The following is a 57,671-nucleotide window of genomic DNA, read 5'->3' on the forward strand; positions in this document are numbered from 1 at the left end:
CCGACAAGCGCTGGAGGGCCTTAAGAGAAAGGCGCCCTTTGCCTTTAACTTAAGGACTGAAGCGACTCGAGGGGCTAGGCGCTGGAGCTAGACACTAAGAAAAGCGCAAGCGCCTAAAAGGAACGCAGCTTAAGGGCGCCACTTCCTGTGGCAACAGCTGCATGACCTACATCCTGTAGGCCCAAGCGCAAGCGCCTGTTCTAGCCCCGACAAGCGCTGGAAGGCCTTAAGAGAAAGGCGTACTTTGCCTTTAACTTAAGGCCTGAAGCGACTCGTGGAGCTAGACAACAAGAAAAAGCGCACCAAGGATTAAAATCCCTGGTGCGCTTTTTCAATTAACGATAATCAACTTCTTCAATCAATTCAACAACCGTCACAATCGGCGCCATCCCGTTTTCCATATTATTTACTGTTGCCTTCATTGTGAAATAAATAGCAATAATACTTAATATAGTCAGTAGAACAAGGCCAATGACAAGGTTTTTGCCTTTCATCGAGCATCATCCTCGTCTTCGGCTCTTACGAATTCCTCTTCAATCAAATAGACGTCAGCTTCGTTATAATCACCGAAACTTTCTTCAAGATTCAAGCCGTGATACAAGTTCCAGAAGCCTTGCTCTTCCATAAGGATCAGCTCTTCACCTTCATTGTTCACAAACCTTTGTACAATAGCTTGCGGTTCAGGCGCACCTTCAGATAAAGCCTTGATAGAATCTGCAATGATTTTCCGCAGTTCCTCTTCTGAAGCTTCACGGATATTGACCAGACCACGTTCATCCGCATCGTATCCAGGAATTCCTGCTACATAGATAAAACCGTTACCGTTCGGATGTAAGTGCTGAACGACGACTGTTTTTTCATATAAGCTCTCTTCAAAATGATAGTTGACCCGTTTCATTGACACGTCTTTACGTGTAAGTTCGGGAATTGTTTCGATGATCTGTTGTTTCTCTTCAAATGTCAACATATATGTCCACTCTTTTCCACTCTGATTTCGTTTAAGTATACCATTATTCTTCTTTCACGGATAACCCCAGCACACGCGCGAAGCCAATTGCCTGATCTTTTGACACAATACAGCCGGCAATTTTCGGCAGCGTGACCTCAATCCGGTCATATGTACTATCCGACAAGTCAACGCCGTTCAAGTCCGTTTCGGTGAAATTGATATTATCCAGCTTACATACCTTAAATTGCACATTATTAAATGAGCTTTCATAAATATCGCCATCTGTTAAATTACACTCAGCAAACTCGACTTCCTTCATGCTGGAGAAGCTGAAGTTAATGTAGCGCCCGTCACATTCCTTGAGTAGCGTATGCCCTACTTTTGCGTTCGCAAAGTCCGCGCCTGTCAGTTTCGAATTTACGATTTCACATCTATGGAACATGGCACCCTGAAAATTAACATTGGATAAATCGCATGTATCAAAAACGACATCAACAAATTCCGCTCCTGCAAAATCACTTCCTGCAAACGATACATCCTTAAAGATCACATCATCGAAAGTCAGTCGTTCACCTTCCGCACCGGTCATATAGCCACCGTCAATTCGGACTTTTTCAATGTATCCTTCATTATCGAGAATCGCTTCCACCCGCATGGCCTTATGGGCTACGGATAATTTCGGTTTCTGTCTTTTACTAACCTTTTTTTTAGTCACGAATGAGTCCCCCTTTAGCGTGTTTTCCATTCCGTTATAATAATAAAAATAATAATAACCGCAATCGCGAGAATATAAAACCAGCTTGGAACACCGCTAATTCCACCAAACATCTTCCTCGCCCCTTTCTCTACTAAACCCTTTTCACGCCTGAAATGACGGTGAAATCGATTGTTATGCTCTGTATATCCATCGCTAGCGCCTCTTCAATCTTTTCCTCACTAGCGCCCCATGTGAGCGGCGTCATGCGAATAAGCGGCGCAAGAAGACCAACCGGTAATGGAAAGACATACGTAATCCGTTCCGTCGTGACAGCATCATAATGTTGCGCGAAGCGCGTGACGGAATCCGTATCGTCTATGCGTTCTTCATCGTCATAAAAGATTGCCCGTAACTCCTTTAGATAACCGCTTTCCGGTACTGCTTTCACGAACAATCCATCCGGTTTCAGAATACGTGTAAACTCTGCGTAATTTGCCGGCGATAAAATATTTAAAATAACGTCGAATTGGTCTTCTTGAAACGGACAGTTTGCCAGGTCTGCGACACCCCAAATTGAGCCTGGATACTCTTTCGCTGCCGCAGTAATTCCCTCTTTCGCGAGATCAATGCCTACCCCATTTGTTTTTCCAGTCAATTGTGAAAGAATTGCCGACAAGTGCGTGCCTTCCCCGCAACCCGCGTCCAGGATGAAAGCCTGCTCCCGTCCTTCTATATGCGCACGGACTTTATGTGTAATAAACTCCAGAACCTGATTAAAAAACCCGCTGCTCATTACCGTTTTCCGTGCTTCAAACAGCGATTTATCGTACTTCGTCACATGTGCCTGCGGAGCCAAGTTAACATAGCCATTTTTCGATAAATCGAATGAGTGATTATCTGTGCAAACGAGCCTTGACTTGTCCACCATAACCATTCCTGACGCGCAGATTGGGCATCTGAATACATGCGAGTTGTTTTCCATCACTTGTGCATTGAACATTTTTTTAGATATAGTCATACGTTGAAAACTCCGTTCATCTGTTGTTCTATTAGTATACAGCTTTTCGCTGAGTACTGGAAATGGAGCGAACCCAGTTTATACCGTCACACAAAACACCTTCATACTGTATTCAACTAGTCCCAAGGGGTTACAATAGCAAGTAGGAGGCGATTCCATGAAACGATTATTCCTATTCATCCTTTTCATTGCTGCACTTTTTTTCACAAAACCGTACTGGGAAGAACCAGTCTCACAATATGTCGACATCTCATTTCTTGAACCCGTTGACGAAAAAATCGACACTCTTTTGACGAATGAATCCCTCGATACAGCAATCCATTCCATTAGCAACACCATAGATAAAGCGCTATCTTACTTAACTTCAAAAACGGCTGAAATCGAAGAATCTATCCCTATTACAGAAAAACCAGTGTTGAATAAACCCGTAAAAACGCAGGTCTCAATTCACAATATCGAACTCGGTAGCCCACAAGAAAAAGTAACAACCGAACTTGGGGAGCCAAAAAATCATTCCATGAACGAATACGGTACCGAATGGTTTACTTATCACGACGGCTATCAAAACTTCGTCTTGGTTTCATTCAATGAAAAACAAACAGTGAACGCCATTTATACAAATGATGACCTCATTTCATCAACTGCTGGCATTAAATACGGTTCCCTAAAATCGACTGTGCGTGAAACATTCGGCGAACCAATCACAGAAATCCGAAAAGGGTTGAATATTTTCATGCTTCAAGAAAGTGAAGGTTTCGACGTCTTTAAATCAGGAGACACCTACACGTACGTTTTTTATGATTTGCATCAAAATGACGAAGTCACGGCCATTCAGCTAATTAATGATTCACTGGAAAAGAAAAAAACCGGCATCTATGCCGGCGGTGATGCAAACTTACGAAACGGTTTCGAACAACAACTTTTCGACTTAACGAATGCAGCGCGTGTCCGTCACGGGCTTTCTATCCTAAAATGGGAGCCAAACGTAGCAGGTACAGCACGAAAACACAGTGCCGACATGGCAGATAATGATTATTTTAGCCATGAGAACAAGCAAGGTAAATCCCCGTTCGACCGGATGAAAGATGACGGCGTCAGTTTCCGGGGAGCGGGTGAAAACCTGGCGTATGGCCAATCAAGCAGTATTTTTGCACATGAAGGCCTTATGAATTCCGAGGGGCACCGTGAGAACATTTTGTTGGATACTTACAGCCACCTTGGTACAGGCGTTTCGTTCAATGAAAAATTGCAGCCTTATTATACGGAAAACTTTTTGTTGAAATAGGGCTAGGTTATGGTGATTGATTGATTGATTGATTGATTGATTGATTGATTGATTGATTGGGCGGGTGTGTGGGCATCGGATATGAGTGGTCGCACGGCGTATATAATCGCTTAAGAACCGCTTTTCACTGCCGCGCAGGCAATCCGGTCACCTGAATTACCCGCCGGATCCGTTTTATAGTCATCTGCTTTTTCATGAATAACAAGGGAACTGCCGTCAGCATCGAGAAGTGAGTTCTTCACGCCCTGCTTTAACGTAACCAAGGCGGTCGTCACTTCTGCAGTGATTTTACCTTCTGCATCGACTTCGAGGTTCGGCAAATCACCTAAATGAAACCCTTTGGGATTATCAAATCCATGTTCTTTATGCCCTGGATTAAAATGACCTCCAGCAGATTTAAAGTCAGGCGGTGTACACACAGCGATTTCATGAATATGAACGCCATGTTTGCCAGGTGACAATCCCTCAGCCTGGATGTTAATTGTCACACCGTCAATTCCTTCAACAAAGCTAGCCTCACCAATTTTACTCCCTTTCGTATTCAAAATCGGCGACGTCACCGATTGAACGTTTTCCCCAGTGACTGGTAACTTAACTCCATTCTTCCCACACCCACCGGCAATTAGAAGGACAGACAACATGATGGACAATACAATTTTTTGTTTCAATATGATTCCTCCTCGATATCTCTTCACTATGGAGGATGGCTTTAATTCATTTTAATATGTATGGAAACTTAAAATTGTTCCCCTATCTTTTATTTCCATTTACGTCAGGGTAATCAATAAACTATTTTATCCATTTCAATATATTTGGAAGTTGCAGCTGATAAAAATAAGTAAACAAAAACCGCTGCCAACTCCACTTTTGTGGAATTAACAGCGGTTTTTCATTTACGCTAGTACTAATTTTTCAAGATCCATTGGTGAAATATATGTACCGTCTTTATAGACGCGCATATTACCGCCAGAAATTTCGTCGATTAGCATGATCTTACCTGTTTCAGCATCGCGTCCAAACTCAAGTTTAATATCATACAAGTCAAGACCTTTAGCTGCAAGTTCGGCTTTAACTACGCCTGAAATTTCTTTCGTCAACGCTTCAAGTGTAACGTATTCATCTGTCGTCAATAGACCGAGTTGTGCAAGTCCATCCTTGTTAATCGGCGGGTCTTGGCGATCGTCGTCTTTTAGCGTTACTTCGACGAATGCGTCCAGGGGTTGTCCCTCTTCGCAATACGCGCCGTATCTGCGCAAGAAACTTCCAACTGCACGGTATCTACAAATCACTTCGAGACCTTTACCAAATACTTTCGCAGATCGTACTGTCATCGTTACTTCTTCAATATTAGCATCTACATAATGAGTCGGAATATCTTTATCAGCCATTTTCTCAAAGAAAAACGTTGTCATCCGCAATCCAGATTGCCCTGCACCTTCAATCGATAAGCCGACTGTGTTCGCACCAGGATCGAAAACCCCGTCTTCTCCGGTTACATCATCTTTAAATTTCAGCAGCACATTGCTGTCGTCCAGTTTATATACATCTTTCGTCTTTCCTTTATATATGAGTTCCATGTTTATGTTCCCTTCTATAGTAGGATGAACGTTCACCTTTAGTATAATTGAGAATCGTCATAAGAAAAAGAGTTATTCTTAAATATCGGATATTGTTCTTCTTGTCACGACAAAACTGTACGATAGCAGACAAATTCTACGACAGATTCAAGGAACCAGACAACAGTGAATGCACTATTCTCTCCCGACACAACTAGCCTCCCCATTTTTTGAAATTCCCACTCGTCTACTTGCATACACTTGTTGTATACTTATTGTAGTAAATCTATGTTAAATCGAAAGCGAGTGGAACTTCATGGGCCGTAAATGGAACAATATCAAAGAGAAAAAAGCGTCAAGAGATGCGGACACGAGTCGCATTTATGCAAAATTCGGACGTGAAATTTACGTAGTAGCGAAGCAAGGTGAGCCAGATCCTGAATTGAATCAAGCGCTAAAATTTGTTGTAGAACGCGCAAAAACATACAGTGTACCAAAAGCAATTATTGACCGTGCGATTGAAAAAGCAAAAGGCGGTTCAGAAGAAAACTTTACTGAGCTTCGTTATGAAGGATTCGGACCTAACGGCTCGATGGTTATTGTCGATACACTGACAAATAACGTCAATCGTACAGCATCAGAAGTACGTGCTGCATTCGGTAAAAATGGTGGTAATATGGGCGTCAGCGGATCCGTTTCCTATATGTTCGATGCGACTGCAGTTATTGGAATTGAAGGTAAATCTGCCGACGATGTTCTCGAACTGTTAATGGATGCGGACGTCGAAGTGCGTGATATTTTGGAGGAAGAGGAATCAGTCATCATTTATGCTGAACCCGACCAGTTCCACGTCGTTCAGGAAGTATTGAAAGGTGCCGGTATTACAGAATTTAACGTCGCTGAAATAACAATGCTGGCGCAAAACGACTTGACTCTTTCACCAGAAGCACAAGCACAATTCGAAAAAATGATTGATGTCCTCGATGAGTTGGAAGATGTTCAACAAGTGCATCATAACGTCCACTTAGACGACTAAGCGCAACTGTTCATCCTTTCATTCATTCCATTGACATGCTATGCTACTAATAGATTGACAACTTCATACCATATTCGACCATTAGGGGAATCCTTTTAAAGGACTGAGAAACGAGTTCCACTCCGCTACCCTTATCACCTGAACAGGTTTGTACCTGCGTAGGGAAGTGGCGTGTCTTCCTATCAGTGCATTCTAATGCCATCGACAGACCACTTTCCATACCTGGAGAGTGGTCTTTTTATATTGAAAAGCGGAAGGCGCCGCCCAGCTCCGACAGGCATAAGTCGATCCAGAGACGTGGCGCTCTTTGCCACATAGCTGGATTGCTTATGACCTGAGGGGCTGGCGCCTGCAACTAGACACTGTTCCGAGGTAAAAACCTTTACTATTTCTTTTGGATAAGGAGAAGTTTAATGAAAATAATCGCCGTAACAGATGACAAAATGGAAACTAGTCAATTGCTTCATACCTTATTATCAATCGAATCTTCTATCGACGCCGCCTTCTTACGTGAAAAGTCTAAAACGGATTCAGAAGTAATAGCGTTGATTCAACAATTAATTGAATCGGGCTTTGATTCAACCAAACTAATTGTCCACGGGCGAACGAATGTCGCTTCAATTTCGGGGATTAAAAAAGTACAACTACCCGGAAACGACGCACCGCTAGCGCTACTCAAAAAACAATATCCCGTTATCTCATTTGGCAGATCTGTCCACTCTTTGGATGAAGCTGAAACTGCATATAAGGCAGGTGCCGACTGGGTTCTCTATGGTCATTTATTCGAGACAAGTTCAAAAGTTGGCCTACCGCCCCGCGGAACCGATGAGCTTTTTCAAATCCTTGAATCGCTACCCATTCCCGTCTATGCGATTGGCGGCATTCAACCGCACCACCTTCCGCAATTAAACCAAGGCGGAGTTGCAGGGATTGCGGTGATGTCATCCATTTTCGGCAGTGACAATCCCGATATTGCTGCGACAGCCTATAAGGATGCCAGCCATGCCACAACAAGTTGATGTAGTCGTAATTGGCGGGGGAATTATCGGTTGCAGCATCGCTTACTATTTAGCAAAAGAGTGCTTGTCTGTTCACCTTGTTGAACGCGATAAAATCGCCCAAGGCACCACTCGGGCAGCCGGTGGAATGCTTGGTGCTCACTCTGAATACTTAAATGACACCTTTTATTCATTCGCACGCGAAAGTCAGGCACTGTATCAAGAATTTAAGCTCGAAAAAGATGCCGACATCGGTTATACAGCTGGTGGAATTGTTCAATTCGCTTGTTCCGAAGAAGAACGAATTGCCCTCTCCCGCTGGAATAACGCAGCTTATCTTTCAGCTGAACAAGTTCGCGAACGAATTCCGCATGTCGCCGCACCTGCTTTTGGTGCATATCTTTTTAAGGAAGATGTCCATGTTCATCCCGAAAAGGCTTGCCTGGCATTTTGCGCAGCAGCTAAACGTTTGGGTGCAACTGTTTCAGAACAGGCTCAAGTCGATGAGATCACAACGTTGCATGACGGCTATCAGATACGCATTGGAGCGTCCGTTATCACAGCAAGACATGTAGTGATTGCAGGTGGTACAGCGAGTGCCAAGCTTGTGCCAAGGCTTCAAATGACGGCAGTGAAAGGCCAATGTATGCAACTCAACGCGATGGGCAGGCACTTACCTTATACACTTTTTCATAATGGCTGTTACGTCATTCCTCGCCCGGATGGAACGCTTGTCATCGGGGCTACGATGGAACAGGGACTTACAGATTTGCAGATAACAGATGCCGGTAATCTGGCGTTGAATGCAATTGCAGAACGATTTATTCCTGGTCTTTCTCACCTTCCTGTTATGAACAGATGGGCAGGTCTGCGTCCGAAAACCATTGATGAATTGCCGTATATCGGTCGGGTTCCCGGGAACAAGAATATGTATATCGCGGCGGGTCATTTCAGGAATGGGATTTTATTGGCACCCGTAACTGCCTGCTTGATTCGAGATTTAATCATCGGAAATGAAGTGAATAGAGAGCGGATTAAGGCATTTGATCCGAAAAGGGGGGTTTTTCATGAAGCGAACAATCGAACTGAACGGCAATCGGTATGACATGCCGGCAGAAGTTGGTAATGTGCAGGAACTGCTAGGGCATCTGGAACTTGCGGAACGCATCGTCATCGTGGAAATGAACAGAGATATTCTTGCGAAAGACGCATATGACTTGCCCATCAATGACCGCGACCAAATTGAAATCATTCACTTTGTAGGAGGAGGATAATTATGCTAACAATCGGCAATAAAACATTCAACTCAAGACTGCTACTAGGAACAGGAAAATACCCGTCATTTGATGTGCAAAAAGAGGCGGCGCGAGTATCAGAGTCAGAAATTCTAACATTCGCAGTAAGACGTATGAATATCTTTGAGCCATCACAACCAAATTTCCTTGAACAACTTGATCTGTCAAAATACACGCTATTGCCAAATACAGCTGGCGCAAAAACAGCTGAAGAAGCGGTGCGCATCGCGAAACTGGCAAAAGCATCAGGGCTTTGCGACATGATAAAAGTTGAAATCATCGGCTGTGACCAATCATTACTCCCCGATCCAGTAGAGACACTTCGCGCAACAGAAATGCTGTTGGATGAAGGGTTCATCGTCCTTCCTTATACGTCGGATGATGTTGTGCTTGCGCGCAGATTATGCGAAATGGGTGTTCACGCAATCATGCCAGGTGCATCCCCAATTGGATCAGGGCGCGGTATTTTGAATCCACTCAACTTGTCGTTCATCATTGAAAAATCCACTGTACCGGTTATTATCGATGCAGGAATCGGCTCGCCGAAAGATGCAGCTTATGCGATGGAGCTAGGTGCGGACGGGGTATTATTGAACACAGCGGTTTCAGAAGCTGGAGACCCCATTAAAATGGCCCTTGCCATGAAACTCGCAATCGAAGCAGGACGACTTGGCTATGAAGCGGGTCGTATGCCTGAGCGCGATTACGCGGTTGCGAGCAGCCCTACAGAAGGGCTTGTAACCATTTGAGCGAGAGATATTCCCGCCAGGAGCTATTTGCCCCAATTGGCGAAGATGGACAGAAAAAAATACGTACGGCAAGTGTTTTCATATTAGGTGCCGGCGCGCTTGGCTCATCTGGTGCTGAAATGCTAGTCCGTGCAGGCGTTGGGCGCGTAACGATTGTTGACCGGGATATTATCGAGTGGACCAATCTGCATCGCCAGCAACTGTATATCGAGCAAGACGTCATTGAGCAATTGCCAAAAGCGGTTGCCGCCGAGAAGCGATTGACTGCGATTAATAGCGATGTAGATGTAACAGGAATTGTTATCGATGTCACGTCGCAAAACGTCCTTGATTTGATGGGTGGACATGATGTAGTGCTGGATGCAACAGACAATATTGAAACACGGCTGCTGGCGAACGATGCGGCGCTAAAACTCGGCATCCCTTTTTTCATGGGCGCATGTGTTGGCAGTTATGGCCTGACGTTCCCGATCGGCATTCAAGACAATCAACCGTGTCTGCATTGTTTACTAGAGACATTGCCATCACAGACATTGACATGTGACACAGTCGGCGTTATCAGCCCGATTGTCGTTACTACAGCTGCTCGCCAAGTTGCTGACGTGTTAAAATATATAACGAGAACACCATTTGAACCAAAACTTGAATCTGTTGATTTATGGACAGGCAACCGAGCTTCAATTGGAGTTGCAAGCATGAAGAAAGCGGGTTGTCCAAGCTGTTCCGAAAATGCTGTGTATCCGTTCCTTTCAGCCCATGAGTCTATGAAAACAGCGGTGCTTTGTGGACGTGACACCGTCCAATTGTCTTGGCCTAAAAGTAGAAAGTTTGAGCTCCTCCCTTTCGCCGAATCAATTCGCGGAACTGTTTCTAATTTAATCCACAATCCACATCTCGTCGCCTGTGAATATAGCGGCCACCGCATCGTACTATTCCGTGACGGCCGCATGCTTGTGCATGGAACGAAGGATGTTGTGACAGCGAAGAAAATTGCGGCGCGGTTGTTGGGTTGATGATTTAACTGGGTATTTATCAGCGATTGCCATTAAGCTATTTTCTGCTTGGGCAAGACATATATCATATTTCACCATACCATTAGGAACATGAGAATCCGGATTAATACGGGTTCTCTTTTCTTATTTTCATCAAGCCAAGCACAAATTTCTACCTGAAGGAATTTCATCAAACGTTTAAGGGTATACAGCAGTTAACATTTTAAATAGACATACGTATAATAACACGCGTATACATAGATATTCCGAATTACTGATTTAGTTATTCGACAGTAATAGGGTTTAATCTGCTGTGGTTACGGGTATTTAGATATATAATTCGTGAATTAAGATTACTATCTTCGAGCAATTATACGGGCCGCGGATTAAAAAACAGTCGAGGAGGCAATCATCCATGTTCCGAACCTATCAAACGAAATTGAAGAACGGGATGATTGTTCTTCTTGATTATAGTGAAATTCCTGTTTACGTCTATTTCCAACAGTACGCTAAGGAATTTGGTCGGATAGAGAGAAGGTTGTTTGTTGATGTATACGTTCGAAAAAAACCGACAAATCAGCTAAAAGTAGAGTATTGTGCAAACTATCAACTCACCGCAATGCAATACAACAGCATTAAAAACCAATTGGATGGCCGAGTATCATCGAAAAAAGAAGTAACAAAACTACATATCGAAGAAACGAAAGAAAAGATTTATCAAACCAGAAAATTCCTGACGAAAAAGATTGCACAAAAAGAAAAGGCCCAAAACACTTTAGTAAAAATGAGAGGAGATGAGCCTTCTTTTTTGAAAAAAGTGAACAGTTACCGGAAATTAAAAATGGCTATTCATCAAAAAAAGAGGAAGCTACATCGTTTACAAGTAAAAATGGAACGCCTGGAATGTGATGAAAAGTGTGGCGTTGCTCGTTTGTGTTTCGGCTCGAAAAAGTTATTTCACAAGCAATTTCATCTTACAGAAAATGATTTATCATTCGAACAGTGGAAAAACAACTGGGAAAAAGCCCGTGCCTCGCAGTTTACGTTTATCGGATCAAAAGATGAAACCTATGGCAATCAAAGTTGTACGTATGATTTGGAAAACCAGTTGCGCATCCGTGTCAATCGAAAAGACGAAGGGAAATTCGGAAAATATATCGTTCTTTCAAATATACACTTCACGTATGGACAAGAAAATATTGATAAAGCAAAAGTTCCGACTATCGGTTATACAAAAGGCAAAGGAAACAAAGTCCGGTATTATCGAGCGCTGACATGTAAATTTATTTTTAAAAACAGGCATTGGTATCTCAATATGTCGGTTGATGTGGATACGGCTGAAATAAAGACATTGCAAAATCACGGGCAAATAGGCGTTGATTTTAACGCCAGCTTTTTGGCTGTTACAGATGTTGATCGTTTTGGGAATCATGTGCATTCGTTTCAAGTCCCATTTAAGGCCTATCATGTGTCTACCCAACAAGCGAAACAAAGTTTAAGCGATGCATTAAAACGAGTTGTTGACTATGCAGTAGTAAAACAAAAGCCAATCGCACACGAAAAATTAGATTTTAAAAAGAAAAAACAACAACTGAAACAACTATCGAATAAACAGGCAAAGGTGTTAAGTGGATTTGCCTATACTTCGTTTCAATCCATGTTAACAAGCAAATGCCAAAAAGACGGCATAGCAGTCGTGGCTGTTAATCCCGCGTATACCAGTCAAATTGGACAGCATAAATTTATGAAAAAGTATGGATTAAGTTCACATGGAAGTGCAGCTATGGTGATTGCAAGGAGGGGCTTGGAATTGAAAAAGACAGAACAGGTCCCCACCAACCGGTTAATTCAAGGAAATCAAGATTCAATAATTCTAAAAAAACGATTTGAGCAATGGAAAGAACTTAGCAAACAATGGAAATCATATACTTTTGGTCAGAAAATCGAACTTTTATATCATGTATTTTAAGCTTAACTTGAACGATTGGTTGCCTTGCGATGGCAATGCCACACTGAACCTGTAAGGAAGAAAGTGTGCCCATGAAATCGCAGTTTTCGGCAACATACATGTCAATTAGCTGGTGTTGGATCACCCATCAGGGCAGAAATTCTGATCCTTAGAAGTCCCTAGATTCATCCAGGGATGACTGTGTGATGTGGCTGTATACCTTTGATGTGAAAGTGAAAGCCTTTCAATGCGAATCGTAAGGGGGGTTCCGTTCTTGCCCTTGCGTGGATGTCTACTTATGTATACATTCTTTCGAACGGTACCATTTCAATATAAGGTTCGTTACAATGGAGGTTCTAACAAATTATTTTATCTTTATTCAAAACAACTGGAGGTTGTCATGTTTTTCTTAGAAGCAAAACGTATTATTGTCGTCATCTTTGGTTCCTTATTACTTGCAATCTCGCTTAACTTCTTTTTAATCAACGCAAATGTCTATGCCAGCGGATTTGCAGGTGCCGCGCAACTGACATCTAGTCTATTTAAAGATTTCTTAGGCATTGAAGTTAGTACCGGTATTCTATTGTTAGTATTTAATATCCCGGTCTTTATATTAGGGTGGTACAAAGTAGGTAGAGGATTTACTATCTATAGCATCGTGTCCGTTATCTTTGTAACGATTTTCTTAGAACTCTTACCCGTTCTATCTGTATCAGACGATATTATTCTAAATGCAGTGTTTGGCGGTGTAATTGCGGGAGTGGGCGTTGGGATTTCGATGAAATTAGGGGCTTCTACTGGCGGAATGGATATTATCGCCATGGTCCTATCACGCTTACAAGATAAGCCAATTGGAACCTATTTCTTACTGCTGAATGGTGTCATAATTGCCTTAGCGGGCTTTCTCTATGAACTAGAAAATGCGTTGTATACGATGTTAGCGTTGTATGTAACAACAGTCGTGATTGACGCACTCCATACACGTCATGAAAAAGTAACCGCCATGATTGTTACACAAAAAGCAGATGAATTGCAGCAAGCGATTCATCAAAAAATGGTACGCGGCATAACGATTCTTCCCGCAAAAGGTGCGTATTCGAAAGAAGATAAACATATGCTTTATCTCGTCATCACTCGTTATGAATTATATGATTTGGAAAAAATAATTAGCGAAACAGATCCAAATGCGTTTACAAATATTGTTCAAACTGCTGGCGTTTACGGATTCTTTAGACGTGAAGACGATTAAGTTAAATGAGTTCGTAAAGTATAAAAATGACTATACATCAATTGATGTATAGTCATTTTTATTACCATCACCTACCGAAATTTTTCATGCTGTCCTGTAGTTGTGCGATCCGTTTCAAACCATCTTCTCTTGTACGTTTGTTTTCATCTTCAATCGCTCTCGTTTCCTCAAGCCCTTTTACGATTGTGCTCCAACTCTCTTCAATTGTTTCAATTTTAATACTCGGACCACCCGCAGTACGAGCGATTTCAACACTTTGTCTAGCGATATTCTGCGAGTTTTTGAGTAGCATTTCATTAGTCCTTTTATCAAGTTCATCCATCGAATCCGCCACAAGTTTTTGACGTTTCGCTGCAACAGCTTGGATAATACCGTTTTTAAATATTGGAATCGTTGTTATAAATGCCGAATTTATTTTCCCAATAAGTTTCGTGTTGCCGCGTTGCAGGACACGTAATTGGGGTGCTGTTTGCAATGCAACCATTCTCGCCATCTCAAGATCGTATACCCGTTCTTCAAGTGACTGAATCGCGTTATTCATCGTATCCAATTCCATCTGCGCTAACTGATCACCGCCTGCTGATCTTTGTTCAAGACCTGGAACGAGCGCTCTCAGCTCTTCAGCTTTAATCTGCCCAGCTACAACATACTTTTCAAGCGCCATATAATAGTTATAGTTTTGGTCATACATTTCATCCATATTGGTCGTTGAACGAATCATTTCATCTTTATACTTTGAAATTTCGATGTGTATGCCTTCAATTTCCTTGCCAAGCGTTTGGTATTTACCGAACACTTTTTCAATTAATTTATCCCCACGTTTGAAAAATTTCCCCAAAAAACCTTTTGGCTCGTCAAAGTCATTTTTATCGAATTTATCCATCGTTTTCCCAAGTTGTTTCAACATCTCGCCTGAATCAGTTACACTCGACGAACGCATAGAAGCCAATATGCGATCCGCAAAAGTGGAAATTTCAACTGCCGGTTCTTTTCCGAATTCTAATAATCCGGTCTGATTTCTAGTATCGATTGACCGGACTAAGTTTTGGACCTCTGGATCCTGTCGCAACTGTAAGCGTAGTGCTTCCGCTTTATTTTCCGTCAATACTTCCACTTCATAATTCTTCGTTTCTTCCATGACAATCAATCCCTTCCGTTAAAAAGTCGATTTAAAAAACCGCTTACAACTGATGCATCCTTTTTGTTCTCCTGGAAAGATAGATCGAACACCATATCTTCTAACATATGATGATCAAAATATTCTTTCCCTATAAAGTGCTCCAGATCATTGTGACCGGGTGGATTGTATAATACGATATCAAGTCCAATTTCATTCAACAGTAACAGCAATGCTGCATCCGCCCTAGACAAAATACCATTAATTTCATTGTTATATAAAATCACTTTCGGAATCTCTTGCGCATAATCAAATGTCTGTAAAAGATTGATCAATTCTTCCGGTATAGAAGTTGCCTGAGTAAATAGATAGAGTGCGACTTGTTCCGGCGTTTCCCCCGGTTGAGCCTTCATTTTGGAATTGGCACAAATCCTTGAAATAGCCGCTGCAAGTCCTTTTTGAGCACCATCATGTAGTTGGCCGTACTGCCACCAGTTTCCTTGCATCATTTTTTCCGGTACTAAACGACCGTCTTTGCCAAGTGCATGTTGGTAATGGTATTGATTATTCGCTTTAGTTTCTTGTATGAAAGGGAACTTCTTCACTACTAGACAATTCGGTTGGCTAGTGAGCCGATGCATTTTATCCCAATACTCTTTTCGACTGGTCGAAACGCCAGAAACTTTTGCGAACAATGCAGGTATCTTCACTTCATCGCCATTGGCCGAGAAGCTCGGGCGTATAAATGCCTTTTCTTTCGCCAATAGAAAGATCTCGTCATATGTCGTTTTTAATGTAACTGCCACGGGGAGATGGTTGCGGAATTGCCATGGCTTATAATAAGCAGAACCTTCATGGTGAAGTACATGATCGATTTCTTTTGAAGCACGGTACGCGACTGTCCCTTGTCGTTTCGGCTCTTCTTGTGGGAAAGGTTGAATTTTCATCGTGGTCGGATATTCAGTCAAGAACGACCATTTGCTTTCAGGATCAAGCTCTTTAAATTCGTCTTTCCCTTCCGGATGAAGAATAACAACATCCATTCCCAACAAGATGGTGTAGAACAGAAAATACATCTGACTTTTGTTCATATCGCCATACCAGATGATATGCGGAATATCCTTATCGATTGGTGTTCCCTTCACCCATAGATCGATGTGATTCCACGTCCATTTAATGATATCCAGAAAAACGCGTCGGAATTCCGGATGATGAAATGCACCAGCATGATTTTTCTTGAATAGTTCAAGCACCTCAATAAGCGCTGACCTGACTAATCTATTGAAATCAGGGTCTTCTCCGTATTTCGGAAGCAACTGTGCACCCTCCAAAAAGGCAACAAATCGATTAATCGATAGATTCGGTTGTTCTTGAATAAGATCATAAATACGTTGGATGGATTGAAAGCGTTCCGGCGGCATTGTCTTATCAAGAGTTTCAGACAATACATGCACTCCAGGGGCCTGGCTAGCTGTGTATAATTCAATCATATATTCTGTTTCATCGAATCCTGATCCGACAATACGTGTAGCAATCTGACTGTATTGTATACGGTCTTCTCCCAATTGATAATCAGGGCGGGCGGCAATTGGTTTGCTGAGTTCGGTCGCCCAATTCGAATAATCAATCTTCTTTAACATCAGTTTCCTTATCATCTTCAATCCCCCCAATCACCTATTTTTATGCATCAATGGAAGGTTCGTAGTCCGATAGCTTCAACGGATTCCAGGAATGAATTGGAGGCGCTTCGAAAGAATCGTTTCAATGATTTCCTCCGATGCCAATATCCCTGTTTTTTGAGTCATTCCAAGGTGACCAAATGTAGCTGCCGCTTCCCCGTGACGTGGTATCAAACCGAAATCCGCCTGCTCAATCAAGCAGACATCCAGATTGGAATCACCTGCGGTATAAACCGTTTGCTTTCCTTCCTTTTTCGCAACATAGTTCACAGCATCCCATTTATTAATGAATGATGGAATTAAGTAAACCTTCCTGCCTTGAACTGAAAAGGACCAGCCACGCGCTGCCGCCCACTGTGAATAATACTTGACCCGTTCAGTTGATAGCGGTGGGTTGATAATCATGTACAAAAAAAATCCATCTACCACGCGTATCGAGTTCAACCAAGACGCATCCGCAGTCTCTTCTATTTTCCGCTTGACATCATCTACTGAAGCGGCACTTCCATCTATTTTAGAGCAGATATAATCCTGCCAATTCTTATCAATCTTCCCATCTTTTAGTACAACGCCGCCATTACAAGTAATTGCATATGTAGGACGTATTTCTTCATGGAATAGCGAGACTCGACTATACTGTTCAGTTGTTCTTGTCGTTACCGGAACAAACATCATCTCTTCAGACAACTTGTGTAATAATGCAATCGCTTTTTTTGTCATGAATGAAATGTCTCTTCCATTAGCTACTTCAATAGTGCGAACAGGGATATTCAAGATTTCCCCGCCAAATCCCCGATGAGAATAAATCATTGTCCTGTCTAAATCACTTGCAAACATCATACTTTTTTCTCCAACGGTTTGATAAGTCCACAACAAGTATAAGTCATCTGTTCATAAACCTCCACAGGTACAGCCCTTTCCTTTGCCAATTGAAAAATGTGTTTAAGTCGTGGGTCATTTAAATCCTTAACCAGTATCTTCCAAGGTAAACGTCGTAGAAGAACACGCGTCGTTTCGCCAACACCAGGTTTGATAAGATTCACATTTTCAATTCCAAAGTGTTCCTGGATTAAAGCGATTGTTTTCATTCCCTGCCAAGTTGGCGTCATATCTGTTTGCTTTAAGGCTTCTTTCGCCGCTTCGATTAACGGGGCTGCCGCTTCAAATTCTGCCGTAATGACATCAATATGATGATTCGATACATCTTTATCTTGAAGTTCTGAATAGACCTTCGCTCCGTGGAAATCCGTCGAACCTATCCAGCGGCTGTTTAGCACCGTGCGGCTGACTAGACCAGATACTGTTGAATTCAAGCAGGCGCTTGGAATTAGAAAGTCCTCCCGAGTGCCATATAAGGAAGAACAATACCCTGGATCCGCCAACACAACGAGTTCATCATCCAGAATGATGCCATGTTTTTCTTTAAACAACTTAACAGACTTTGTCAGTTCTATAGATATCGCGCCTTTACCTGTCCAGCCATCGACAAAAACGATGCGCTTATCAGGATGTTGACTCGTAATATACAGCATGGCATTTTCATCGATGCCACGTCCTCGGATGATCGATACGCTATAATGCGGTAAATTTGCTCCATATACCGCATGAATATAACGCTTCATCAAGATACCAATCGGAGTCCCAGCTCTCGCAAGGGAAACAAGTACAAGTTCCTCCCCTTTGTTCTCAATGAGGAGTTCCGAAACCGCGCCGACCGCTGTTGCTACTTTTCGCTTTGAAGTATGTAGCGACTCATAAAAAAGATTTAAATAAGCTTCGGTCGGCTCGTATTCAATGGGAAGCATTTCCGAATAATGGGCGCCGCCTTGAATAGCCTCTTCCCGTTCATTCAGACTTCTTTCAAGGCTCGCATCTGATAGATCTTTCAATAGAAAAACGACATCTTCAGATGAATAACTTCCTGTTAGCATTTGCGTTATTTGTTGCATCTTCTACTCACACCTTTCAAGTGAAGTCTACAATATTGATTGCAGGAAATCCTTTGAACTGGCGTAATATCGGTTCAAGCCTGTTGTCATCTATTGGACGTTCAAAAAATAAAAAGACTTCATCGTATTCCATGTCGGATACATTATACGCATAATTCATAGTTGCTGGATCTTCGGGACTTTCGAAAGCCATTCTATTTTTTATCGGATAACTTTCTCGGGCTATTGGAAATATCGGGCTTCTCGTCGTCGAATGATACGATACACCCTCCCCCATGTAAACAGCTGTTTTCATCGGGATATGCATGAATTCCCCAGTACCTAAACATAATGTCCGTTTTCCTATCCGATATTTCTGCAAATATTCTCCCACACGCTGACAATATGCCTCAACGTCTTGTTTGTTGTCCGATGAGATACCGAATCTCCCAGTCAGGGCCGAATAATTGGAACCATTTTTAAATCCAGAAGAATCAATTGATGAATAGGTATAGTGTGGAAGAGGTATAGGCAATGACTTCAGACTAATTCTCTCATAACCCGGAACTTCAACAATCGATTCGCCAATAATAGGGGTACCTTCAGCTAAACCAGGTGTTCCTTCTACTTGAATCGTTCCGGTCAATAAAGCATACGTCGTGATGCGAACATCATACAATTTCTCAAACGCCTTTAACCGTTGCTGATCCTCCTCACTTCGCCAGTCCAACAGGGATAAGATTGTATATTCCTTACGTGGAAAACACTTCTGAATAGAAGCAATGATATTTAATGCAGTCTTACCAGTCGTAATTTCATCATCCACCAGGCAAATCGAGTGGTCATTATTCAAGTACTGTTCCGGGGCATAGCAACGCTGATCTGTAGCGTGGGAATGCTCTTCTTCAAAGTAGAGAATCACCTCTTGATCAGCAAGCACTTCTCTTGTCGAATGAATGTAAGTGGCGTCCGAAAAACAGTCAAAAACACCGTGACCGAGCGCCGTTGCTGTTTCCGCAAAACCGATGAACACAACCGGCTCATCGAGTTGACATTGTAGCTGTTGTAAAATCGAATACGCTGCCTGCAAGTTCTTCGGAGAACTATCCTTAACAGCTTCGATGAGCTGTTCTTTTCCAGGTATTTGTTTAGTTGTCTTACCTTCATAATAAACAGAGGCCAGCAATGCCGATGCAATCATGGGCAATTCGGGCGATATAGGGATATGCTTCCCAAGCACTTTACTAACGAATAAAAAAGAACGTTTTTTGTTTATTCTCGCGGCCATCTCATATAAATTTTCAACTGAAAGATCGAATGGATTTTGTTCGATTTGCACATGTACTTGCATAGACTCGCAAACTTCATGCGTGTACTTACTCGGATAACAAATCGATGAATGTGATGTTTTCATTGTACACCCCGTATATATCAGACTTAATTAACACTTTTTGCGCCCAGTATAAATGGGGCTTAATCTCATTCATTTTGTTCATAAATTCACTTTTGAACACGCCTTTTTCACCTGTAGCCTGCTGGAAGATACTAAGCGCGTCCACATATTCTTCCTTCGTGACGACATGCAATGCCTGGACAGGCAAAAGGTGAGACGGATGAATAATTGTTTTCCCAACCAATCCGTTCGCTCTATCTAGCAACGTTTCCTGAATTAGCCCGTCAAAATCTTTCCGAATCAATTCTTTTCTTAGAAGAAGACCCACTGAACCTGAACTTTCTTGAAATGGCGTCTCACGGAGTTGTGGTTTTAAGATTCGACCGTTCGATGAGAAATGTTCCCACACTGGGCCCGATACTACGAAACCATCATGTTGCCTGGCAAATATATTGACGACATCCGTAATTAGCTCATTGACAATAGAAATCTCATAGACAGTAGTCTCACTATCCCTTCTCAACCCGTAAAGCCCACATAAATCAGTAGCACCAATCCGGATATTTAGAATGAATTCGGCATACCGATCGACTATCTCCTTTAATAGTAGCAATTCGTTCAACCGACGCTCCTTGTACAGCACATTAGGCGATTCAAGAATCGGCATACCATATAACACCGTGTTCGATTGCTCATTCAACAGTCGCAGACCCGATAAATAGTCTTCCCCATTATCCGATGAAAACTTAGGAAATACAAAGCCAACAAGATTTCCCAATGAATCACCGAGCCGCTCCCCTATATCCAACATCTGTTGTGCACTTCTTACCCGGACAAAAATAAGTGGAGTCGTTTCTTCTGTAAGCCGGCCGTCCTCAATTGCAGCACTAATTTGTTGCATATGCGTAATCAGTTTATTTTCCGCATGTTCAACCTCATGATCGCCTATTGCATCTTCAAGACAGATGGCTACTGTGACAAGCTCCTTAAATTTGTTGGTAATAATGAGATGGGCTATATCCTCCCGTGTTGCTGGCATATACAATAAAGCACCCAGACTGTATGACAGCCGTTGTTTATCGGTATACTTCGTAACCGTCACCGGCTTCCGATAAAATAAATCTTCTATGCCTATAGCGGCTACGTCATTAAAATACTTCAATCTGAGCACCAACCTTATTTATTATTCGATTTAGGGTAAAAGAAAAAAGAAGGGGCTAGCCTTCTTTTTGTCTTTGTATTAAGCCATTTTCTTTTTATTCATGTTATGAACGACGAACGTAGCTATAAATGTCAAGATTAGAATGATAAAGAATACGTAATGGTGGACTTCGAAACCAACAACGCTCAATCCCATTTTAATCGCGATTAACATAATTAGCACATACGCCGACGTTTCAAGTTCAGGCACTTTGTCGATTAACTTCAAGAATACGCCAGCAATTCCACGCATCATCAAGACACCAAGCATTCCTCCAAGAAGAAGTACCCAAATCTGTTCACTGACACCGAAAGCAGCAAGAACACTATCTACTGAAAACGCGATGTCCATAATCTCCACAGCAGCGATCGTTCCCCAGAATGTACCGAAAAGACGGATTAGAATACCTTCTGTTTTCATCCCTGCAATTTCATCATCATTTCCTGCCTCTTTAGACTTATCCATAAAGTATTTAATCGCCAACCACGCGAGATAAGCCGCACCCAATGCTTTGACCCACCACAATTTAATGAGGAAAACACCGACCCCGATTGCGATAAAGCGGAAGACATAAGCACCAAGAAGCCCGTAAAACAAAGCTTTTTTTCGTTGTTTTTCTGGTAAATGTTTAACCATGACCGCCAAAACAAGAGCATTATCAGCCGACAATAACCCTTCAAGTATGATAAGGGTACCGATTAAGCCCCAACTGACTGGATCTGATAATACTTCCACCCACATACCCCAATCAAAAAAAGCGGCATATGTATCAATTATTCCATTAAGTATCTCCATTAGTTCCTCCTGATAATAAAACAATAAAAGACTTCAACCTTTTACTAGCTCGTAAATTTATACTTCTAAACCATAATTTCGGCAAAGCGCTCCAAGGCCTCCGGAGAATCCGCTACCAATCGCATTGAACTTCCAATCATTCCCGTGCCTGTACAGTTCGCAGAAAACAACAGCCGTTTCAATTGAAAAATCTTCTCCTAAATCGAAACGAAGTAACTCTTCGCCGGTCGCTTCATCCGATAATCGGACAAAGGCATTTGATACCTGACCAAAGTTCTGACTTCGTGCTTCTGCATCGTGAATCGTTACTGTAATACCAATGCGGTCAACGTACGCAGGAATTTTAGGGAAATCGACAATTACTTGCTCGTCATCCCCATCTCCCTCGCCCGTACGATTATCGCCCGTATGTAGAAGAGCGCCACTCGGATGCTTAAGATTATTATAGAAAATGAAGTCATGATCATTCTGGCAACGATTGCTTGCATCCACTAGAAATGCAGATGCATCAAGGTCAAACTCCTGTCCGCCAGAATATTTATTCGTATCCCATCCAAGTCCGATAACACCTCTTACAAGGCCTGGATTTGTTTTCGTCAAATCGATTTTCTGACCTTTTGATAAAGTAATCGCCATCTGAATCACTCCTGTTTATCATGATTAGAACGCTGAAGTTCCATAACTATATAGATTGAATGGGTGAGTTTCCATTGAATACCGCTTCGGCGCTAGGGGATGCCTCCCGCCATAAGCCAGGTAGCTTCGCCACCAGTCATATGGCTTCGGCTACCCCTTGTAAGGCGCCTTCGCTTAGTTTATATAGGTATTCATCTATTCAACCTATATAGCTACATCATTCAATTAAGCCTGTAGTCCATAATCCTTTACTAGTGAAGCTAGTCCGCCCTGGTAACCGCTGCCAATCGCGTTGAACTTCCACTCGCTACCATGTCTGTACAGTTCCCCTACAACAACAGCCGTTTCAATAGAGAAATCTTCTCCAAGATCATATCGGATTAACTCTTCACCGTTTGCATCGTTGACAAGTCTTACATAACTATTCGAAACTTGCCCGAAGTTCTGGCTACGTTGCTCTGCGTCATGAATTGTAATCGTAAACGCAATTCTTTCAACTGTAGTTGGTACATTCATAAGTGCGACTTTGACCTGCTCATCGTCTCCATCACCTTCACCAGTCAAGTTATCACCAGTATGAACAACAGAACCATTTCCACCCTCAAGGTTATTGAAGAAAACGAAATCTTTTTCATCTGCACATACACCTGATGCATTTAATAGGAATATAGATGAATCTAAATCGAAGTCTTTTCCACCGTCATATTTATTCGTATCCCAACCAACACCAACCGTGATATTCGTTAATCCCGGGTTACTTTTCGTTAAATCTACTTTTTGTCCTTTACTCAATGAAATAGCCATTTATGTCATCCTCTTTTCTGTTTTTTATAGTTTATGAATACCTTTTAACCATATCTCCAAGACCTGAATCTGATGACCCTGACCCCACTGCACCAAATTTCCACTCACTGCCATGACGATATATTTCCCCTACAGTTAAGCTCGTTGAACCTGCGTAGTTTTCAGACAGGTTGAATTTCAGTAATTCCTCATTGTTCGCAGAATTCAAAACGCGGATAAATGCATTTTCCACTTGACCGAAGTCTTGCTTACGTTTTACACAATCGTAAATGTTCACGACAAATACAAGTTTGTTAACGTTTGCAGGTACTTTCTTCAAGTCAACAATCACTTGCTCGTCGTCCCCGTCGCCTTCTCCAGTGGTATTATCGCCTGTGTGCGTTACGCTACCACATTTACTTTTCAAGTTGCCAAAGTAAACCAAGTTGTCATTACTCGCAAATTTATCGTCTTGAAGCATGATAACAGAAGCGTCGATATCCATATTTGAAGCACCACTACCGCCACCACCGAAAAGTCCGCCGAGTAATCCGCCAGCTTTTTTCTTACTCTGAATTGGATCCCAACCGAGCCCTACAGTAATCTTCTCAAGACCTGGATGACCCTTCGTTAAATCGATTTTTTGACCCTTTTGTAAAATAATCGCCAAAATAATCACTCCTTTACATTTTAATGAAAATTTTTTCTTTTCGCAAAAACACCATCAATATATATTTTACTACATCTGATAACGAACTACCAAAATGAAGATCCCCTATAGCCTTTTCTCCCCTGCAATGCAAACGCCGAACTCAACTTTCACGACTTATGTAGTCGTCATTGGACAATGACTAGTAAAACCTCAGAGTCGACCTGACAAATCATCCAAATACCTCGGAATCCCAAATGCTTGTGTTACTAGCAATACTATATAGTCCGGATAGTATGCTGAAATGACCACTTTCCATTTCATCACAATCATCTCTTGTTACTAGTACGTACGAACATGCTAAATAGTTTCAAAAAAATAAATCCACAGTACCTGAGTTTCTTACATCTTCACTTCACTACTCATTTCAAACACATCAAAGACATTTTCTTTAAAAATGAGTGACATGATTTTCCCTTCTTTTTCGTAGAAGTGGATATTCCCTTTTCGTTCATCTTCAAGTTCCATCCAGCCCCAATTCTTTATTTCCTCCAAGTAATGCTCGGGCGGTTCTCCCTGCTCCCCACCAATATTGTTCAGCTTGTACTTTGCAGATTTCGCAATTTCTGTCGTACACGCTTCTGGCTTTAGTTCGCTCGCATTTTTCGGAACCGGGAAGCCGTGATTGATAACCGCCATGCGATAGCCCTCTTCTGCACTATACACATTGGAACAGCCCGCCATCATACCGACAATGAAAAGAAGTATGAGTATCCGTTTCATAGCGTCATCTCTCCTTACAGAAAATTCACAACACATTACTTCAAGTTTACTAGATGTAGAGAGACTTGTCACGGGACGTATTTGTGACAACCTAGATAGTAGAATCCACGATGGCGTTAAAGCTTAAATGACCTAAATCAATCATTAAATAGTCATTGATAGTCGAATCATATCCCTGCACTGAATGCCGTTTTCAAAGATTTCTTCCTCATAGTGATCAACGAAAAAATCTTTTATAACACCATCGATTCGAAACCCGCATTTCTGATAAAACGCCAATTGACCTAGACTGGAATTTCCAGTCCCAACTTCAAGCCGCTTGCAGCCCTTCACCTTTGCGGTCTGTATTGCGTCCCCCATTAACTTCTTCCCAATCCCGCGACCATGTATACGCTCATTTACAGCTATATTAATAATCTCCATCGTTGTAACACCTAACTTGACAAGCACGTAGACACCAACGATTTCGCCTTCTTCTTCAGCAACACAGCACTCCCCACTGGCTGTATACTGCTCAACCAGTTCCCGCGACGGGTCGGCAAGAAGTAGAAGTTCAAAAGGCGGGGTTTCATGTTGTAGCAATTTCCTAATTTTCATTTATACACCTTCCCCACGCTTCACGCATAATCTTTTCATACGTTGCATGCCAACCCGTATAGTATTTGGAGACATCTTCGGATGAGATAAAAGTTCTTCTGCTTGATTCATAACCCGCTTCAAAAGGATGTAATTCCGTAATGTCCATTTTATAAAAAACTTGATAACCTATTTTCGGATAAGGACTTTGTTCATTCCACAACGGATTTTCATTATGGTCGATTTCAATTGAACCGAGGAGTACGCAATCTCCCGTTACATAGCCTTCTTCCATCGCCTCGCGTTTAAAGCACACCTCCGCAGTTTCACCGACTTCAATATGACCACCCGGAAAATCCCAACCCCGATCATCCAAATCAACCATTAACAGTTTCCCGTCCTTAAAACAGAATCCATGGACACTCGTGATCAAATTCCCTTCCGGCAAGAGACCACTTTCCCATGTCAGCTTCAGCTTATGGCCTTCCCACTCTACATATGTACTTGTCAAATACGCACTCCTTTCCCTAATGAATAACCTTCGAATAGCCTACCACCATATGGGTTCAACACTTCATCTGCAAGGTCAATAATTGCATCTTTGTAGCCTGTTTTATAAAATGCATCGAATGCTTGTACAAACTTCCTAGCAAATTTCTCATCAAATTGATTTAATGCGCGCACAATCCATTTCGAAGCTCCGATCCATTGACCATTTGTCCGCAAGACGAATTCATGAATTGCATCAGCAAGTGTATTCACTATGAAGAGTTCTTCCGCACTATTTGTTGAACCAATCAGATCATCAAGTGCATCCGTCATCATATAACGTTTCATTTCTATCGTTTTTATTGACCAAACTTCGGGGCCATTTTTCAATAGCTCATTAGCTTCATCCTTGATTAAAGAAACAACTCCGGAATCGAATAAGATGATTCCTTCTGAAACCATCCGCGGCAATGAGGGTCGTGCCCTTTCACAGTCCGACTTAAAAAAGCCCACGTAAGAAGTGAGGTTGTGGACGAACACTTCGATTGGCCATCCATACTCAATAAAGTTAATCTTCAATCAGAGGGGGGGTTCTTCATCCCCCACTGATTGTTAGTTTAACCATTCGGGCTTTTACGGGCAGTTGATCCCCCACTTATTCTTCTCCTGCCCTCGAAGACTTGAAGTGGGGGTCTTACTGCCCGTTAATGCGGGATAAACGATTCACGATAAGCCAATTCTACCTTTTGATCAAAAACAACGATATCTAAATCCGATGTCTCTGTTTCTTCGCCCCTGACGACACTTCCCGCAAGCAATGCAGCTTGACAATCCGCGAATTTTGCTACTAAAAACCTCCGCGCGGCTTCGATGGGCTGTAATCTGCTGGCGTTCATAGACTCACCTCTCCCCTAGCAATTTTAAGGTCTATCTTTAACTCTTTTAATCAATCCAACTTTGTTGTTTTCGATAAGAACGGAAGAACCTCGATTTCTCATGCACCTACACCTGTTTTAGAGTTATGCTCAATCAACCAACAATCCCTGTATTCCCCTTCATGCAATTCATTTCCCGGTAGCAATTTCACCTTTTCAAACCCGCATTTTTCATAACATCGAATGGCTCGTTCATTCCACGTTTGCGGTTCCATCACAATTCGATCCGCCCCTTTTTCTTCAGTTAAATACGTCACCATCGCTCGGACAAGTTGCGTTCCGATACCTTTATTCCAATAAGCGGATTCGCCTATGAACTGATCCATACCGTAAATGTTCTGTGATGAATCGTCATAACCGTAAGCTAGTTTTTCCTCTCCCTCCACTATGTAAATTTGGACATAGCCGATTGGAATTCCACTAAACTCAACCAGGCATCTTATCACATCTTCTTCGTCGTCAAAAAATTCCTGCTCCACTTTCTCAAAATTAAACGGATTATCACGCCCCTCATAATACCGAAGGATTTCCGGGTCAGTAAGCCATTTCGATAGAAGGACCTTATCAACTCTTTCTAATTCTCGGACTTGCAAATTCCCTTCGTTGATAATGAATGACCTTGTTTTTTCCTTACTTAACACCTCATCGACAAACTTTAATTTCCCTTCGGCATACAAACTCTCGTTATCCGGATATGTTGCCGCCAGCTCTTTTTTCAGCTTTTCATATTGTTTCGCTACATCAGGATGTTCATTCAAATAGTCCCTGAAAAACGTATGTTTTAGCCACCATTCCGCACCATATTCCACAATATGAAGGACATGCGTTTTTGTCAGTTCCTCCAGATTTGTAAACTTGGCGAAGACAACCTTCCCTTCTATTTCCACACGGCCAAGATGGTAATAACCGGCTTCTTTTAATCTCTTTTTATCAAATTTCGTTACATCATCCATTGATCGAACACCGACAAGAATATCCAGAAGTGGCTTAGCTGCAATCCCTTTGATGGAAGTGCTCCCCATATGTTCAATATCCACCACTAGCATTCCAATTGCCTCACTCAATAATTCTTTTTCCTCAATGAAATCTTCTTCCCAGTCAGTAGCATGCGGTACTAATCTGACTTCACCTTTGTTCAGTCCCAACATAATCATCACTCCTCATATGTCAAAAATGGTTCATACATCGTGATCGCATGGTTTTCTGTAATGAATTCGTCATCGATAAGTTCGCCGTTCAGGTTGTACGCTTCCCTAAAAATCGTATTATGGCGCACATAGCCACCCCATGATTCGCGCGTGAAACTGTGGTCTTTTTCGTACACTTTATACGTTCGATTCGCAGCCCAAGACGCGCGCCATTCACCAACCAACGAAATATCGGTCAAATAGATGAGGAGCTGATAAGGCTCGTTCGTTTCGTTTTTTAATTGTAAATCTAGATAATTGTATGCGCATGTTGCACCGCTTCCGAATGGTTGGTTCCGTTTCGAATCCGGAAACACGTAGTAACTGTGACGATAGCGCTCAGTAATCGTCAGCGGCGTATGGAGTGTCATCCAGTAAATCAAATTCGACAATTGACATAGGCCCCCACCAACTCCCGTCGTCACTTGCCCGTAATGCAAAATCATCCCGTCGACGTAACCTTTCCGTTTCGACGTACTACCTATCAACCGCCAATAGGAAAATGTCTCTCCAGGCTGTAACATAATTCCGTTCAATCGTTTTGCTGCTATTTTCAAGTTCTTAATTTTGTTTATTTGTAATTCCATCTCTACATCTTTCAGTTTGCGGAGCAAAGGCGTTCGATGTTTGAAGACGACATGGTTCAATTGCTCCGCTGACCGCTTCGTTGCATACTTCTTCCCGTCCATGTACCATTCCGAATACCGCTTCAATCGGTACACTTTCTTCCCGAAGAATATCCGCAACTTGCTGCGTTTTTTCGGTTGCAATGAATTCATCCGCGTCATCCTCCTCTATCTACTTATTCTCTTCTATACCAGCTTTGTCCTTTTAATCCACCGGAAAACCAAATGCATTTCATATGACGTTTTCTACAAGTCACCTTCCTATTGTTGCGGTTCACGGGAATACCAAAGACAGCAAGGCCAAGACAACATACACTTTGGGTACAAAGAAATTTCAGACGGAGGGATTGCAATGAATATCATCAACGTTTGCAACTTGAAAAAAGCGTACGGAACAAACGTCGTTTTAAAAGGGGTGGATTTTCAAGCACAAGAAGGCGAAGTCATTGGGGTTATCGGGAAAAACGGGGCGGGTAAATCAACATTTCTTGAAATTCTTATGACCATTAAACAATACGACGCTGGAACAGTTTTCGTTTTTGATGAAGATATTAAGACACTCTCAATAAATCGAATGGAACAAGTTCGAAAACAAATTTCCGTCGTCCTGCAGCCTACACAGTTCTATCAGACGCTGAAAGTGCAAGAGTTACTTCGGTTATTTAAAGCCTATTACAAATCGCCAATTGACATCGAAACGATCATCACTGACTTTAAATTACAACCGCATCGAAAAAAATACTTTGATAAGCTTTCTGGCGGATGGAAGCAAATTGTGAGCCTGGCAATCGCCTTTTTATCACAACCAAAACTTCTACTATTAGATGAACCGACAACTGGCCTCGATCCGCATATGCGCAATATGCTTTGGACCTACATTATCGATTACAACAAGAAAACAGGGGGCACGGTCATTCTCTCAACACATAATATGGATGAAATCGAATTGTACTGTGACAAAGTAATGCTTATAGATAATGGTGTGAATGAAGTCTTTGATACGACGGAAACCATTTTGGCATCAGGCTATAAATCCATCAACGAATTTTATCTTGAGAAAGTATCCATATAAGGAGGAGAAGATATGTTAGCGACACAGTTAAAATACGACTTACTCATGTTTTCAAGGGAATTGTTTTACTTAGTTTTTACGATTGTCGTACCACCTGTTACGTACATTTCTTTGGGGCAATTATTTGGGGATCAGACCTACGCAGGTAACTTGAGTTATGCACAATCGTACACACCTTCGTTCATTTTACTTATTACATTCACTACTGTATTTTTTGCTTTTGGGTTCGACCAAGTGACGCATCGTACAACGGGTGTAGAAAAGCGGATAAGTCTTTCACCTGTTTCAAAAAACACGCTTCTACTTTCAAGTATTATCCGCTCCATTATCATTACAAGTTTTGGTTACTTGTTCATTTATGTGATTGGCATGCTCATGTATGATTTGCCGTTCCATGTACTGAATTTCATCATGGCCTATGGATTTTTCATCGTACTCAATGCAGTTCTGCTGGTCATCGCATCTGCCATTTACTCTTTTTTCAACGAGATGAAAAGCGCGTTAGTGTTCTCCATCATCATTTTCCAAGTCGTTATCTTTACAGGGGGCTTTACACTTCCTATCAGTATGATGCCGAAGTTCATTCAAATTATCGCCGAGTTTAATCCGCTTTATCATATGAATAATTTATTCATTGCCGTTTGGAATGAACAGCTAGCTTTTGACAATAGCACGCTTATTTCCATCGGCTATATTTCTTGTTTAGTAATTACGGCGTTGCTTGTTCTCCGCATTTCAAATAAAAGACGTATTTGACAGACTACCAGGCAATGGTAAATTGTATGTATATACTATTGCCGATAGGGGTGTCTTGGAATGAAAGTATCATTGAACATTGACCGTGATTATGAAGAAACCAAAGTGACGATTGAATGCCCGGCATTGGATGATTCCGTACAAGAAATTCTTGATTTTATCAAAGGGCAAGATACAAAGTTCCTCGTGGGAAAAGATGGCGACATGCAACATATTCTAAAACCGGCTGATATCCACTACTTTCATACAGAAAAGGATGGTGTTGTCGCTGTTACTACTGCTGGTTCATTTAAACTAAAAGAAAAGTTATATGAACTAGAAAAAATTCTTCCGGCGGGTAAATTCATCCGACTTTCTAAATCCGTCATTGCAAATCTGCACGAATTAAGCCACTTTGAAGCATCGTTTAATGGAACACTTTGTGTTTATTTCAAATCAGGTACGAAGGAATATGTCACTCGAACATACGTCAATACCATTAAAGAATCCTTGAAAATGAATAGGAGGAAAAACGAATGAAAACCTTTTTATATAGAAGTATTATCGGCATTTTCTTCGGTGCATTTCTCGCAGTCATCATGACGAATTCAGTTGTACTCTTTAGCGGAAAAGAAATGCTGGACGGACAGTTATTTTTGAAAAACTCACTAGGCTCCATCTTCTGCGGTTGGTTTTTCACCGTCACACCACTCTTTTTTGAAAATACGTCTTTACGTTTATCACAACAGACCGCGCTGCATTTCGTTTCAGTGGTAATCCTTTATTTCATTCTAGCGTTCGGCATCGAATGGGTTCCATTTACAGTGAAAAGCTTTTTACTCGCATTCGGATTATTCATTGTCTCCTATTCTGTGTTCTGGACCTCTTTCTATCTTTATTTCAGAAAGCAGGCGAAGAAATTGAATGAGGAACTTCAGGAGCTTTGATGGCAAGAACAAAAGCGCAAGCGCCTATTGCCTCTAGGCGCTGGAGTCTAGACGTAAAATCTCTACGTTACAACTTATCCACAGTACGAGGTTTACTAATTTCCTAGACACACAATGAGCCTTATTCGAGTGATTCCATGTGCGGCTATTATCCATTATTCATCCAATGTTCCCCGCTAATTTGATTGCCATATAAACAGCGACTCCCCAGACGACCAAAGCAGATACTTTATTCAACAGTGCCATAAGCTTACCAGTTGAATCCAACTTACCGAAATAACGCCCCGCAGTTGCGAGCCCGATAAACCAAAGCCATGAGACAACGATTGTTGTTAATGTAAATGCTATTCTTACATCCCCCGCGTAATTTAATGAACTCGACCCGATAACCCCAATCGTATCGAGGATTGCATGAGGATTTAATAAAGAAACCGAAGCTGCAAAAAGGATTTGCTTCTTTGTCGAAAATCTCACGCCATCCACTTTTGTCGACATCGCATCACTTTTCCATAAGACAAAACCGATATAAAGGAGAAAGACAATGCCGATACTGAAAACAACATTTTCCAGCCAGGCAAATGTTAAAACAAGAAGTGATACACCCGACACCGCTGCAACAATCAGGAGCGTGTCACAAAACCCTGCCGTCACAACAACCGGCAAAGCTCTCACGAATGTCGGTTGCAATGCCCCCTGATTAAAAACGAACACATTTTGGACACCTAATGGCACTATAAGTCCAAACGCAAGTATAATTCCATGTAATATCGCCTCGATCATATTGCCACCCCAATTCAATCTCTATCTTAATCCATTCTCGATTAAAACCCTTTGTCCTCCTCCACGAATCAAAAATAGCCGCACCAGATTATCTCCGGCACGGCTTTCATTTTCTTCATTTATCCCGCATTAACGGGCAGTAAGACACCCACTTCAAGTCTTCAAGGACACAAGAAGAATAAGCGGGTGGCAACTGCCCGTAAAAGCCCGAATGGTTAAACTAACAATCAGTTGGGGATGAGGATCCCCCTCTACTTGAAGATTAACTTTATTTCGTCTTCTGCACAATAACAACCTTCAAATAGTTGAATTCAGGGTAATCACGGTTTGTCCGGAAGTCTTTCGGCAATGTTGATTCCTCAAGAATTTTATACCTAGATCCAGCTTCTTCGAAAGCCTGATCGATGAACGTTTTGAATTTCTTCATTCCGAAACTCGCATTATTCGTCGACGCAACAATAATACCATTTTTCTCAGTAATCGAAATCGCATCCATAAGAAGTGCCGGATAATCCTGCGCTGTACTGAACGTATACTTTTTAGTACGAGCGAAACTAGGCGGGTCAAGAATGATTAGATCGAATTTCAAATCATTCCGTTTTGCATAGCGGAAGTAATCAAAAACGTCCATCACTTTAATATCCTGCTGTTCGTAATCGATACCGTTGACACTGAACTGTTCGATTGTTTTTGCATTACTACGCTTCGCCAAGTCGACGTTTGTCGTCTTCACCGCGCCGCCAAGTAGTGCCGCAACAGAAAATGCGCCCGTATACGAGAATGTGTTCAATACATTTCTACCCTCAGAATACTTATCGCGAACCGCTTTACGCATATCACGTTGATCAAGGAAGATACCGGTCATTGCACCATCATTCAAATTGACAGCGAAATTCATGCCATTTTCTCGCACGATAATCGGGAAATCACCTTGTTCCCCTTTAACGAAATCATCCTGTTCGATGTATCCACCTTTCGTGTCAAAGCGTTTCTTCTCATATACACCTTTGTAATCAATGATTTTATCAAACACGCTGTAGACATGATGCTTGAGCGAATAAATGCCTTCGCTGTACCAACTCACCATAAAGTAACCGTCGAAATAATCGATTGTCAGTCCGCCGATGCCGTCGCCTTCGCCGTTGAATACGCGGAACGCTGTCGTGTATGCATCCGCAAATAAAGTTTCACGTCTCGCAAGTGCCGCAGCGATTCTTGACTCAAAGAAGTCAAAGTCGATTACTTCTTCCTCTTTCCGCGTCAGTACCCAGCCAAGACCTTTGTTTTGTAAGCCGTAATAGCCTTTCGCAACGAATCGACGATCTTTATCTACTAATCGTACGATTGTTCCTTCTGCTTCCGTCGCAAGCACGCTGGAATTAATAATTGCATCTTTTAAAATTAGCGGATAGCCTTTTTTGAAATCTTTAATATTTCTTGCATTTACTTGTAAATCGATTGTTTTTGTCATTGTGTCACCCTTACTTCATCGTTTTCCTTATTATCGCACGTTTTATCATTAATTGCGAAATTAGTAAAGCCTTTTGCTCTTTACACTGAATTGAAACAACTTGCCTGGTATCCGCAAGGCAATTTATATCTTCCTTCATCCATATGAAAAAGCAGTGGAACTATTCATTTCCACTGCTTGAATACTTTTTTCATTTGTTACCTCTTGCCTCAGTCTTCCTTCAACAACGTCCGTGAATACACCAGTCCGACAACACCAACGATGGTGAACAAAATTGCTCGAACAAGAATGGAAATACTTGATAAGTCGACGATAAAAAGCTTCAGCACACAAATGATAATGAGCACCGCACCGATAATTTTGACATACTTCCAATTCATTTTCCCACCGATACTGATTGACACAAACGCAAAAGCAAACAACAAGAACGTATGCGCAAACAACACATACTCCAAATCCCATTCATAAGCTTTCGTGAAGGCTAAGTACCATTTATTTAAGACGATGAAATAGATAATCTGCAGGACAACCGCCAGTTGCGGCGTCTCCCACTTCAGCTCTTTCCGTGAAAGATAGAAGCGGTCTTTCATAATCGCCCACACTATAGCTGTAAAAGCAGCCACATAAGCAAATTGTACGAAGAAGTTAAACAAAAACTCACTATGTTTATAAGATGAATTCAAGCCAGACAGTAACATCCCGATACCCGCTATTAGAAACAGAATGACTGCTCCATGCGTCAAGTACAGTCCTTTACTCCACCTATGGAAGACATACATAGCACTAAGAATCACCAATAACACAAGCGCCTGGACATGATTACCTGTTTCAAACGATACATAAGTATTCGCGAGCCCTAGCTCCGTTAATTGAAAGATATAGAAAAGAACAAACAGTTGACCAACAATCAAACTCTTATCAATTGACTTCGTTTTCCCCTTCAAACGAGAAGGCGTAAATTGATAGAGCGTGTAAAATAGCCGACTGAATGAACCAATAAAGACAAGCCACACTGCATGTTCTAAGGACCAAAATGCATTTATTTGCATCGTAGTAAGAACTGTTGGGACCGTAAATAAGTAAATTACTGAGCCGGTCACAATCGTCCTAAGCGTATCATAGCGCAAACCTACCCATATTCCAATTGCCCCATTTAATAGAAGTAACATCAAAAATACCCGAGTATCCTCCATATCGAAGGATAGGATAAAGACACTGACCGCAAATATGGCTACAGCAGACAAAATACCCCGTAGCATGCTTTCCTTCTTCCAAAACGAGTATGCCGCAAACGCACTATACAACAGCGCCAACATGCCGTAAACAAACACTTCCTCCACATGTCCAAGTAGCTTTATCCAGCCGATTGTAAAGACAAAATTCGAGTATAGAAGCGCTTCTGAAAATACATCCCTTGAAATTCGACCTTTTAAGTAAAAAAATAAAATTACGCCATGCTGAATTAACACCGTCGCAACAAGTATCGATTCTTCCGCAAACGCACTGTCCAGAAGTGCATAAACGAACAACGTTAAATGGAATAATACGAACGTTACGTAGAACGTATACTTATGATTTTGACTGAGTGACACATAAAACAGTGATAAAAACAACAACAGGATGTACGCACAGAATTGGACGGAAGTCGCTCCTTCCCCTTCCAATAAGAAAGGGAGTAAAAAACCTGCAATTCCAGAAAAGATCGTCAACGTTTCCGATTTCGTCTTTCTCGATAACAACAACCCTGCGATAATATAAGCCACACCTATCACAAATGCAATCGTGAAATTCAGATAACCATATAAAAGATGTGCCGCAAATGTCGTCAAAATCCCAAGCCCAATAAAACCGCCAAGCAATGTCAGACCAAATCCTTTTTTCCCACCATTATAGTAGCGCTTCCCAAGAAAATAGAGCAAGATTGTTCCTGTATAACCCATTCCAACTCGAACCGGATTGGTGATAAACCCATGATCCATTCCAACTTTCAATCCCCATAAGACACCAAGCAGTAGAATAAACATAAATACGCGCGGAAGCCAGTTGCTTAACACTTTCTCTAGATCGAACTCTTTCCTTACTTTCTGCTGAATCTGAACTTCATCCCGAACTAGTTGCTCAGGCAAACTCTCCATTATTGAGGACAGATGAACTTTCTTCACTTCCTCCGCAACATAGCTTGAAGGGGCTTTCATCTCAACCAATTGCCGTTTTAACGTACTTACTTCCCCTTCTAGATCAGAGACCCGTTGCAAAATAGCCTTCAGTTCTTCATCCAACTTGATCCCTCGTTTCCTATTTACTAGCTTCATAGAACACAATTTAGATATAAAAAAAAGAGCCCCGCTCGACAAATCGATGTGCTCTCATAAAAACAAGTTACTTATTTAGGCCAGTAATCGAAACGCTAAACTTTTCCACATACTCATACGAATAGGCGGCCGTTCTTGCTGGCCCCTGGCCTGATCCAAGTACGTCTGTAAATCACCTTCAAAAACAGGCTCTAAGCAGGGCAGTTGTGAAAAATGATGCGGCTGCACTAAGCTTGGAGAAATGTTAAACATTTGTAAGCCGCCTTCATTTACGACCATCGCTACAAATTGCGAACAGAAAAATGCATGCTTGCGTTGAATTCCCTTATTCAGAGCCACGCCAAACAAACCAATAAAATTATATTTATAAAGTTCTTTATTTTGTTCAATTAAGCGAATTTTATCAAGCATGCGCGTGTATTCTTCCATTGTCACTTCACAACTATAAACCTCACATGTTGCTTGTCGGAATATCCCCTCTGTAGCACTTTCTTTCACAAAGCCACCTACAAATGGATTATGCCGCTGCTTCCGACCGAAACTGTACATCTCGTTCAGCTGTTCATCAAACGCGATTGACGTATGATTTAAATCTTTCCTCGTATACATCCCAATTGCTTTTGACAGCAACGTTCCCGTATCCGTAAGCACAATATATATTGTTTTTTTCATGACTATCAACCCCTTGCGATCTCTTACTGTTACATCCATTATGTACGTTCCGATAGGTTAACTAAACCGGCTGTGGATGGAAACTGTCTAAGACCCGGGACCTAGATAGTAACGGGTATTCAAGACAGTCGATAAACTAACTTTCTTTATACTTACTATACGTTTCAGAAGGAGCTGGGGTTTCATTTCCACGAGATGATTCGGATACTGAATTAAAAAACAGAGCGAACGAATTTGTTCACTCTGCAAATTAGTACAGCCATGATAGACACCCATTTGTTCAGATGCCCCCATTTTAAAGTCCTTGTTCTACTATACGTTTCTCGTAAGCCAATATACATGACTTTAACACAGACCTACCGAGATGCAAAGTTATTTCCTAGACTCTCTGTATTATTTTCCCTATTCGACATAAACCGCCATAGCATCCCTCATAAACACCGCGAGCCCTTCACCGAACTTATCAATATTCTTCGTGAATCTTTCATCAGCTACATACATTTCCCCTAATCCTCGGAATGCTTCCAACGAATAGTTTCCCATCTTATTTAAAAACTCAAACCATTGGCCGATTGCCGCTTGAGCTTCGTCTGAGTTCGGTGACAGATGGCGTAGACTCGCTAAATCGGAGTAAATACGATTCATTTCCTTCTCTAGCTCCGGCCCAAACTGTGCCGCCTTTTTATTTGATTCATCCACTGCCTTGTCACCCCAGCGTTCCCTAGCCTCTTGTTCATATGGGTTTTCACCAAAATCGAACCCTTTAAACTTCTCTTCATTCGTCATTACTAATTCCCCTTTTCCATGTTGAATTGTCTTCTCAATCGTATTGATCATACTATCAAGCTGTTTTCGCTTCTCAAGGAGCATATTACGCTGCATTTCAAAAGCTTCCTGACGGCTAAACGCAGGACTTGTTAGCAGCTCCTTGATTTTTTTCAAAGAGAAGCCAAGTTCGCGAAAGAACAATATTTGCTGCAACGTCGCCAAATTATCGTCCGAATAAAGTCGGTACCCTGCTTCCGTCGTACAATCCGGCGTTAATAAACCGATGTCATCATAATGATGAAGTGTGCGCACACTAACACCGGTCAACTGCGATACTTCTTTCACTTTCATCGCATCTCGCCTCCCTTCAAAACTAACTATAAAGTATGACGTAACGTGAGAGTCAACAAGTGATTATCATTTTTCTTTTTCTTTTCCTTTCAAACAAAAAAAGAGATTCGCGGCCTACACCGTAATCTCTTCTCCTATAGTCTTTACTCGATCGCTAACCAAACTTCAATGTCAAACCCGTCCGAACCTTTAGGATGAACATACCTTTCAAAACTAAAGCTGTTACGCAGTTGAATACCATCCGTTTTCATAAGTATAGTAAACGCCGTTTGTATCGCGTGGACTCCACCTTCAACCTTAGCAACCATGAACTTGCCGGCTGGCACGACAGCTTCTTCTATATTTTGCAACCCTTCGGCAAGATTCGATTTGATACCAGCGATGTAATGAATTTCTCCATCTTTCATCGCCAGGCAAAGCCCAAATGATTCTTCCGCAACGATGCCTTTCTCGGCAAGTTCCTTATTCAGCACGTCCCATTTTCCCGGAATTTCTGACAGCGGTCCTTTCATTCCATACCCTTTAACTTTGAACTCCTCAACTTCTTCGATGCGTGTTTCCATATGAATCTCCCCCTTTATTTCACTATTTACCTACCCGTTCGGCTTAAGTCATTTAGTAGTAAATTATTTTGATGAAAAGGCTCATTGCTGTCAATTCCACCCTACTATACTAAAAAGCGACTTGATGAGCAATCTTCGCTCGTCAAGTCGCCTATTCAATATTCGACTTCTTATATTACGGAATGACAGGTTTAGTTGTTTCATCCCAGTCCGGTGCATACGAGTCGAGTGGTATTTGTTGCGCACGGGCTTTGCCTGCCGCATTGAAGAACACTAGAACCAAGATAATTGAAATGACAGTAGCCCCAATCAATGCGGCATCCATTGGTAAACGGAAACCTATTTGAGCATTCAAAATATAAGTCGTCGTCGCCATTAACATGAACACGCCCGGAATTAAAGCAATCCAGTAATTTTTCTTCGCGATGAATAGATACATCGCCGCGACGAAGAGTGCAATAACTGCGGTTGATTGATTTGCCCAAGAGAAATAGCGCCATAAGATAATAAAGTCAATCTTTGTTAATGCAAATGAAATTGCAAACAGTGGAAGTGCAATCCATACGCGGCTCATTATTTTCAACTGAGGTAATTTGAAGTAATCTGCAATGATCATACGAGCACTTCGGAATGCCGTATCACCAGAAGTAATTGGTAGAATGATAACGCCTAGTATAGCAAGTGTTCCGCCGATTGCACCAAGTATTAATATGGAAGCCTCGCTGACAATCATAGCCGGTCCGCCTGCAGCCAAAAGTTCGTTTAGACCAATTGGTCCATTGAATAGTGACATTCCTGCAGCAGCCCAAATCATTGCCACGATTCCTTCTGCAATCATCATACCGTAAAAGATCTTGCGTCCTTGTTTTTCATTCTGAGTCGTTCGTGAAATAATGGGTGTTTGCGTTGCATGGAATCCAGACAAGGCTCCACAAGAAATCGTTAAGAATAGTAATGGGAATATGGGTAGATTATCAGGATGAAGATTTGCCAATGTTATTTCTGGGATTGCTGCTCCGGTTAGTAGTAGACCTCCACCAACGCCCAGTGCACTGATGATTAACAACAAACCAAAGATTGGATAGACACGACCAATAATCTTGTCAATTGGTAAAAGTGTAGCCAAAATGTAATAGATGAAGATTGCTGCGATGATATAGCCCATTCCCATCCAGCCATTCATCAGATTATAAAGTAAACCTGCTGGCGCGGATACGAACACCGTTCCAACTAGGAGAAGGAGTAAGATAGCGAAAGCATTGACGATATGCTTCATGAATTTACCCAAGAACTTACCTGCAAGTTCCGGAAGATGAGCTCCCTTATTTCGTATTGAAATCATTCCCGTCAAATAGTCATGGACAGCTCCAGCGAAAATGGCACCGAACACAATCCAAATGAAGGCCACAGGACCATATAAGGCTCCCATGATAGGTCCAAATATTGGTCCTACTCCTGCAATATTCAACAGTTGAATCAGCGAGTTCTTCTTAGTATTCATCGGAACATAGTCAACACCATCCTGGTTTGCAAAAGCCGGTGTCTGACGTTCCTCTTTCACCCCGAAAACTTTCTCTACGAATTTACCATATGTAAAATAACCAACTACCAACAGCACTACCCCAAATATAAACGTATACATGAAAACTCCCCCTTTTTGAATGGCATCGCTTTCATTCATTGTAGGTGAAGTTTTCTGATAATATGATTGTTTTAGCCTAACATGCTTTAAATCTAGCCCAAGATGTGAAAGTAGTAGATTAACATGCTCTAACTCTTTTCATTTATCACATTTCCAATCGTTGTCGAAGATCTTTCACGTAGTTACGGCTGACAGACAACTTCTCATTTCTGCCTTCTAATTCCAATTGGTAGGCCCCATTAAACCATGGCGTTAACCGGCTAACATACTTCAAGTTAACGAGATAGCTCTTATGTATCCGAAAAAATGAAAACGATACTAAACGACTTTCCAATTCTTTCAATGAAGTCTTAATTTCATAGTCACACTTTTGTGTAATAATTTTTGTCACTTTCTCATCACGATACATGTACAAAATATCCTTAATGTAAATGTAGTCAATTTCACCTTCCTTTTCAACTGCCAATTTACCAAGATTGCTTATCGCATCCACTTTTTCTTTTGGGTAGACAACTTTATCGATTCTTTCAATCGTCTGTTTCAGTTGCCCCTCATCATACGGTTTTAATAAATAATCAATGGCATTAATTCGAAACGCTTCAGCTGCAAATTGAGGATAGGCAGTTGCAAAAATGATGAGCGGGACTTTTTTTAACTCTACCAGTACTTTAGCGACTTCGACCCCATTCATTTTAGGCATCTCCACATCTAAAAAAACGACGTCTGGCAGTAATTGTACTGTTTTTAAAATGGCGGTTTCTCCACTTTCTGCTTCCCCCACCACTTGAACGTCGGGAAATTTGCTGAGTAAATACGTTAATTCTTCACGGGCATATCGTTCGTCATCTACGATTAAGGTACGGATTGTTCGCATCACACGCCTACCTCCAATTTGGGGATACGAAATGAAATTACCGCCCCTTCATTCCGTTCGCTTTTGATTGATAATGCGGCTTGGTCTCCAAACGTCATCATTAAGCGGCGATTGACATTGAATAGCCCCACTCCCGTTCCAGTTTCAGATTCAATCTGCGCCAATCCTAAAATGGCAATCCGTTCTGGAGTTATTCCTTTCCCATTGTCTTCAACCCTTATTTCTATTTCCGTACCTACATTATGCACAGTCATTTTAATGATACTATTTTTCACCATATCATTAATGCCGTGGTGAATGGCATTCTCAACAATCGGTTGCAATGTGAAAGGCGGAATCTTTTGAGCCAATAAATTATCATCCACGTCATACAAAATGGTCAGTCTATCTACAAATCTTGCTTCTGTAATTTCCAAATATGCTTTTACGTGCGACAGTTCTTGTTCCAAAGATATTTGAGATGCCGTTGTACCTGTTACATTCTGACGCAAGAAGTAGGATAGAGACGTCAATAATTTCCTCGCCTGATCGGGATCCGTGCGAATTAAGGACACAATAATATTCATGGAATTAAATAAAAAGTGAGGGCTAATCTGTGCCTGCAATGCTTTGATTTCCGCTTCTTTTGCCAACTGATACGCACGATCGGTTTCCGCGATTTCTAATTGGTTACTTAATAGCGAACTCAATCCAGCAATCAGCTCGATGCTGACATCCGTAATCACTTTTTCAGATGGATAATACAGTTTCAGCGTCCCAATTGTTTCTCCACGCCTTATGAGAGGGGCGATTACTGCCGCCCCTAATCGACAGCCTGGATAATCACAGTGGATGGTACCATCATTGACAACAACCAACTCGCCATGATGAATGACATCTCTTGTTTCATCCGTACGAATCGGACTGCCTACCTTGTGGTGGTCACTGGCTATTCCAACATGGGCAAGGATATCCGTTTTATTCGTCATGGCAACCGCACTGGGTTGTAATTCACGAAATAAAATCGTGCAGACAGCTTGAGCCGTGTCGGTGTTCATGCCCGTTCGCAAATACCCAAGTGTCTGGTTCGCAATGCGCAACGTTTTCTGTGCCTGCAGTGCCGTCACTTTCTCCTGTTCACCAACGACATTATGGACAATCAACAGAAAAAGGGCTGTACCGACGCCATTGGCCAGAATCATCGGCACGCCGATTACCTCAACCAGAGTAAATGCTTTTTCAAACGGTTTGGAAATCAATAGAATCATGCTCATCTGCATGGCTTCCGCAAGTGCACCAATGCCAAACACAGTAAGTGGTTTAAGTGCTTTCCCTTTACTATAAAAAGCACCGGCGACCACGCCTGCAACGATTGTTGACAAACCGCAAGAGATTGCTGTAAAACCACCCAATGTCATGCGATGAATTCCGGCAATCAGTCCCGCCCCAATTCCCACACGGTAGCCCCCTAATAAACCAGCAGCAACAACGCCAATAACACGCGAGTTCGCAATCGCCTCATCCGACGTCAATACAGTTGCGACACTATTAAAATGCAGTGTATTCATATTAAGCGCAACCCCAAAATACGTACCCACAATACCGAAAAACCCAAAGAACAAAATCGCCGTAATCTCCTGCTTGCGATTCAATTTATCATGATGAACCAAATTTTTAAAGAACTGAAAACGAGTTAAGATGAAGGCAACCGCTACAATCATACCCACTCTCTCCAACATTATGACAAGCAAGTCTAACAGCGTAATCCCCCCCATTTCAAAAGCACGTTGGCTAAATTATACTGTAAACTCGCTCATATATATATCTTTATTTTCAGTTATTGACGGAAGGGATGTAAAAGTTGAAAGGACACGAATAATTCTACGAAAAAAAAGCGACAGCCACTTGGTTAAACAAGTGTCTATCACCACACATTATTATTTCAAACCCTCCGTCATAAATCCTATCATTTCATTACTCATCCTACTTATGCTTTTAATAATCTCGTGGAATAAGTAGCCCTCACTCCACATCAATCTCTTTAATAACTTTCGCCGGGTTTCCACCTACAACCACATTATCCGGTACATCTTTTGTCACAATTGCGCCTGATGCAATCACTACATTATTTCCTATGGTTATTCCAGGGTTAATAACAGCTCTGCCACCAATCCACACATTATCTCCAATTGTGACTGGCTTACCATATTCCAAACCCGCAATTCGTTCCATTGGATCTAGTGGATGGGTAGCTGTGTAAATATGCACACCTGGAGCAATCATACAATTATCACCAATCCTAATTTCACATACATCCAAAAACACACAATCAAAATTGGCGTAAAAGTTTTCACCGACATGGATGTTAGAACCATAATCACAGCGTAAGCTTGGCTCAATATTAAGATCCTTGCCAGTCGAACCAAATAGCTCTTTTAATAATCTAGTCCGTTCACTATGCTCACTTTCCATCGTCTCATTAAATAACCTCGTTAACCGACGAGCGTTTTCCCGTTCTTTTGTTAATGCAAGATCCGAGGGACGATACAATTCGCCAGCTAGCATTTTTTCTCTTTCTGTTTTCATCGTGCGTCTCCCCGTACTATGAAATTTGAGTGCATTAATTTTCACGAATGAACCCTGACCTTCATCACCTTAGTAACCTTGCCACTTGCATCACTTATAGTAATATTCGTAACCCCAGATTCTAAAGCTTTCACAGAAATCGTTGAATCATCCTGCTCTGTGATTCCCACTATATTCGGCAGTTCAACTTCCCATGTATAGCTTTCATCATAAACATAACCATTCGGCTTCACCTGTGCCTTAACAGTCGTCATTTCTCCAACTTTTAACGTGATATATTCTTCACTGACTACAATCCCCGTCATCTCATCTGCTTGGGGACGTTCTCGCCATGTCGAATTCAATTCAAAGAAGTCCAATAGCACGACATCCACACTACCACCCTTTGTATATAATTCAATTGCACTATTCGTCGGTTTTGTATAGATCAATTTAGTGAATGTAAATTCACCTTCATTGACAAATAGCTCAATTGAAGATTCATCCACAAGACCTCTTATTTTAATCTGTTTTCGCCCCATTGGATATTCTGTTTCGTGACGATTGCCGAACTGAAACATATTTCCGTTACGATCCGTTAATTGTTTCAGCCCTGCATTTGAACGATCCAAAAATATTTTATTCGTCGCTGTATCGACGCCAAAAACAGTTTCTTCCTCCTCGGATTGTCGGAGACGAATGCCGAACTCTTCTACATCATCCCACTCAACAATCATTTCAAATTCAAATGTTGTACTCATAAATGTATCAATCGGATGGTCGCCTTCTAATTGGAATGCCTCCACATGATGAGCACCTGCCCGTAAGCTCTCTATTTCTTTAATAGGTCCTTGGAAAATCCGAATACTACCATCTTCAATTGTCCGAAGTGATAACTCACGCGGAATCGTCATTGAGCCCATCCATGGATCTGTTGGAGATTGGTATGGATAGCGCCAATTCGCCATCCAGCCAAGCCAGATCCTTCGACCGTCCTCATCAGGTATATCAGAAAATGACTGTGCCGCATAAAAATCTTGTCCAAAATCAGTGGTTAGTACTGTTTCTGGGGGATTGTCGTTAACAAACGTCATTCCATCAAATTCTCCAATGAAGTATTGGGCCGTTGAACCATTCGTTACATCATTATCACCGACACTAACATGCAGAACCCACTTCTTATTTCCCTTTTGCCCGTCGACAGATAGCTGGAATAATTCCGGACACTCCCATACAGCGACATGCGAACCTTCATCATCTCCGAATTGACTCTGAAACGTCCAATCAATCAAGTTAGAAGAATTGTAGAACGTGACACTCTGATTCGTAGAAACCACCATTATCCACTTATTTGTATCCTCATGCCAAAATACTTTAGGATCGCGAAAGTCTTTTATACCTGGATTTCCAATAATCGGATTGCCTTTATAACGCTCCCATGTTCTCCCTTTATCCTTACTATAAGCCATACCCTGTGCTTCTCCGCCCTCAGTACTCGTATAAAAGGCAACTAAACCTGCCTTCCCATCAAACAATCCGCTGGAATCATTCCAGTCCACAACCGTACTACCAGATAAGGCTTGCCCAAGTAAATCATGCTCCAAAGCAACGGGGAAATGCTCCCAATTAAGCATATCTGTACTAATGGCATGCGCCCAGTTGCCATTCTTTTGATGAAATAAATGATATTCTCCTTCAAAGTATATTAGTCCATTTGGATCTGCTAAATTCCCTGAAGGCGTTGAAAAGTGGTACTGTGGCCGATACATTTCCGTATAATAATCAGCATTCGCTGCCTGCTTCTGACGAAGACCCACTACCTTCAAATCATTATCCCCCTTAACATCTTGTTCAACTTCACTGCATCCGACTAGAAAAATAAACATCCCCATCATCGACAAAATAAGTCTTTTCATTTTCAAATCATCTTCACTCTCCCTAATATAAGCGCTTTCAATAAAAATTCAAGACCAAACCAATTGCATAAAAAAACAATTGATTTGATCTCTTATTTTGATTCTAGATAGGTTGAAATAAAGAATGCCATTGAATATGCTACAGTGTTAGGGGGTGCCTCTCGCCAAAGCGAGTTCAAAGGAGACCCCCATTACAACTCACCCTTCGCCAAATAAAATGCACCTTTAATCGCTGAAAACCCTTCAATGCCAGGTGTTACAATATAATCAGATATCTGGTCCTCTAGCTGTTGGAAAGCCAAATAATGATTATTCATCTCTTGTAAATGTTTAAAAATAACAGGCAACAATTGTCTTTGCCTCATGACCCCACCACCTAGAATAATTCTTTCCGGTGATAGCGTTAGAATATACGTCATTAACGCTTGAGCGATATAATAGCCTTCGATTTCCCACACTTCCGGTCGACCTTCAAGCAACACAGCTTTCTGGTTCCATCTTTTTTCAATCGCTGGTCCAGAGGCTAGTCCCTCCAAACAATCACGGTGAAATAGACAATCGCCCTCGAAATGATCATCTGGATGCCTTCTGACCGTGACATGCCCCATCTCAGGATGACTAATTCCATGCAGCATCTTACCCTTATTCACCGCGCCCACGCCGATTCCAGTCCCAACTGTGATATAGATACAGCTATCAACATCCTGAGCAGCTCCAAACTTCGCCTCACCCAATGCGGCAATATTGACATCCGTATCGAACACCATCGGGACATTCAAGTACTCTTTTAACGATGACAGGATATTAAAATGCTGCCATTGTACTTTAGGCGTCGTTGTAATACAACCATAACTTGCGGAGTTTGGGTTAATATCAGCTGGACCGAATGACCCCACTCCTAATGCTTGAATCTCAAATTGTTGAAAGAATTCCTGAACTTTCACCATAGTCTCAGCAGGGGTTGTCGTTGGAATTTCAATTAGCTCAATCACATTAAAATCCATATCCCCCACAGCACAGATAAACTTTGTTCCACCTGCTTCAATTGCGCCTAGCAAGACACATTCTCCTCTCCGTACATATCATGAGTGACTTGCTGAAATATAGCTATTTGTTAACTGGATAGCTCCACCTGATGCAAAAAGGACAATCTCTTCACAGACCTTATCCGGATAAATCAAGCTCGTTACAGCATAAGCACCCTCATTCACGAATATTTCAATAGACGATGAATCTACAATAATTCGCAATTTCACCTGACTTGTAACTTGTAGGTTCAATTCTTGGAGATTCGAAAAGTTTTTCGAGAATGTAATTTCTCCCGAATGCTTTCTATCCAACGTGATATGATTCGTCTCTGAATCTATTGTTAGTAACGTTTTTTGGCTTTCCGTATGGGACAACACGATACCGAATTGCTTCGCGTCATGATTATCAATCTCTAAAACAATCTCTACACTTGGCTTATCCACAGCAAATGTTTTCGTCTCTTCGCTGTTGATCAACACATCGTCAATTTCAACAACTTTCGTAAAGTATGAATCTAGTTCCTTGACAGGATTTTGAACGACCAGTAGTTGATCTCCAATATGTTGTAACGCTAGTGTTCTCGGCAACGTCATCTGACTTCTCCAACCCTCAGTCGGTACTTGGTTGGCATAGCGCCAATTACTCATCCAGCCCAGATAAATTCTTCGACCATCTTCCTTAGGTATATCCGAAAAACTAACACCTGCATAATTGTCTTTGCCAAAATCCAGCCACTGAATCTCTTGGTTATCAGCTGTAAAAGTAGAGCCATCAAAAGAACCTACAAAGTATTGCGTTCTTGAGCCACTCTCGAATTGAGCGCTGTCCCCAATACTGACCAATAGCACCCACTTTTTCTCTTCACTATTGTCCACAGCTAATTCAAATAGATCAGGACATTCCCAAACGCCATCATGAGAACCAATATTATCCCCAAATTCACTTTCAAACCGCCAATCTATTAAGTTTGATGAAGAGTAAAAAGTTACCGTTTGTCCTGTCGCTAACGTCATCAACCATTTGGCCGTTTCAGTATGCCAAAACACTTTCGGATCCCTAAAATCTACTTTTGTTGGGTGTTGAAGTACAGGATTACCTTCGTACTTTGTCCATGTTCGGCCTTGGTCATGACTATAGGCAAGACTTTGGGTTTGAATGGCCGGCGTTCCATCTTCCTTATCCAAATGATGCGTAAAAATCGCTACAATTCCTGGCTCAACCGGGAAAAAACCCGATGTATTACGCCAATCTACTACAGCACTTCCTGAAAAAATCGTCCCTAATTCATCTGGATAGAGGGCAATCGGCAACTCCTGCCAGTCAATCATATCCTGACTGACAGCATGGCCCCAATGCATGGGACCCCATATACTATCATTAGGATTATATTGAAAGAATAAATGATATTCACCTTTAAAATATACCATTCCGTTCGGATCATTCATCCAATTTTTTTGTGGTGCAAAGTGTAAGGTTGGTTTATACTTCTCAAGATTATAAGTCGTCAATCACTATTTCCTCCTCTATTAGTTTGAATTCCGGTCATAACCATCTTGTTTAATTTGTAGCCACGTAGGATATTTCAATCGATCTAGCTCTGCTAAATACTCTTCCCACTCTTCTTCGGATTTCCCAGTTTTAATCCACTCTGCTCGCTTTCTGTGAACATAAGCGAATAAATCTGCTTCGATCGTCGATAGCTCTTTTAACTCGTCAAGAGAGAAAAATACTTTTGGATATATATTGTCGGCATTCATATGTGGTACCATTACTTCTTTCATTAAATTTAGTCTCCCCACAGCATCATCCGGCTTTGTCGTAACTGTTCCATAGTATTCATCCAGAATTACTAATGGTCCGCCTATATTTGTTTTTTGTCTTAGCTCAACAGGTGCCGTTCCTTCCAATGAAAGATGTTTTAGCATATTGGCACTTTCGTCAAACTCAAAGATATTTTGTTGCTCTGTATCGCCATAAGTTCCCCAGTTATTTTGCACAGATTGCACCGGATCATAAAGTTGGTCAATCCATTTGGCCGTTAACTCCAAGTTTTTATTAGTACTTGTAATGACCATTTTCCCTCTGTCAAAGCCCATACCATTTGTACGTGCAACATGAACATTTCCTGTCGCATCAGCAAGTGGTGGCATTAGTTCATACTGATCATTGTCGCCAGTAATATTGGCTTTGTCCCACGTGAAATATAATCCATATTTTAGGTCTTTCCCTTTGGCCAAATACGTATTGAAGTCTTGTTCAAAAGCTTCTTCATCAATGAGGTTGTTTTTATATAGGTCAGCAAAATACATCATTGCATCGCGATAGCCTTCGTCAGCTGCTGTAAAAACGACTTTACCGTCATTGGAAACGACCGTATGATCCCAGTTATCGCCCAAACCAAATGGATTGAATAAAAACGCAAGGTCTTCCCCTCCATGGTTAATGATGAAAGAAAGTGGGATTTCATCGGCTTGACCATTGCCGTTCGGATCATCATTTTTGAAAGCCAGTAACACTTCTTTTAGCTCTTCTGCATTGGTTGGCATATCCAATCCTAAATTGTTCAGCCACTCCACGTTAATCCATGGGAATGTATCAATGGAGTGAATACTTTCTTTCCCTGCACCCAATTCCTCAATCCATGGAAAAGCATAAATATGGCCGTCTGTTGCCGTAATCATGGATTTGTACTCTGGTTTTTCCTCCAATACTTTTTTAAAGTTAGGCATGTACTGGTCGATAAGATCTTCCACAGCAATAATCGTGCCATCCTTCCCTAACTTTTGAAGATCATAATCATTGTAGCCGGCATCTAAAATAGCATCTGGTAAATCGCCACTCGCAACTGTCAAGTTTCTCTTTTCAACAAACGAATCACTCGTATAGTTTTTCCATTCAATATTGACACCCGTTTCTTCCGCCAATCGTTTGTAAATTAACTTTTCATTTGGATCTGTAGGTGCTAAAGGCGAGCTCTGCGTCATGAACTTTAAAGACACCGCTTCTTCCAATGGAAATGTGACATCTTTCAGCTCATAATCTTCAGATGACGTGCCGCTCCCCTTACTACATCCCGCAAATAATAGTCCCGTAATGATTAAAGCTACTAGTGCTTTATTGCCTTTTCCCATACTAAAACCCCCATTTTTTATTTTATTGAGCCTACCATAACGCCTTTTTCAAAATACTTTTGGAAGAATGGATACATAATGATTAGAGGTAAACTAGAAAGAATAATAGACGAGTATTTAATCATTTCCGACATCTTTTTCAACTCTGCCATGGCAAGTTGATCACCAATCATGCCAGGCTGAACTTCATTTTGAATAAGAATCGAACGTAACACCAACTGCAATGGATGCAATTTAGCATCCTCTAAGTAAATCATGGCGTCAAAATAAGAATTCCATTGCCCTACAAAAGCATATAATGCTAGAACAAAAATAATTGGTTTAGATAGCGGTAAAATAATTTTGAAGAATATAAGTAAATCAGATGCCCCATCGATTTTTGCCGCTTCTTGGAGTTCCTTAGGAATGGCTCTGAAATACGTTCTAGCTAAAATAATATTCCAGACACTAATCGCACCTGGCAAAATAATAGCCCATATGCTATTTAACATCCCTAGATCCTTGACCACTAAATACGTTGGGATTAAACCACCACTGAAAAACATCGTGATGAGGAAGAAGATCATAATGACTTTCGTTCCTCTAAAACCCTCAACCGATAATGGATAAGCAGCTAGTATGGAAACAATAACTGTCGCCAAAGCAAATCCAACTGAGTACAGAATCGAGTAAAAAAATCCTCTAATAATCGCTTCGTTTTGCAAAATCTTCACATAGCCTTGCACACTCCAATCGTCCGGATTGAACGATATGCCTTTACTTAGTAAGACGTTAGGTTCTAAAAACGAGGCTAACAACACATAGAGCAATGGCAACAGAATTATCAACGTCGCAATAATAAGGACATACTTATTAATCATGAGCAGAAATCGATCTTTTTTCGAATAATTCATATCCCTACCTTGTCCCCCTTTTAATAAAGACCTTCACCTTCATTAAGTTTTTTAACTACGTAGTTCACAAAAACTAGTAAAATCACATTGATAATGGAGTTAAATAATCCAACTGCCGATGAATACGCATAGTCTCCGGCTTGTAGCCCCACTTTGTAGACATAGGTTGCAATAATTTCAGACGTTGGAATATTCATAGCGGTTTGCATCAAATAGGCTTTTTCAAATCCAATGCCCATGATTCCACCTGCCGAAAGGATAAATAGAACAGCCATCATAGGTTTTAATGTCGGAAGATCGATATGCTTTACTCTTTGCAACAATGATGCTCCGTCAATGGTTGCTGCATCATGTAGCTGGGGATCGACATTAGAAAGCGCTGCCACATAAATGATAGAAGCCCAGCCTGCCCCCTGCCAAATACCCGAAAGAATATAGATGGATACAAATGCACCTGGGTCAGACATGAATGAAATTGGATTGTCCATGAAAAACGATAAAATCGTATTAATGGGTCCCGTTGGTGATAAGAAGATAAACAGCATTCCTGTAATGACAACAACCGAGATAAAATTCGGTGCATACAGGATTAATTGAATATTCTTCTTTATGGATGCTCGTTTCACCTGATTTAACATTAATGCCAGAATAATAGGTACCGGAAACCCTAACACTAGGCCGTAAACACTTAGTTTAAGCGTATTCATAAAAATGTCTCCAAAATTAGGAGAAGTTAAAAACTTTGTAAAATGCTCCAACCCTACCCAATCACTTGCCCATATACCTTTCATAGGACTGAAATCTTTAAAGGCAATAATAGATCCATACATCGGAATATACTTAAAGATAATTGTCAAAATAATCGCCGGGGCTAAAAATAAATACAGCATGTAATTTTGTTTCATGTACTGGAACAAACTTTTTTTCTTATGGAATACGTTTGTTTTTGAATCAGTAGTCATTTTTTATATAGCCCCCTTAAATGTTTTCGAATTTATAAGTTAATAATATGTCAACTACACCAACATGTCAACCGCTTGACATACAAAAATCTAAAAAAACCTAATCTTTAGAAAATTAGGTTGTCTCACTGATTAACAACTGAACAGGCAATACAGTTTCATATGAACCTGAACACTCTGGGTTATCAATCATATCCACTAATTTTTTCACAGATGTTTTAGCAATTTCCTCAATTGGCTGTTTAATTGTCGTGAGTTGAGGTAATAACCTCCTCGTCGTTTCCGTTCCATCGTAGCCAATGATTTTTAGCTGCTCAGGCACTTGGATGTTCAATTCTCTTGCAACTTGCAAACAAGCAGCAGCCATCATATCATCACTGGCGAATATGCCATCTGTTTCCGGGCGTTCCAACAAAATTTTCCTTATCGATAAAACCATATCCTCATCGCCAAACAGCAATTCATATGTAATCGGATTATCGATTAGGTCCTCATAAGCTTTCCGCCTATATTGAGCAGGTGTTTCTAATTCAAGTGGACCATTAATATGAATAATTGACCGGCATCCTCTATCAATTAAATGCTGAACTGCCAATTTTCCGCCCATGTAATTATCAGATCCTACTACAGGTACTGTTGGTGCCAAGTAATGGTCAATCGCAACAATCGGAAGCTTTGGATACTTATATGTATCAATTCCCCGATTATATGAACAGACAATGATACCATCTACTTGATGTCGAATCAGCATGGTTGCGTAGGCTTTCTCTTTTTCAAGCTGCCCTGAACTATTGCAAAGAATAATCTTATAACCTAAAGAAGAACAGATATTTTCAATATACAACGATAATTCCCCGAAAAAAGGATTGCTAACTGTCGGGACGATCAGTCCAATAAAATTCGTTCTCTTTTTGAACAGAGACCTCGCAACATCATTGGGGTAATAATTCAATTCTTTAATAGCGTTCTCCACTTTTTCTTTCGTCAGCTCACTAATATACCCCCTATTATTTAACACGCGAGATACAGTAGTTGGAGATACTCCCGCTGCTTTCGCAACATCTTCTAATTTAACTTTCATAATATATCTCCTTAATAAATCATATTTATTCCCGATATTAATTACATCTTAGCATATACTCCTGTCTGGTTACTTGCTAAGGAAACCCTTACGAGCAAAGCCTTAAGATAAAACGCAAAAAAACCGTCCTTCTTCATAAGAGGATAGGTTTTCTTGTTTATGCTGTAATATTCATTTGCTCTTTCTTAAATTCACCAAGCTTTTTAGCGGTATTATTTTCCGTCGGTTTACCAAGCTGATCGATTTTATTAGTCCAATCAGATAGACGTTCACGCTTTGCTGTTGTCGTTAGACCCCTAGCCCCATCAAGCGCGATTTCCTGCTTCAGCAGGCAGATAATAAAATGTTGAAATACCCGGTAAAAGGGTGAAGTATTTTTTCTGTGCATTTTTATTCCTCCACAATTCAACCATTATTCATTACCTTAGATTGAATATATTGCTTAACTTCATCTGCATGATCAATCTCCCTTTTCGGAAGGATATAGGCACTTACTGAGCTGTTGTAAAGATAGTAATATCCCTCGTCTTCTTTGAAACTTGTTATGCCGGACCAAGTTACTTTTGTTTCTTTGTTTAGGGACGTATCCACTAATCCTTCTTCTGTCATTTTCAGTTGATGATGACCGATTAAACCGTCATTTTTTCCTTCTTTGATCATTTTCTTAGCATTACGGGCAATGAGTTTGTAAAAATGCTTCGGGTAAAAAATAATCCATAGTATACTCATTATGAAAAAAGTGATGAATAGCGGTAGAAATGGCATGTCACTAATCGCAGCATAAACATAAGAAATAATGATAAAGAATAATGGAGATAAAAACCTTTGCAATGCCAATGCCCGTTTACCAGTTTCAGAGTTTTTGATATGATACAAATTGAAATTTATATAATCTTCTTCTGTTAAATTGTAGTAAATTTCCATTGTAACCTCCTCAATCTTTCATCATCTTAGTGACAGGCACCAGAACTAATATGATTAAACAAATTACTTTCACCGGTAATTACCCTGACGTTATTTCTCCAATAGTCTTTCAAACTTATAAAAAGAAAAAAGCCTATATAATACAGGAATTACGGCTATAATTGACACCCACTTCAACGAGCCGAAAGCAAAGCCGATACCTACTAAAACTGCCATTACAAACAAGAAATTGCCCGAAAAACCATTAAGCGGTTGATTGTCTAAGAAAAGTCCCCTGAACCCTTTCAATTCTTTTACATAACAATCTTCATGATAAGCAACTACAACAAAAAATATAGTTGCGGTTATTAAATCCCCTCTAAACTTAATTTCTTTAGAGCATTTTTCACAATAAACAGCTTTAGACACGGGTATCCCCCTTTTCAAACATTCCGTTCAGCCGTTTCTTTTTCAAAAAACCGAGTTTCGTTTCCGATATGACGATTGCGCTAAGGATGAGTATTGCACCAATGGCCATTTTCCCAGTCATTACTTCGCTTAAAATCACAACTGAAAATGCCATACCCCAAAATGATTCGGTCGATAGAATGATTGCTGCTTTCGTTTCCGTTATAAACTTTTGTGCAGTTGTTTGTAATAAAAATGCGATTGTTGTCGAGAATACTGCCAGGTAAAGAAGTGGGAGCAGACCTTCTGCCTCCATAGAAAAGGTTGTTTCACTTTTGAATACTACAACGACGTATCCAATCACTGCCGCTACCGTCATTTGAATAATCGTTAGCTGGATAGGGTCCTCGTCTTTTACAAATTTAGAGGTATAGAAGATATGGAACGCAAATCCTACTGCGCAGCATAGCGTTAATAAATCTCCTACGTTGACTTCTGAAGAGAATTTAAGTGATAGTACTGCTACACCAATCATGGCCATGAACGCCCCGCCGAGTTCAAAGATATCAATTTTCTTCTTATAAATGATGAATCCTATAAATGGTACAATAACAACATTGACAGCAGTTAAGAATGCATTTTTTGAAGGTGTCGTATACTGTAAACCTACCGTTTGAAGAGCAAAAGCGATATAGAGAACGATCCCCAATATTGACCCTTTTATCAATGCACTTTTCTTTATCATCTTTAACCGTTTATGAAACACAATCGCTAAAATTAGTGCGCCTACGACAAACCGCCCCGCCAGTATTTGATACGGAGTATAGTATTCCAAGGATACGGCACTAGCCACAAATCCGCTACCCCATATGATTGCTGTGATAATAAGTCCTATTTCGCCGATATATTTCCGCATTTAATCCATCGCCATCCTTATCAATATCATTTATTCAGTGTACCAAATCGGATGGCTGAATGGCGCAAATTATTAAATAAGCTTTCCGATGATAGCTTTCAATTTTTCACTAGTGCTTAAATGCACACTTTCGCCCGCCCACAACGACATAAAATCAGTATTTCCTTGCTTTGCCGCCTCTTTACGAATCTTTTTTGTTAAATCATTCTGATACGGGTAGGGTGCAATAACTTCCTCTCTCATTTCAATAATGAATCGATTGCGTATACCGCGTGCAGTTTTTCCAGAAAAGGCCTTTGTTAATACCGTACACCCAACTTCTGCATCCAAAGTTGCCTGTTTATAAAGAGGATGTGCGCCACTTTCATCGGCCGCCAGGAATGCAGTTCCTATTTGAACAGCCTGTGCCCCAGCAGATAGCGCTTTACCCATCATTTCTTTATTCGCGATGCCCCCTGCTGCAATGACTGGAATTTGAACAGTTGCGACTACCGCTCCAAGCAATTCAACCAGAGGAATCATCGTTATTTCACCAGCAAAAGACCCTCGGTGCCCACCTGCTTCACTGCCTTGTACAACGATTGCATCCATGCCCGCTTGTTCTACCAGTTTCGCCTCTTCCACAGTCGTTGCTGTCCCGATGAGATAAACGTCATTTCCTTTCAACAATCGCACGGTCTTTTCATCCGGCAATCCGAATGTAAAGGAACAGATTTTCACGCCTTCTTCTACCACTACTTCAACTTGCCTATCAAATTCAGATTCAGAAAGCGTTACTTCCCAAAACGGAAGACCGAGCTGCTTGCCAATCGGTTGTAGCGCCTCATATGCTTGCCGTAAATACAGCGGGTCCACTTCAACCCGTTCCGGAACAAACAAGTTCACCGCAAACGATTTCTTCGTCCGCTCCTTCACATCGCGAATAAACTGACGCGTCTCATTGGCTGATAGATAACCCGCTCCAATTGAACCAAGTATGCCTGCTTCCGCAGATGTCGCCACAAATTCCGGCGTCGTCACCCCTGCCATCGGGGCTTGGATGATAGGGTGCTTGAGTTCTAATAATATAGTCAAGTTGGTTTCGTTCATTTTACTATCCTCCATAAATCCATAATTAATTCGAAACGTACCCTGTCTTCTCAATAATCTCCTGCCCTTGCTCCGATAAAACCCAGCCAATGAATGCTTCAACATGCGGATTGTTACTCCCAGCTGTGACGGCGTACAATTCGTTTGTAACCGGATAAGTCCCCGCGCGAATGGTTTCCTTTGTTGGTTCGACACCGTCAATAGCCAGTAAACGGATGTTGTTATTTTTCGTCATTTCCGTTGAATAGTATCTGAACGTGTAGCCAATTGCATTGTTGTAGTTTTTATAATCGGATACTTGGTCGATAACTGTGCCCATTAGTGATGCAATGTCCTCAACAGGCGGATCCATAATCGGCACGTCGCCCATAAAATGTTGGAGAGCTGTCTGGCTACCGCTATCCTCAGGTCTTTGGAAAGCCCGAATAGCCTTCATCTTACCGCCGACTGCTTTCCAATTCGAGATGTCTCCCGCGTAAATTCCCTTGATTTGATCTGCGGTCAAACTCCGCACAGGATTTTTTTCATTAACAAAAAATACAAACGCTTCTTTGCCGATGGGCGTCAACTTTAGTTCTTTTCCTAATCGTTTCGCTACCTCCAACTGCTGGTCAGATGGGGCAAGCGCGAATATGATATCAGCCCTGCCATTTACGAGATTACTATAAGCTTCCCCCGTACGATTCGACATCACTTCACTGTCGTGTTGGTCATACTTTTTTTCAGGATACACTGCCTGTGCGAAAGCAGCATAGACAGGATATAGTGCAGTCGCGCCATCAATAATCGGCAGATTTTCTTCAATTTTCAACATCGAAGGTTCGGTCAGGGTCACCGCTTTTGTATGGTCACTAAATGGTTCATATGCGCTCGTATCCACATAACCATCTTGCACGACGGCCCTTGTTTTATTGTAAATGCCCGGAATTGCGGCAATTAGTGATAGGCTAACAAGTCCAATGATGATGCGGTAAACAACTTTTTCATGTTTGCTTTTCCCAAACATTCTTACGAATAATACAGTACCCAGCGATACATAAAGCACTAGCAAAAGTGGTAGCAAAAATAACAGTCCGGCGAACCAGACATATAAAGAGCCAATAAGTACAAAAGGCAATAACAAGCCCATAATTACAATGAATAAAACAATATCCCCCGCTTTTCGTACAGTATCTTTCTGCACATCATTTCCTCCTTTATGACGCCTAATTCTTAGCGTCATTCAGATATAGTAAACCTTACCGCAAAAACCCATTCTTAGTGTTTAAGAATGGGTTTCCAGTTGCTTCGAGTTAGTATACAGCTGATAATTTACCTTACAAGATCTCGCAAACCCGTCCAACTTGTCCGTCTTCCAAACGTACTTTAATACCATGTGGGTGGAAGCTAGAGTTCGTTAATAAATCTTTAACGACACCCTCCGTCTTTGTGCCCGACCGCTGATCTTTTTTCAATATGACTGCCACTCTTATTCCAGGTGTTACATCTGCACGATTCTGTCCATTCATTCGTTACTCGTCCTCTCTTTTTTGAAACATACTTTGCACAACGTGGGCGGTTCCAGTATGCAACTGCCCCTCCACGCGATTAACTTCCCCAATATGGAAGTGTTTGACGAAATAACCGTCGAATTGTTCGAGCATCTGAACTGGATCACACAACATTTCTGCAATCCGTGGGCCACCAGTTCCGTAACGCAGTTGCTCTTTCGAATACAGTTCGCTAATATAGTAGCCGCCCGGTTTCAACGATTTTTTTATCCCCAATAACGTACGGTCCATAACGTTTCCCGGGAAATGACCGAAGATGTGGACTATTGCATCCCATTGTTCTTCTTCCCACATTACCTCCGATAAATCTCGAAGCTCAGTTTTTACGGCGACACCTTTTTCATCTGCTAACTGCTTGGTTTTCTCCAGTCCCGCTGGCGCATAATCCCACGCCGTCACGTCGAAGCCAAGCGTTGCTAAGTAAACCGAGTTACGCCCTTCTCCTTCTGCGATGCAAAGCACTTTACCCTTAGGTAACTGCTGTGCCGCCTCTACGAGAAATCCGTTGGGCTC

61 protein-coding genes and 1 riboswitch (1 of these 62 running past the window's edge) are annotated in these 57,671 nt (G+C 41.4%); of the genes, 13 read left to right on the forward strand and 48 right to left on the reverse strand.

Translation table 11 applies throughout. The annotated features are described in order from the left end of the window. Positions 1 to 335 precede the first annotated feature (335 nt). The 4 genes from I2483_RS03620 to I2483_RS03635 all read right to left on the reverse strand — a co-directional run bounded on the left by I2483_RS03620 (position 336) and on the right by I2483_RS03635 (position 2,664). A complete protein-coding gene (locus tag I2483_RS03620; protein WP_207173996.1) occupies positions 336 to 494 on the reverse strand; it encodes a hypothetical protein in 159 nt (52 codons plus the stop codon). Then, positions 491 to 967 (reverse strand): hypothetical protein, encoded by a 477-nt coding sequence (locus I2483_RS03625; protein WP_207173997.1) that lies wholly within the window; start codon positions 965 to 967, stop codon positions 491 to 493. Before I2483_RS03625 ends, I2483_RS03620 begins: the two co-directional genes overlap by 4 nt. 43 nt (positions 968 to 1,010) lie before the next feature. Beyond that, entirely contained in the window at positions 1,011 to 1,664 is a 654-nt protein-coding gene (locus I2483_RS03630; RefSeq protein WP_207173998.1) for a pentapeptide repeat-containing protein, read from the reverse strand. A 133-nt stretch (positions 1,665 to 1,797) separates the two neighbouring features. Then, positions 1,798 to 2,664, reverse strand: coding sequence for a putative RNA methyltransferase (locus I2483_RS03635; protein ID WP_207173999.1), 867 nt, complete (start codon positions 2,662 to 2,664; stop codon positions 1,798 to 1,800). Between the two features lie 157 nt (positions 2,665 to 2,821). Between I2483_RS03635 and I2483_RS03640 the strand changes: the two genes are divergently transcribed. After that, positions 2,822 to 3,949, forward strand: a complete 1,128-nt coding sequence (locus I2483_RS03640; protein WP_207174000.1) for a CAP domain-containing protein — start codon at positions 2,822 to 2,824, stop codon at positions 3,947 to 3,949. Between the two features lie 110 nt (positions 3,950 to 4,059). Here the strand turns inward: I2483_RS03640 and I2483_RS03645 are convergent, their stop codons facing one another. Together I2483_RS03645 and I2483_RS03650 are read right to left on the reverse strand one after the other, a co-directional pair. After that, complete coding sequence (locus tag I2483_RS03645; RefSeq protein WP_255550262.1) at positions 4,060 to 4,617, reverse strand: superoxide dismutase family protein; 558 nt, start codon at positions 4,615 to 4,617, stop codon at positions 4,060 to 4,062. Between the two features lie 225 nt (positions 4,618 to 4,842). After that, on the reverse strand, positions 4,843 to 5,526 hold the full coding sequence (locus tag I2483_RS03650) for a phosphoribosylaminoimidazolesuccinocarboxamide synthase (protein ID WP_207174001.1): 684 nt from the start codon (positions 5,524 to 5,526) through the stop codon (positions 4,843 to 4,845). Between the two features lie 295 nt (positions 5,527 to 5,821). Here I2483_RS03650 and I2483_RS03655 point away from each other — a divergent pair, with 295 nt between their 5' ends. The 8 genes from I2483_RS03655 (at position 5,822) to I2483_RS03690 (ending at position 13,772) form a co-directional block, all read left to right on the forward strand. Next, positions 5,822 to 6,541, forward strand: a complete 720-nt coding sequence (locus tag I2483_RS03655) for a YebC/PmpR family DNA-binding transcriptional regulator (RefSeq protein ID WP_207174002.1) — start codon at positions 5,822 to 5,824, stop codon at positions 6,539 to 6,541. A gap of 73 nt (positions 6,542 to 6,614) precedes the next feature. Then, positions 6,615 to 6,723: riboswitch (TPP riboswitch) on the forward strand. A gap of 231 nt (positions 6,724 to 6,954) precedes the next feature. Further along, a complete protein-coding gene (locus I2483_RS03660; RefSeq protein WP_207174003.1) occupies positions 6,955 to 7,560 on the forward strand; it encodes a thiamine phosphate synthase in 606 nt (201 codons plus the stop codon). Beyond that, positions 7,544 to 8,644 carry a glycine oxidase ThiO gene (gene thiO / locus I2483_RS03665; RefSeq protein WP_207174004.1) on the forward strand — a complete coding sequence of 367 codons (1,101 nt, stop codon included), beginning with the start codon at positions 7,544 to 7,546 and terminating at the stop codon, positions 8,642 to 8,644. Before I2483_RS03660 ends, thiO begins: the two co-directional genes overlap by 17 nt. After that, positions 8,607 to 8,813: a sulfur carrier protein ThiS gene (gene thiS / locus I2483_RS03670; protein ID WP_186671555.1), complete on the forward strand. Its 207-nt coding sequence runs from the start codon at positions 8,607 to 8,609 to the stop codon at positions 8,811 to 8,813. Before thiO ends, thiS begins: the two co-directional genes overlap by 38 nt. Next, positions 8,810 to 9,583, forward strand: coding sequence for a thiazole synthase (locus I2483_RS03675; protein WP_207174125.1), 774 nt, complete (start codon positions 8,810 to 8,812; stop codon positions 9,581 to 9,583). The genes thiS and I2483_RS03675 overlap by 4 nt, the downstream gene beginning before the upstream one ends. Next, positions 9,580 to 10,596: a ThiF family adenylyltransferase gene (locus I2483_RS03680; RefSeq protein WP_207174005.1), complete on the forward strand. Its 1,017-nt coding sequence runs from the start codon at positions 9,580 to 9,582 to the stop codon at positions 10,594 to 10,596. The genes I2483_RS03675 and I2483_RS03680 overlap by 4 nt, the downstream gene beginning before the upstream one ends. Positions 10,597 to 10,990: 394 nt before the next feature. After that, positions 10,991 to 12,544, forward strand: a complete 1,554-nt coding sequence (locus tag I2483_RS03685) for an IS200/IS605 family accessory protein TnpB-related protein (RefSeq protein WP_207174006.1) — start codon at positions 10,991 to 10,993, stop codon at positions 12,542 to 12,544. A gap of 379 nt (positions 12,545 to 12,923) precedes the next feature. Continuing rightward, complete coding sequence (locus I2483_RS03690; RefSeq protein WP_207174126.1) at positions 12,924 to 13,772, forward strand: YitT family protein; 849 nt, start codon at positions 12,924 to 12,926, stop codon at positions 13,770 to 13,772. Between the two features lie 67 nt (positions 13,773 to 13,839). Here I2483_RS03690 and I2483_RS03695 read toward each other — a convergent pair whose 3' ends face one another. The 17 genes from I2483_RS03695 to I2483_RS03780 all read right to left on the reverse strand — a co-directional run bounded on the left by I2483_RS03695 (position 13,840) and on the right by I2483_RS03780 (position 28,702). Beyond that, positions 13,840 to 14,910: a toxic anion resistance protein gene (locus tag I2483_RS03695; protein ID WP_207174007.1), complete on the reverse strand. Its 1,071-nt coding sequence runs from the start codon at positions 14,908 to 14,910 to the stop codon at positions 13,840 to 13,842. Positions 14,911 to 14,915: 5 nt separating this feature from the next. Next, the gene (locus I2483_RS03700; RefSeq protein WP_207174008.1) at positions 14,916 to 16,544 is read right to left on the reverse strand and encodes a YceG family protein; all 1,629 of its coding nucleotides are present in this window, start codon (positions 16,542 to 16,544) and stop codon (positions 14,916 to 14,918) included. Positions 16,545 to 16,604: 60 nt separating this feature from the next. Next, positions 16,605 to 17,408 (reverse strand): hypothetical protein, encoded by an 804-nt coding sequence (locus I2483_RS03705; protein WP_207174009.1) that lies wholly within the window; start codon positions 17,406 to 17,408, stop codon positions 16,605 to 16,607. Then, the gene (locus I2483_RS03710; RefSeq protein ID WP_207174010.1) at positions 17,405 to 18,517 is read right to left on the reverse strand and encodes a cysteine protease StiP family protein; all 1,113 of its coding nucleotides are present in this window, start codon (positions 18,515 to 18,517) and stop codon (positions 17,405 to 17,407) included. Before I2483_RS03710 ends, I2483_RS03705 begins: the two co-directional genes overlap by 4 nt. Positions 18,518 to 18,533: 16 nt before the next feature. Beyond that, positions 18,534 to 19,910: a phosphoribosyltransferase family protein gene (locus I2483_RS03715; protein WP_207174011.1), complete on the reverse strand. Its 1,377-nt coding sequence runs from the start codon at positions 19,908 to 19,910 to the stop codon at positions 18,534 to 18,536. Then, a complete protein-coding gene (locus I2483_RS03720; protein WP_346267694.1) occupies positions 19,873 to 21,060 on the reverse strand; it encodes an HpcH/HpaI aldolase/citrate lyase family protein in 1,188 nt (395 codons plus the stop codon). The genes I2483_RS03715 and I2483_RS03720 overlap by 38 nt, the downstream gene beginning before the upstream one ends. A 69-nt stretch (positions 21,061 to 21,129) precedes the next feature. Then, on the reverse strand, positions 21,130 to 21,885 hold the full coding sequence (locus I2483_RS03725; RefSeq protein WP_186671536.1) for a TerC family protein: 756 nt from the start codon (positions 21,883 to 21,885) through the stop codon (positions 21,130 to 21,132). A gap of 57 nt (positions 21,886 to 21,942) precedes the next feature. After that, complete coding sequence (locus tag I2483_RS03730) at positions 21,943 to 22,521, reverse strand: TerD family protein (protein ID WP_186671534.1); 579 nt, start codon at positions 22,519 to 22,521, stop codon at positions 21,943 to 21,945. A 225-nt stretch (positions 22,522 to 22,746) separates the two neighbouring features. Further along, positions 22,747 to 23,325, reverse strand: a complete 579-nt coding sequence (locus tag I2483_RS03735; protein ID WP_186671532.1) for a TerD family protein — start codon at positions 23,323 to 23,325, stop codon at positions 22,747 to 22,749. Between the two features lie 31 nt (positions 23,326 to 23,356). Continuing rightward, entirely contained in the window at positions 23,357 to 23,974 is a 618-nt protein-coding gene (locus tag I2483_RS03740) for a TerD family protein (protein ID WP_207174013.1), read from the reverse strand. A 381-nt stretch (positions 23,975 to 24,355) separates the two neighbouring features. Next, a complete protein-coding gene (locus tag I2483_RS03745) occupies positions 24,356 to 24,736 on the reverse strand; it encodes a hypothetical protein (RefSeq protein WP_186671528.1) in 381 nt (126 codons plus the stop codon). A gap of 144 nt (positions 24,737 to 24,880) precedes the next feature. Next, positions 24,881 to 25,333, reverse strand: a complete 453-nt coding sequence (locus I2483_RS03750) for a GNAT family N-acetyltransferase (protein WP_207174014.1) — start codon at positions 25,331 to 25,333, stop codon at positions 24,881 to 24,883. Continuing rightward, positions 25,323 to 25,823, reverse strand: a complete 501-nt coding sequence (locus tag I2483_RS03755) for an NUDIX hydrolase (protein ID WP_207174015.1) — start codon at positions 25,821 to 25,823, stop codon at positions 25,323 to 25,325. Before I2483_RS03755 ends, I2483_RS03750 begins: the two co-directional genes overlap by 11 nt. Then, positions 25,820 to 26,272, reverse strand: coding sequence for a nucleotidyltransferase (locus I2483_RS03760; protein WP_207174016.1), 453 nt, complete (start codon positions 26,270 to 26,272; stop codon positions 25,820 to 25,822). The genes I2483_RS03755 and I2483_RS03760 overlap by 4 nt, the downstream gene beginning before the upstream one ends. Positions 26,273 to 26,505: 233 nt before the next feature. After that, entirely contained in the window at positions 26,506 to 26,697 is a 192-nt protein-coding gene (locus I2483_RS03765) for a nucleotidyltransferase domain-containing protein (protein ID WP_207174017.1), read from the reverse strand. Between the two features lie 98 nt (positions 26,698 to 26,795). After that, complete coding sequence (locus tag I2483_RS19625; RefSeq protein ID WP_346267695.1) at positions 26,796 to 27,884, reverse strand: GNAT family N-acetyltransferase; 1,089 nt, start codon at positions 27,882 to 27,884, stop codon at positions 26,796 to 26,798. Between the two features lie 5 nt (positions 27,885 to 27,889). Further along, positions 27,890 to 28,702, reverse strand: a complete 813-nt coding sequence (locus tag I2483_RS03780) for a VanW family protein (protein ID WP_207174018.1) — start codon at positions 28,700 to 28,702, stop codon at positions 27,890 to 27,892. A 199-nt stretch (positions 28,703 to 28,901) separates the two neighbouring features. Here I2483_RS03780 and I2483_RS03785 point away from each other — a divergent pair, with 199 nt between their 5' ends. From I2483_RS03785 to I2483_RS03800, 4 genes are read left to right on the forward strand one after another with little or no spacing between them, the layout of a single operon-like run. Further along, the gene (locus tag I2483_RS03785; protein WP_207174019.1) at positions 28,902 to 29,621 is read left to right on the forward strand and encodes an ABC transporter ATP-binding protein; all 720 of its coding nucleotides are present in this window, start codon (positions 28,902 to 28,904) and stop codon (positions 29,619 to 29,621) included. Between the two features lie 12 nt (positions 29,622 to 29,633). Beyond that, the gene (locus I2483_RS03790; RefSeq protein WP_207174020.1) at positions 29,634 to 30,377 is read left to right on the forward strand and encodes an ABC transporter permease; all 744 of its coding nucleotides are present in this window, start codon (positions 29,634 to 29,636) and stop codon (positions 30,375 to 30,377) included. A gap of 60 nt (positions 30,378 to 30,437) precedes the next feature. After that, positions 30,438 to 30,896 (forward strand): LytTR family DNA-binding domain-containing protein, encoded by a 459-nt coding sequence (locus tag I2483_RS03795; RefSeq protein ID WP_207174021.1) that lies wholly within the window; start codon positions 30,438 to 30,440, stop codon positions 30,894 to 30,896. Next, complete coding sequence (locus I2483_RS03800; protein WP_207174022.1) at positions 30,893 to 31,303, forward strand: DUF3021 domain-containing protein; 411 nt, start codon at positions 30,893 to 30,895, stop codon at positions 31,301 to 31,303. Before I2483_RS03795 ends, I2483_RS03800 begins: the two co-directional genes overlap by 4 nt. Before the next feature lie 159 nt (positions 31,304 to 31,462). Here the strand turns inward: I2483_RS03800 and I2483_RS03805 are convergent, their stop codons facing one another. The 25 genes from I2483_RS03805 to I2483_RS03925 all read right to left on the reverse strand — a co-directional run. Further along, positions 31,463 to 32,083 carry a LysE/ArgO family amino acid transporter gene (locus tag I2483_RS03805; protein WP_207174023.1) on the reverse strand — a complete coding sequence of 207 codons (621 nt, stop codon included), beginning with the start codon at positions 32,081 to 32,083 and terminating at the stop codon, positions 31,463 to 31,465. 268 nt (positions 32,084 to 32,351) lie between these two features. Continuing rightward, on the reverse strand, positions 32,352 to 33,554 hold the full coding sequence (locus I2483_RS03810) for a class I SAM-dependent rRNA methyltransferase (RefSeq protein WP_186671515.1): 1,203 nt from the start codon (positions 33,552 to 33,554) through the stop codon (positions 32,352 to 32,354). Positions 33,555 to 33,763: 209 nt separating this feature from the next. Beyond that, positions 33,764 to 35,833, reverse strand: coding sequence for a DUF2339 domain-containing protein (locus tag I2483_RS03815; protein ID WP_207174024.1), 2,070 nt, complete (start codon positions 35,831 to 35,833; stop codon positions 33,764 to 33,766). A 108-nt stretch (positions 35,834 to 35,941) separates the two neighbouring features. After that, positions 35,942 to 36,538 (reverse strand): hypothetical protein, encoded by a 597-nt coding sequence (locus I2483_RS03820; RefSeq protein WP_255550263.1) that lies wholly within the window; start codon positions 36,536 to 36,538, stop codon positions 35,942 to 35,944. 402 nt (positions 36,539 to 36,940) lie between these two features. After that, the gene (locus I2483_RS03825; protein ID WP_207174025.1) at positions 36,941 to 37,657 is read right to left on the reverse strand and encodes a MerR family transcriptional regulator; all 717 of its coding nucleotides are present in this window, start codon (positions 37,655 to 37,657) and stop codon (positions 36,941 to 36,943) included. A 143-nt stretch (positions 37,658 to 37,800) separates the two neighbouring features. Then, positions 37,801 to 38,220, reverse strand: coding sequence for a GyrI-like domain-containing protein (locus I2483_RS03830; protein ID WP_207174026.1), 420 nt, complete (start codon positions 38,218 to 38,220; stop codon positions 37,801 to 37,803). Positions 38,221 to 38,395: 175 nt separating this feature from the next. Continuing rightward, the gene (locus I2483_RS03835) at positions 38,396 to 39,862 is read right to left on the reverse strand and encodes a carbon starvation CstA family protein (protein ID WP_207174027.1); all 1,467 of its coding nucleotides are present in this window, start codon (positions 39,860 to 39,862) and stop codon (positions 38,396 to 38,398) included. A 145-nt stretch (positions 39,863 to 40,007) separates the two neighbouring features. Further along, a complete protein-coding gene (locus tag I2483_RS03840; RefSeq protein ID WP_218624855.1) occupies positions 40,008 to 40,736 on the reverse strand; it encodes a LytR/AlgR family response regulator transcription factor in 729 nt (242 codons plus the stop codon). Next, positions 40,736 to 42,436, reverse strand: a complete 1,701-nt coding sequence (locus tag I2483_RS03845; protein ID WP_481886312.1) for a LytS/YhcK type 5TM receptor domain-containing protein — start codon at positions 42,434 to 42,436, stop codon at positions 40,736 to 40,738. The genes I2483_RS03840 and I2483_RS03845 overlap by 1 nt, the downstream gene beginning before the upstream one ends. Before the next feature lie 301 nt (positions 42,437 to 42,737). Beyond that, a complete protein-coding gene (locus I2483_RS03850) occupies positions 42,738 to 43,301 on the reverse strand; it encodes a maltose acetyltransferase domain-containing protein (RefSeq protein ID WP_207174029.1) in 564 nt (187 codons plus the stop codon). Positions 43,302 to 43,342: 41 nt separating this feature from the next. Next, complete coding sequence (locus tag I2483_RS03855) at positions 43,343 to 45,196, reverse strand: glycoside hydrolase family 32 protein (RefSeq protein ID WP_207174030.1); 1,854 nt, start codon at positions 45,194 to 45,196, stop codon at positions 43,343 to 43,345. A 191-nt stretch (positions 45,197 to 45,387) separates the two neighbouring features. Next, complete coding sequence (locus tag I2483_RS03860; RefSeq protein ID WP_207174031.1) at positions 45,388 to 46,254, reverse strand: ROK family protein; 867 nt, start codon at positions 46,252 to 46,254, stop codon at positions 45,388 to 45,390. Between the two features lie 24 nt (positions 46,255 to 46,278). Next, positions 46,279 to 47,733, reverse strand: a complete 1,455-nt coding sequence (locus tag I2483_RS03865) for a glycoside hydrolase family 32 protein (protein ID WP_207174032.1) — start codon at positions 47,731 to 47,733, stop codon at positions 46,279 to 46,281. Between the two features lie 18 nt (positions 47,734 to 47,751). After that, positions 47,752 to 49,356 (reverse strand): extracellular solute-binding protein, encoded by a 1,605-nt coding sequence (locus I2483_RS03870; protein ID WP_207174033.1) that lies wholly within the window; start codon positions 49,354 to 49,356, stop codon positions 47,752 to 47,754. A gap of 17 nt (positions 49,357 to 49,373) precedes the next feature. Next, positions 49,374 to 50,249: a carbohydrate ABC transporter permease gene (locus I2483_RS03875; RefSeq protein WP_207151048.1), complete on the reverse strand. Its 876-nt coding sequence runs from the start codon at positions 50,247 to 50,249 to the stop codon at positions 49,374 to 49,376. A gap of 20 nt (positions 50,250 to 50,269) precedes the next feature. Then, positions 50,270 to 51,211 carry an ABC transporter permease gene (locus I2483_RS03880; RefSeq protein WP_207174034.1) on the reverse strand — a complete coding sequence of 314 codons (942 nt, stop codon included), beginning with the start codon at positions 51,209 to 51,211 and terminating at the stop codon, positions 50,270 to 50,272. A 115-nt stretch (positions 51,212 to 51,326) separates the two neighbouring features. Then, complete coding sequence (locus I2483_RS03885; RefSeq protein ID WP_207174035.1) at positions 51,327 to 52,292, reverse strand: LacI family DNA-binding transcriptional regulator; 966 nt, start codon at positions 52,290 to 52,292, stop codon at positions 51,327 to 51,329. A gap of 157 nt (positions 52,293 to 52,449) precedes the next feature. Next, on the reverse strand, positions 52,450 to 52,680 hold the full coding sequence (locus tag I2483_RS03890; protein ID WP_207174036.1) for a hypothetical protein: 231 nt from the start codon (positions 52,678 to 52,680) through the stop codon (positions 52,450 to 52,452). A 17-nt stretch (positions 52,681 to 52,697) separates the two neighbouring features. Further along, positions 52,698 to 53,216: a YcxB family protein gene (locus I2483_RS03895; RefSeq protein ID WP_207174037.1), complete on the reverse strand. Its 519-nt coding sequence runs from the start codon at positions 53,214 to 53,216 to the stop codon at positions 52,698 to 52,700. Positions 53,217 to 53,306: 90 nt separating this feature from the next. Then, positions 53,307 to 53,624, reverse strand: coding sequence for a hypothetical protein (locus I2483_RS03900; RefSeq protein ID WP_207174038.1), 318 nt, complete (start codon positions 53,622 to 53,624; stop codon positions 53,307 to 53,309). Continuing rightward, a complete protein-coding gene (locus tag I2483_RS03905; protein ID WP_207174039.1) occupies positions 53,617 to 54,519 on the reverse strand; it encodes a DMT family transporter in 903 nt (300 codons plus the stop codon). Before I2483_RS03905 ends, I2483_RS03900 begins: the two co-directional genes overlap by 8 nt. A 72-nt stretch (positions 54,520 to 54,591) precedes the next feature. Then, a complete protein-coding gene (locus tag I2483_RS03910; protein ID WP_207174040.1) occupies positions 54,592 to 55,608 on the reverse strand; it encodes an NAD(P)H-dependent flavin oxidoreductase in 1,017 nt (338 codons plus the stop codon). 25 nt (positions 55,609 to 55,633) lie between these two features. After that, entirely contained in the window at positions 55,634 to 56,791 is a 1,158-nt protein-coding gene (locus I2483_RS03915) for a PstS family phosphate ABC transporter substrate-binding protein (RefSeq protein ID WP_346267696.1), read from the reverse strand. Positions 56,792 to 56,924: 133 nt separating this feature from the next. Further along, positions 56,925 to 57,116, reverse strand: coding sequence for a YwbE family protein (locus tag I2483_RS03920; protein WP_207174041.1), 192 nt, complete (start codon positions 57,114 to 57,116; stop codon positions 56,925 to 56,927). A gap of 3 nt (positions 57,117 to 57,119) precedes the next feature. Continuing rightward, positions 57,120 to 57,671, reverse strand: partial view of a class I SAM-dependent methyltransferase gene (locus I2483_RS03925; protein WP_207174042.1) — the 3' portion only. It continues 54 nt past the right edge of the window; 552 of the gene's 606 nt are visible here — the last part of the coding sequence; its start codon lies off the right edge, out of view; its stop codon occupies positions 57,120 to 57,122.

This window comes from Sporosarcina sp. E16_3 (genome assembly GCF_017347125.1).
In the GTDB taxonomy this organism is placed as follows: domain Bacteria; phylum Bacillota; class Bacilli; order Bacillales_A; family Planococcaceae; genus Sporosarcina.

Coding starts and splice junctions, on each gene's coding strand:
- I2483_RS03750 (WP_207174014.1), bottom strand. CDS start 25,333: ATGAAAATTAGGAAATTGCTACAACATGAAACCCCGCCTTTTGAACTT.
- I2483_RS03895 (WP_207174037.1), bottom strand. CDS start 53,216: ATGGAAATTTACTACAATTTAACAGAAGAAGATTATATAAATTTCAAT.
- I2483_RS03920 (WP_207174041.1), bottom strand. CDS start 57,116: ATGAATGGACAGAATCGTGCAGATGTAACACCTGGAATAAGAGTGGCA.
- I2483_RS03820 (WP_255550263.1), bottom strand. CDS start 36,538: ATGAAAAAAACAATATATATTGTGCTTACGGATACGGGAACGTTGCTG.
- I2483_RS03650 (WP_207174001.1), bottom strand. CDS start 5,526: ATGGAACTCATATATAAAGGAAAGACGAAAGATGTATATAAACTGGAC.
- I2483_RS03855 (WP_207174030.1), bottom strand. CDS start 45,196: ATGAAAAGACTTATTTTGTCGATGATGGGGATGTTTATTTTTCTAGTC.
- I2483_RS03805 (WP_207174023.1), bottom strand. CDS start 32,083: ATGATCGAGGCGATATTACATGGAATTATACTTGCGTTTGGACTTATA.
- I2483_RS03715 (WP_207174011.1), bottom strand. CDS start 19,910: ATGAAAACATCACATTCATCGATTTGTTATCCGAGTAAGTACACGCAT.
- I2483_RS03700 (WP_207174008.1), bottom strand. CDS start 16,544: ATGATAAGGAAACTGATGTTAAAGAAGATTGATTATTCGAATTGGGCG.
- I2483_RS03840 (WP_218624855.1), bottom strand. CDS start 40,736: ATGCGAACAATCCGTACCTTAATCGTAGATGACGAACGATATGCCCGT.
- thiO (WP_207174004.1), top strand. CDS start 7,544: ATGCCACAACAAGTTGATGTAGTCGTAATTGGCGGGGGAATTATCGGT.
- I2483_RS03810 (WP_186671515.1), bottom strand. CDS start 33,554: ATGACAAAAACAATCGATTTACAAGTAAATGCAAGAAATATTAAAGAT.
- I2483_RS03625 (WP_207173997.1), bottom strand. CDS start 967: ATGTTGACATTTGAAGAGAAACAACAGATCATCGAAACAATTCCCGAA.
- I2483_RS03875 (WP_207151048.1), bottom strand. CDS start 50,249: ATGAATTATTCGAAAAAAGATCGATTTCTGCTCATGATTAATAAGTAT.
- I2483_RS03660 (WP_207174003.1), top strand. CDS start 6,955: ATGAAAATAATCGCCGTAACAGATGACAAAATGGAAACTAGTCAATTG.
- I2483_RS03880 (WP_207174034.1), bottom strand. CDS start 51,211: ATGACTACTGATTCAAAAACAAACGTATTCCATAAGAAAAAAAGTTTG.
- I2483_RS03710 (WP_207174010.1), bottom strand. CDS start 18,517: ATGCAACAAATAACGCAAATGCTAACAGGAAGTTATTCATCTGAAGAT.
- I2483_RS03780 (WP_207174018.1), bottom strand. CDS start 28,702: ATGAATTCATTGCAACCGAAAAAACGCAGCAAGTTGCGGATATTCTTC.
- I2483_RS03845 (WP_481886312.1), bottom strand. CDS start 42,436: ATGATTGTAGCGGTTGCCTTCATCTTAACTCGTTTTCAGTTCTTTAAA.
- I2483_RS03620 (WP_207173996.1), bottom strand. CDS start 494: ATGAAAGGCAAAAACCTTGTCATTGGCCTTGTTCTACTGACTATATTA.
- I2483_RS03905 (WP_207174039.1), bottom strand. CDS start 54,519: ATGCGGAAATATATCGGCGAAATAGGACTTATTATCACAGCAATCATA.
- I2483_RS03635 (WP_207173999.1), bottom strand. CDS start 2,664: ATGACTATATCTAAAAAAATGTTCAATGCACAAGTGATGGAAAACAAC.
- I2483_RS03835 (WP_207174027.1), bottom strand. CDS start 39,862: ATGTATACGTTTATATTTGGGGTAGTGCTGTTGGTAGTTGGTTATTTT.
- I2483_RS03825 (WP_207174025.1), bottom strand. CDS start 37,657: ATGAAAGTGAAAGAAGTATCGCAGTTGACCGGTGTTAGTGTGCGCACA.
- I2483_RS03695 (WP_207174007.1), bottom strand. CDS start 14,910: ATGGAAGAAACGAAGAATTATGAAGTGGAAGTATTGACGGAAAATAAA.
- I2483_RS03730 (WP_186671534.1), bottom strand. CDS start 22,521: ATGGCGATTACTTTATCAAAAGGTCAGAAAATCGATTTGACGAAAACA.
- I2483_RS03685 (WP_207174006.1), top strand. CDS start 10,991: ATGTTCCGAACCTATCAAACGAAATTGAAGAACGGGATGATTGTTCTT.
- I2483_RS03735 (WP_186671532.1), bottom strand. CDS start 23,325: ATGGCTATTTCATTGAGTAAAGGACAAAAAGTAGATTTAACGAAAAGT.
- I2483_RS03800 (WP_207174022.1), top strand. CDS start 30,893: ATGAAAACCTTTTTATATAGAAGTATTATCGGCATTTTCTTCGGTGCA.
- I2483_RS03890 (WP_207174036.1), bottom strand. CDS start 52,680: ATGCACAGAAAAAATACTTCACCCTTTTACCGGGTATTTCAACATTTT.
- I2483_RS03725 (WP_186671536.1), bottom strand. CDS start 21,885: ATGGAGATACTTAATGGAATAATTGATACATATGCCGCTTTTTTTGAT.
- I2483_RS03910 (WP_207174040.1), bottom strand. CDS start 55,608: ATGAACGAAACCAACTTGACTATATTATTAGAACTCAAGCACCCTATC.
- I2483_RS03655 (WP_207174002.1), top strand. CDS start 5,822: ATGGGCCGTAAATGGAACAATATCAAAGAGAAAAAAGCGTCAAGAGAT.
- thiS (WP_186671555.1), top strand. CDS start 8,607: ATGAAGCGAACAATCGAACTGAACGGCAATCGGTATGACATGCCGGCA.
- I2483_RS03850 (WP_207174029.1), bottom strand. CDS start 43,301: ATGAAAACAGAAAGAGAAAAAATGCTAGCTGGCGAATTGTATCGTCCC.
- I2483_RS03690 (WP_207174126.1), top strand. CDS start 12,924: ATGTTTTTCTTAGAAGCAAAACGTATTATTGTCGTCATCTTTGGTTCC.
- I2483_RS03795 (WP_207174021.1), top strand. CDS start 30,438: ATGAAAGTATCATTGAACATTGACCGTGATTATGAAGAAACCAAAGTG.
- I2483_RS03885 (WP_207174035.1), bottom strand. CDS start 52,292: ATGAAAGTTAAATTAGAAGATGTTGCGAAAGCAGCGGGAGTATCTCCA.
- I2483_RS03745 (WP_186671528.1), bottom strand. CDS start 24,736: ATGAAACGGATACTCATACTTCTTTTCATTGTCGGTATGATGGCGGGC.
- I2483_RS03790 (WP_207174020.1), top strand. CDS start 29,634: ATGTTAGCGACACAGTTAAAATACGACTTACTCATGTTTTCAAGGGAA.
- I2483_RS03830 (WP_207174026.1), bottom strand. CDS start 38,220: ATGGAAACACGCATCGAAGAAGTTGAGGAGTTCAAAGTTAAAGGGTAT.
- I2483_RS03640 (WP_207174000.1), top strand. CDS start 2,822: ATGAAACGATTATTCCTATTCATCCTTTTCATTGCTGCACTTTTTTTC.
- I2483_RS03765 (WP_207174017.1), bottom strand. CDS start 26,697: ATGAACGCCAGCAGATTACAGCCCATCGAAGCCGCGCGGAGGTTTTTA.
- I2483_RS03785 (WP_207174019.1), top strand. CDS start 28,902: ATGAATATCATCAACGTTTGCAACTTGAAAAAAGCGTACGGAACAAAC.
- I2483_RS19625 (WP_346267695.1), bottom strand. CDS start 27,884: ATGTTGGGACTGAACAAAGGTGAAGTCAGATTAGTACCGCATGCTACT.
- I2483_RS03870 (WP_207174033.1), bottom strand. CDS start 49,356: ATGGGAAAAGGCAATAAAGCACTAGTAGCTTTAATCATTACGGGACTA.
- I2483_RS03705 (WP_207174009.1), bottom strand. CDS start 17,408: ATGATGTTTGCAAGTGATTTAGACAGGACAATGATTTATTCTCATCGG.